This is a genomic window from Clostridium sardiniense (assembly GCF_019753795.1).
In the GTDB taxonomy this organism is placed as follows: Bacteria; Bacillota; Clostridia; order Clostridiales; family Clostridiaceae; genus Clostridium; species Clostridium sardiniense.
In genome coordinates, this window is sequence record NZ_JAIKTU010000010.1 from 115,343 (window position 1) to 157,332 (window position 41,990).

The 41,990-nt window shown below is 27.1% G+C and carries 37 protein-coding genes and 1 pseudogene (1 of these 38 cut by a window edge); 7 read left to right on the top strand and 31 right to left on the bottom strand.

The annotated features are described in order from the left end of the window. The 8 genes from K5V21_RS13145 to K5V21_RS13180 form a co-directional block, all read right to left on the bottom strand. Positions 1–21, bottom strand: the start of a protein-coding gene (locus tag K5V21_RS13145; RefSeq protein ID WP_221861642.1) for a CD3324 family protein. The gene continues 252 nt to the left of window position 1, outside the view; 21 of the gene's 273 nt are visible here — the first part of the coding sequence; it begins with the start codon at positions 19–21; its stop codon lies beyond the left edge, outside the window. Between the two features lie 372 nt (positions 22–393). Next, positions 394–1,245, bottom strand: coding sequence for a hypothetical protein (locus tag K5V21_RS13150; RefSeq protein WP_221861643.1), 852 nt, complete (start codon positions 1,243–1,245; stop codon positions 394–396). A 201-nt stretch (positions 1,246–1,446) separates the two neighbouring features. Continuing rightward, positions 1,447–2,190, bottom strand: a complete 744-nt coding sequence (locus K5V21_RS13155; RefSeq protein ID WP_221861644.1) for a hypothetical protein — start codon at positions 2,188–2,190, stop codon at positions 1,447–1,449. Positions 2,191–2,336: 146 nt separating this feature from the next. Next, positions 2,337–2,798, bottom strand: a complete 462-nt coding sequence (locus K5V21_RS13160) for a GyrI-like domain-containing protein (RefSeq protein ID WP_221861645.1) — start codon at positions 2,796–2,798, stop codon at positions 2,337–2,339. Positions 2,799–2,943: 145 nt separating this feature from the next. Further along, entirely contained in the window at positions 2,944–3,870 is a 927-nt protein-coding gene (locus K5V21_RS13165) for a helix-turn-helix transcriptional regulator (RefSeq protein ID WP_221861646.1), read from the bottom strand. 138 nt (positions 3,871–4,008) lie between these two features. After that, positions 4,009–5,121 carry a sensor histidine kinase gene (locus K5V21_RS13170; protein ID WP_221861647.1) on the bottom strand — a complete coding sequence of 371 codons (1,113 nt, stop codon included), beginning with the start codon at positions 5,119–5,121 and terminating at the stop codon, positions 4,009–4,011. Beyond that, the gene (locus K5V21_RS13175) at positions 5,111–5,803 is read right to left on the bottom strand and encodes a response regulator transcription factor (RefSeq protein ID WP_221861648.1); all 693 of its coding nucleotides are present in this window, start codon (positions 5,801–5,803) and stop codon (positions 5,111–5,113) included. The genes K5V21_RS13170 and K5V21_RS13175 overlap by 11 nt, the downstream gene beginning before the upstream one ends. A 20-nt stretch (positions 5,804–5,823) precedes the next feature. Continuing rightward, positions 5,824–6,534, bottom strand: coding sequence for a M15 family metallopeptidase (locus K5V21_RS13180; protein ID WP_221861649.1), 711 nt, complete (start codon positions 6,532–6,534; stop codon positions 5,824–5,826). A gap of 462 nt (positions 6,535–6,996) precedes the next feature. Here K5V21_RS13180 and K5V21_RS13185 point away from each other — a divergent pair, with 462 nt between their 5' ends. Then, a complete protein-coding gene (locus K5V21_RS13185; protein ID WP_221861650.1) occupies positions 6,997–7,878 on the top strand; it encodes a pirin family protein in 882 nt (293 codons plus the stop codon). A gap of 87 nt (positions 7,879–7,965) precedes the next feature. On the opposite strand, the gene K5V21_RS13190 is transcribed toward K5V21_RS13185, so the two are convergent. Continuing rightward, a complete protein-coding gene (locus K5V21_RS13190) occupies positions 7,966–9,147 on the bottom strand; it encodes a hypothetical protein (protein ID WP_221861651.1) in 1,182 nt (393 codons plus the stop codon). A 148-nt stretch (positions 9,148–9,295) separates the two neighbouring features. Further along, positions 9,296–10,108 (bottom strand): MerR family transcriptional regulator, encoded by an 813-nt coding sequence (locus tag K5V21_RS13195; protein WP_221861652.1) that lies wholly within the window; start codon positions 10,106–10,108, stop codon positions 9,296–9,298. Between the two features lie 130 nt (positions 10,109–10,238). Between K5V21_RS13195 and K5V21_RS13200 the strand changes: the two genes are divergently transcribed. From K5V21_RS13200 to K5V21_RS19765, 3 genes are all read left to right on the top strand, one after another. Then, entirely contained in the window at positions 10,239–10,868 is a 630-nt protein-coding gene (locus K5V21_RS13200) for a GNAT family N-acetyltransferase (RefSeq protein WP_245000724.1), read from the top strand. Between the two features lie 311 nt (positions 10,869–11,179). Beyond that, positions 11,180–11,302, top strand: coding sequence for a 4Fe-4S binding protein (locus tag K5V21_RS19760; protein WP_407927725.1), 123 nt, complete (start codon positions 11,180–11,182; stop codon positions 11,300–11,302). Beyond that, positions 11,303–11,407: a 4Fe-4S binding protein gene (locus tag K5V21_RS19765; RefSeq protein ID WP_407927726.1), complete on the top strand. Its 105-nt coding sequence runs from the start codon at positions 11,303–11,305 to the stop codon at positions 11,405–11,407. A 294-nt stretch (positions 11,408–11,701) separates the two neighbouring features. Here the strand turns inward: K5V21_RS19765 and K5V21_RS13210 are convergent, their stop codons facing one another. The 5 genes from K5V21_RS13210 to K5V21_RS13230 form a co-directional block, all read right to left on the bottom strand. Next, positions 11,702–13,051: an FAD-binding oxidoreductase gene (locus K5V21_RS13210; protein ID WP_221861654.1), complete on the bottom strand. Its 1,350-nt coding sequence runs from the start codon at positions 13,049–13,051 to the stop codon at positions 11,702–11,704. A 175-nt stretch (positions 13,052–13,226) separates the two neighbouring features. Continuing rightward, the gene (locus tag K5V21_RS13215) at positions 13,227–13,859 is read right to left on the bottom strand and encodes a cysteine hydrolase (protein WP_221861655.1); all 633 of its coding nucleotides are present in this window, start codon (positions 13,857–13,859) and stop codon (positions 13,227–13,229) included. Between the two features lie 116 nt (positions 13,860–13,975). Beyond that, positions 13,976–14,728 carry a class I SAM-dependent methyltransferase gene (locus K5V21_RS13220; protein ID WP_221861656.1) on the bottom strand — a complete coding sequence of 251 codons (753 nt, stop codon included), beginning with the start codon at positions 14,726–14,728 and terminating at the stop codon, positions 13,976–13,978. A gap of 147 nt (positions 14,729–14,875) precedes the next feature. Then, the gene (locus K5V21_RS13225; protein WP_221861657.1) at positions 14,876–15,151 is read right to left on the bottom strand and encodes a CD3324 family protein; all 276 of its coding nucleotides are present in this window, start codon (positions 15,149–15,151) and stop codon (positions 14,876–14,878) included. A 214-nt stretch (positions 15,152–15,365) separates the two neighbouring features. Then, positions 15,366–16,442 (bottom strand): FAD-binding protein, encoded by a 1,077-nt coding sequence (locus tag K5V21_RS13230; RefSeq protein WP_221861658.1) that lies wholly within the window; start codon positions 16,440–16,442, stop codon positions 15,366–15,368. Positions 16,443–16,875: 433 nt separating this feature from the next. On the opposite strand from K5V21_RS13230, the gene K5V21_RS13235 reads away from it, so the two are divergent. After that, positions 16,876–17,628 (top strand): acyl-[acyl-carrier-protein] thioesterase, encoded by a 753-nt coding sequence (locus K5V21_RS13235; protein ID WP_221861659.1) that lies wholly within the window; start codon positions 16,876–16,878, stop codon positions 17,626–17,628. Between the two features lie 168 nt (positions 17,629–17,796). Here the strand turns inward: K5V21_RS13235 and K5V21_RS13240 are convergent, their stop codons facing one another. The 6 genes and pseudogenes from K5V21_RS13240 to K5V21_RS13265 form a co-directional block, all read right to left on the bottom strand. Next, positions 17,797–19,869, bottom strand: coding sequence for an FtsX-like permease family protein (locus K5V21_RS13240; RefSeq protein ID WP_221861660.1), 2,073 nt, complete (start codon positions 19,867–19,869; stop codon positions 17,797–17,799). Further along, positions 19,859–20,626: pseudogene (locus K5V21_RS13245) on the bottom strand (ABC transporter ATP-binding protein). Before K5V21_RS13245 ends, K5V21_RS13240 begins: the two are co-directional and overlap by 11 nt. 115 nt (positions 20,627–20,741) lie before the next feature. Beyond that, positions 20,742–21,773, bottom strand: coding sequence for a sensor histidine kinase (locus tag K5V21_RS13250; RefSeq protein WP_221861661.1), 1,032 nt, complete (start codon positions 21,771–21,773; stop codon positions 20,742–20,744). Further along, positions 21,770–22,438, bottom strand: coding sequence for a response regulator transcription factor (locus K5V21_RS13255; protein WP_221861662.1), 669 nt, complete (start codon positions 22,436–22,438; stop codon positions 21,770–21,772). The genes K5V21_RS13250 and K5V21_RS13255 overlap by 4 nt, the downstream gene beginning before the upstream one ends. Positions 22,439–22,712: 274 nt before the next feature. Beyond that, on the bottom strand, positions 22,713–24,092 hold the full coding sequence (locus tag K5V21_RS13260; RefSeq protein WP_221861663.1) for a sensor histidine kinase: 1,380 nt from the start codon (positions 24,090–24,092) through the stop codon (positions 22,713–22,715). Between the two features lie 3 nt (positions 24,093–24,095). Next, entirely contained in the window at positions 24,096–24,818 is a 723-nt protein-coding gene (locus tag K5V21_RS13265) for a response regulator transcription factor (protein ID WP_221861664.1), read from the bottom strand. Positions 24,819–25,107: 289 nt separating this feature from the next. Here K5V21_RS13265 and K5V21_RS13270 point away from each other — a divergent pair, with 289 nt between their 5' ends. Next, positions 25,108–25,773 carry a hypothetical protein gene (locus K5V21_RS13270; RefSeq protein ID WP_221861665.1) on the top strand — a complete coding sequence of 222 codons (666 nt, stop codon included), beginning with the start codon at positions 25,108–25,110 and terminating at the stop codon, positions 25,771–25,773. A 61-nt stretch (positions 25,774–25,834) separates the two neighbouring features. Here the strand turns inward: K5V21_RS13270 and K5V21_RS13275 are convergent, their stop codons facing one another. From K5V21_RS13275 to K5V21_RS13320, 10 genes are all read right to left on the bottom strand, one after another. Next, positions 25,835–26,170 (bottom strand): DUF3784 domain-containing protein, encoded by a 336-nt coding sequence (locus K5V21_RS13275; protein WP_221861666.1) that lies wholly within the window; start codon positions 26,168–26,170, stop codon positions 25,835–25,837. Positions 26,171–26,304: 134 nt separating this feature from the next. Next, the gene (locus K5V21_RS13280) at positions 26,305–27,870 is read right to left on the bottom strand and encodes a xanthine/uracil/vitamin C permease (RefSeq protein ID WP_221861667.1); all 1,566 of its coding nucleotides are present in this window, start codon (positions 27,868–27,870) and stop codon (positions 26,305–26,307) included. Between the two features lie 36 nt (positions 27,871–27,906). Further along, positions 27,907–29,637: an adenine deaminase gene (gene ade, locus K5V21_RS13285; RefSeq protein WP_221861668.1), complete on the bottom strand. Its 1,731-nt coding sequence runs from the start codon at positions 29,635–29,637 to the stop codon at positions 27,907–27,909. Positions 29,638–29,655: 18 nt separating this feature from the next. Then, positions 29,656–31,440, bottom strand: a complete 1,785-nt coding sequence (locus tag K5V21_RS13290) for an adenine deaminase (protein ID WP_221861669.1) — start codon at positions 31,438–31,440, stop codon at positions 29,656–29,658. Positions 31,441–31,931: 491 nt separating this feature from the next. Then, on the bottom strand, positions 31,932–33,779 hold the full coding sequence (locus K5V21_RS13295; protein WP_221861670.1) for a hypothetical protein: 1,848 nt from the start codon (positions 33,777–33,779) through the stop codon (positions 31,932–31,934). Between the two features lie 251 nt (positions 33,780–34,030). Continuing rightward, the gene (gene fliB, locus K5V21_RS13300; RefSeq protein ID WP_221861671.1) at positions 34,031–35,260 is read right to left on the bottom strand and encodes a flagellin lysine-N-methylase; all 1,230 of its coding nucleotides are present in this window, start codon (positions 35,258–35,260) and stop codon (positions 34,031–34,033) included. 246 nt (positions 35,261–35,506) lie between these two features. Then, positions 35,507–37,219, bottom strand: coding sequence for a hypothetical protein (locus K5V21_RS13305; RefSeq protein WP_221861672.1), 1,713 nt, complete (start codon positions 37,217–37,219; stop codon positions 35,507–35,509). Between the two features lie 179 nt (positions 37,220–37,398). Further along, positions 37,399–37,620 (bottom strand): hypothetical protein, encoded by a 222-nt coding sequence (locus K5V21_RS13310; protein ID WP_221861673.1) that lies wholly within the window; start codon positions 37,618–37,620, stop codon positions 37,399–37,401. Between the two features lie 289 nt (positions 37,621–37,909). Further along, a complete protein-coding gene (locus tag K5V21_RS13315) occupies positions 37,910–40,147 on the bottom strand; it encodes an ATP-binding cassette domain-containing protein (protein ID WP_221861674.1) in 2,238 nt (745 codons plus the stop codon). 370 nt (positions 40,148–40,517) lie between these two features. Next, entirely contained in the window at positions 40,518–40,928 is a 411-nt protein-coding gene (locus K5V21_RS13320) for a helix-turn-helix domain-containing protein (RefSeq protein WP_221861675.1), read from the bottom strand. A 535-nt stretch (positions 40,929–41,463) separates the two neighbouring features. Between K5V21_RS13320 and K5V21_RS13325 the strand changes: the two genes are divergently transcribed. Then, entirely contained in the window at positions 41,464–41,742 is a 279-nt protein-coding gene (locus tag K5V21_RS13325) for a CD3324 family protein (protein ID WP_221861676.1), read from the top strand. Positions 41,743–41,990: the final 248 nt, after the last annotated feature.

Sequence of the window (41,990 nt, forward strand, 5' to 3'; positions counted from 1 at the left end):
TTTTGCTGTTTTATAGCACATAATGCTCCTCCTAAATTTTTAGATTCTATTTAGGGTTAGCAAATGCTATTATATTACTTTTATTATAATGCAATAGCCTTGCTATGCATTAATAGCAGGTTTTGTCATAAAAAAATCCCCCTTTCTTTTCCAATATATTAACAATTCTACCTTTTTTAAACTTGAAAGGCAATATACTTTAAACTCATAAACTCTGCGAAATATAATAATTTATATTCTATTATTTATTTTTTAAATACTTACTAAATATAATTATCTACCAACTATAAAGTTTATTACTGAATTGTATTTTTCAAACTATATTTGCATAATAAAACTAAAGCTATTTATAAATAATAACTTCAGTTTTATTATTATGCAAATATTTAATTCTTAACTACTTACTAAATATAATGAATTTCCATTTGCAGTCCATACAAGTAAATATACATTATTACTCTTATTTATCGGTACAAGATATCGTGACACTCCACCATAATCTGCAGTACCAGTAAGACAAAATTGATAATATAATACCTGATCTCTATTTGCTACACCTTCATATATTAAATTATCATATCCAGAAATTGTTTTCTTAACTAACTCAACCGCTCTATCAAATGAATTGAAATTTTTTTTATTTTCTTCAATTTCTCTATTTTCTTCTTCAAGTCTTTTTGCTTCTTCTTTAGACTTTTTTTCAGCTTCTATTCTTAAGATTTCTGCGCCTACCTTTTCTTTTAATTTTTCAGTCTGCTGCTTCTGATCTTCATTTAATTTTTCTTTTTCTACATTTTTAATTAATTTCTCTGCTTCAGTATATTTCTTTTCATTTATTAAATCTTTAACTTTATTTATCTTTTTAATATTTTCTATGGAATTATCTATTTGTTTTTTAAGATTATTAACATCACTCTTTAATCCATCAAAATTTGTATAATTATTGCTAATTTCTTTTATTTCTTTATTAGCATCTTCTACTTTATTCTTATCAAATAGATTTTTAGAATCTAGATACTTCTCTATCATATCTTTTGCTTCTAACGCCTCTTTATCATTTGATTTATAATCTAACTCTAAATCAAATACAGCTAAAGCCTTATCATATTCTTTCTGTGATGTAAGTTGCATACCTTTTTTCAATATTTTACTTGCATTATAATTCCTATATACAAAAAATGATGCTACTCCTAATATAATTGCTGTAATGGTAGCAACTAATAGTATTTTGTATTTTTTCTTCATGTGTTTTTTATCCCCCTATTGTATAATAATCTTTTGCTAAATTACTTTTAATCAGCACTTCTTAGTATACAATATTACATAATTATATTTAAAGACTTTTTATAATTATACATAGGATATTTAATTCAACATCGTACTTATTATAATATCTATAATATTAATCTTTTTATTTCTATTGTTTGCATTATCTCAATTATCATATTAGACTTTCTTTCTTTGGATAAAACTAATCATCTGATCCTTATTTTTATTTAATTGAGGTATCCTATTAACATTTGCTCCAGAAGGATGTGGAAATCCCTTAAGAATTTGATTTTCATTTATAATCCCCTCTTCTTGAAGTTTACACAAAACTTCTTCAACAGCTCTACCTAATGGTATTAATAATATATCTTCAAAATTATCTAAGCTTCTAAGTTCATTAATAAAATTCTCACGAACATATTTCATTAGAAAATCACTTTTTATTAGCTTTGGAGTATGCCCTGAATAGTTTTGTTTCTTAACAAAAACAGAATAAGGAATTAAAGATACTGTATGTAATAAATAGTCCTTTTCAGCAAATAATTCACTACAACCATCTATATTCAACGCTTTATTAAGCTCTATCTCATCTAACATACTTATTATATTTTTTCTTAAAGATCCACTAAAACGTCCTGCAACCTTGCACTTATATTGAATTGCTTTAATATCATTACTTACTTCTAACTCTTTTCTTACAGTGGCAATTGCTGTACTCATTTGTTGAAACCCTGGAGTTATTCCGATTATAAAAACTTTAGCTTTTTTATTAATATACTCATTGTGTGGAGCATAATATATTTCTATATTATCTTTCTTATCAATTAAGAAACCTTCTATTAATAATTCTTCTTTTGTGTATTTATCTTTAATTGGTAAATTTTTAATTATCTCTTTATAATCATATAATGTCTTTTTCATTCTAACATCTCCAAAATAATATTCTTACATATATTCTACATAACTATGATCTAATTATAAAACTATTTAAATTATAAGATAAGCTAATGATATATGTAATATCATTAGCTTATCTCTTAATCTCTATTTTTATCTTTTATTAATAATTAATTTATAGAAATATAAATATGAATTTCTTGATTTTGCATGTCTTCACTATTATTTTGATATTCTTCAAAATCACAAGTGTAGCTTCTATCTAAATTCATTTGCCAAAGTTTCATCCAAAATTCTCCAACCGAATCTTTAACATCACCCTTTATAATAAACTTAGCATATTTCCCACCTAAAATTGTCTTACTTACTAACGGAGCTTCTATTTTACTCGCCTCACTCACTTCAACACAGCAAAAGAAATTATATGGTTTAGTAAAGTCTCCCTGGTAATCTGTATATAATCCAATAGCTTTATTATCCTTTTTATTTTGTACTTTTTCATAATAACCTTCCATGATGAATTTTTGCCATAACTCACCTATGTCTTTAACTGCCTTATTTTCGTTATTAGTAGTTTCTTTTACTAACCCAACAACCTTTTTCTCATCTAAATTTACTATTTCATAATTCATAAATAATCCTCCTAATATACTTTTTTATTAGAGTATATATAAAGTAATATGACATTAGTCTGTCATATTATAAAATCTTTTTAAAATTATTTATGATTTAATTGATTTTACTCTTTGCTTATATCCTATAACTTTATTTATATATTTATTTTATTTGTGCCTTTGCTTCATACATATTTATAGTTTCTTTCATCTTATTTAGTATAATATCTCTTATATATTTGGGCTCTATCACTTCTACATAATTCCCAAAAGAAAGAATATATCCATATAGCCACTCATTTTCCGGAAGCTCTATGTTTACTTCATATGTACCATCTCTATTATCAATTAATAGCTCTTGATCAAAGTCATCAAACATTCTATATAAAACTTCTTTATTAAGTTTTAGTTTTAAAGTAACCATGTTATCTATAGTATCCTTAGAAGAATTCATATCTATTTCTTTAAGCTTTCTCCTAACGAAGTCCTCTTCCATTACAACTAAATCTTTTATTCTAGTTATTCTAAAAATTCTAACATCTTCCTTTAACCTGCAATATCCATATAGATACCATGTCTGACCTTTATAAATAAGCTTCATTGGCTCAATAGTTCTTCTTGATTTGCTTCCAAAGCTATTTACATAATTAAACTCTATTAATTTATTATTTAATATTGCTATTTTTATTTGAGTGAATTTATCATTTTCATTAAAATCGCTACCCCATTTAGAAAAATCTATATCTATCCAATTTGATAGCTCCTCTTTATTTAACATAAAACTCATCTTATTTATAACTGAATTAATTTCAGGGTATTTAGTAACCTCTAATGTTTTTAGAGCTACAATTAAACTTTGCTTATCTTTCTCTGATAGTATGGTTTTATTTACAGAGTATTCTTCTAATAAAGATATGCCTCCACCTTTTCCCTTACTCATGTATACTGGAATTCCTGATAAAGATAACTCTTCAATATCTCTATATATAGTTCTTGTAGATACTTCAAATTTATCTGCTAATTCTTTTGCTGTTACACTTCTTTTGTTTAGAAGTATTATTATTATCTCAGTTAATCTATTAATTTTCATAACTTACCCCTATTTATGATTTATATTATATATACATTTAGGTAATAGCTTTTTATCTTAAATCATAAACCCTGACTTTCACTATTTTGCTTACTTTATTATCACCTTTATAAATATCGAACATAGATATTTATAAATTTATTTATTTAAAACTGGTAACCTAACTTCAAATATTGTTCTTGAATCATCACTATAAGCCTCTATAGTTCCTTCATGTAACTCAATAATATTTTTAGTTATTGCAAGTCCTAGCCCCGATCCCCCTATATCACTATTTCTTGATTTTTCTACTCTATAGAATCTATCAAATATATTAGGAAGATCTACTGAAGATATAGCCTTTCCATAATTTATAACTTGAATTACTGCCATATTATCTTCAAGTTTTGTTGTTACATCAACATAATGTCCGTCCTTACCATACTTAATTGCATTAGATAATAAATTTTCAAAAGTTCTTACTAGTTTCTGTGCATCTGCATCTACTATTAGCTTATCATCTGAAAAATTAATTCTTGATTCCATATCTGCGTTCTTAAACTGGCATTCAAAATAAGCAACTACTTGACCTAATAATTCTACTAAATTAATTTCTCTCTTGTCTAAATTAATAGTATTATTCTGCATTTTAGTTAATTCAAATAAATCATTTATAAGAAGATTTAAACTCTTTGATTTTTCATATGCAATATTAGCATAATATCTAAGCCTCACTTCATCATCATACTGATCGCTATCAATTATTTCTAAGTATCCCATTATTGAAGTTAGTGGAGTTCTTAAATCATGAGAAACATTCGTTATTAAATCATTTTTTGTTTGCTGTGCTTTTCTCTCCTCTATAGTTCTATCTTTAAGCTGTTTTGATATACTATTTATATTATCTGCTAACTTTTTGATATCTCCTTCTTCGTAAGCATTTATTGATCTATCCAAATCACCATTAGCCATTATTTCAGTTTCATTTATAATATTCACCAAACTCTTATTTCTTCTATATCTCTTAACAAGTAAATAAAATATTATAAATAACCCTAATCCGGCAACTAAATAAATAATTCCATCAAGGTACATCTCATGTATATAACGCCATAGGTTTATAATATTATTAATAAGTTGAATCGCTGTATATCTATAAAGAAATACTATACCCACTCTAATTATTATTACTGTAAAGTAAGTTAATATTGCAGAAATAGCTATATCAATTAATGTTAGTTCCCAATGTTTATAAACCTTTTTATTTTTCAATTTTATAACCAACTCCCCATACAGTGTGGATTATCTTATTGCCTTCCATATGCTGTTCTAATTTTTCTCTGATTCTGCTCATATGAACCATAACTGTATTATTTGATTGATAATATCTTTCTTTCCACACCTTCTCAAATATTTCTTCTGTATTAAATACCCTACCTCTATTTGTAGCTAATAAATATAAAATATCAAACTCCCTTGCAGTTAATGATACTTCATTCTCATCTACAGTTACCTTATGTTTGCTCTTATCTATAACCATTGACTCAATTCTTATTATATCATTTGAAGTTTGCATTTTAGTATTTAGAAAGTATGCCCTTCTAAGTAATGCTCTTATTCTAACTGTAAGTTCTAAATGATTAAATGGCTTACACACATAATCATCTGCACCAGTCATAATTCCTTGTATTCTATCCATATCCTCCACTTTTGCACTTAACATAAGTATTGGAATATTATATTTTTCTCTTGCCCTTCTACAAACTTCTAAACCATCCATACCTGGCATCATTATATCTAAAACCATTAAATGAATTTCTTCTTTATCTAATACCTCTAAGGCTTCTTCTCCGCATTTTGCCTTAAAAACATTATATCCTTCATTTCTAAGATTTATTTCTAATAAGTCTCTTATTTCATTTTCATCATCTACTACAAGAATGTTATTATTCATATACCCCTCCAATTATATATTTATTTTCCAAGATACTCTTCTAATGTAATCTTCTTATCATAAATATCCTTAGCAGCTTTTTTACCAACATATCTAACATGCCAAGGCTCATACTCTATACCTGTTACATTTTTCTTTCCATAAGGATATCTTATAATAAATCCAAATTTATAACAATTCTTAGCAAGCCAATCTGCCTCTTTTGTTCCCTTCACAAAATATTTATCCCTATTAGTAATATCAATACATAATCCTGTTTGATGCTCACTAAATCCTGGTCTTGCTACATATGCATCTGCACGTTCCCGTCCTTCTGCTTCTACCCTATTATTATAAGTTTTAGTTTGAGATCTATATGATCTATAAGCTGAATTTCCAAGTAATATTACCCCTTCTTCTTTAGCCTTATTTACCATATCCTCTAATGGTTTTGCCATAATTCCAGCTACATGTTTTTCTTCATCAGTTGCTTCATCTGTAAATTCTATATTTGGTATAGTTGAACCCTCTGGTTCATAATATTTGCTTAGCCCATATTTTCTATTTACTAAAATCAATTCTGTTCCTATATTAGGACTATTCCCTTGTGCTTTCATCTCTGTTCCCTTTAAATTAAATATATTTTCTTTATTACTTATATCCTTTGATCCCGTACCTATAAAATCCAACATGTATAAAATTCCAATAATAATTATTATAAACGCTAAAACCTTTTTTAATCCACTTTTCATTTTTCTACCTCTCTTTTCTAAATATCGTGACTTCATATCATGACTTTATTTTAGAAAAGAGAGTTTACAACTCTTATAAAAATTTCTTAAGAAACCTTAAGTTTTATAAAAAATGAAAGTAGGATATAAGTTTTAGCTTATCTTTATTTATTAAAAATATCCACTTAATAGATAATAATCCGATAATTCATAGGTTTAAAGTTCTCTGTAATTATTATGATGATAATCTTATAGTTAAATTTAATAAAATTTATTATTTATTGTTAGTCTTTATATTCTATTTATTACTTTATAAATAGAATATAAACTTTATTTGCCTATAAGTTACCTATTATATTTCTAATTGTAAATAATCTTTTATAAATATAAATTTTGGTAATTAGATTTAATTTTTATCATCTGATAATATAGTACCTAATTATTAAACGTAATTAAATATGATATTTGAAAGGATGATTTTTTATGGATCAATTTAGAACAATTGAAACATATTTTAAAGGACCAGGATTCCATATGGTTGGAGATGGATTTCATGTAAGTCAATATTTCCCTCAAGGCAAGGATTTACTTGTACGTTTCTCACCATTTATTTTATTAGATTATAATGCACCTTATTATTTTGAACCATCAAACTTTAGGCGTGGAGTTGGAGCCCATCCACATAGATGCTTTGAGACAGTTACTATAGCATATGCAGGAAAAGTTGAGCATCATGATAATAAAGGCAATCATGGTGTCATAGGACCTGGAGATGTCCAATGGATGACTGCTGGATCTGGAGTTCTCCATAAAGAATATCATGAAGAAAGTTTCTCTAAAAATGGAGGAATTCTTCATATGATTCAACTTTGGGTTAATTTACCTAAGAAAGATAAAATGACTCATCCTAAGTATCAATCAATTTCAAAAGATGATATGGGCATTTGTAAATTGAATAATGATTATGGAGAAATAAAAATAATAGCTGGAGAAGTTAACGGAGTAAAAGGCCCAGCTAGTACTTTTTCTAAGATAAACTTATATAATGTTGATTTAAAGAATTTTGGAAAAACAGTATTATCAGAGCCAAGTAATTTTAATACAGGTATTTTAGTTATAGGTGGTAAGATAAAGGTTAATGATGAAAATACTTTTGAAGAAAATGATTTTATATTGTTTGATAATGTAGAAGGAAAAATAAATATAGAATCAATAACTGAAACATCATTATTTATAGTTCTAAGTGGTGAACCTTTAAATGAACCTGTAGCTTCTGATGGTCCATTTGTAATGAACACAGAGGAAGAACTACTTCAAGCATATAATGATTTTGAAAGTGGAAAATTTGGAACTTTTAATTTTTAATAAGAAAAAGGGAAAAAGCTTTAATGCTTTTTCCCTTAAATAAAATATTAAAGTGAATATACTTTATATACTTATTAGCTTTTAAAATTATTTTCTATTTATTATATCGACTATTTTTTGTCCTTGCTTTAGTAGTTTATTATAATTATTTTCTTCTTCTATTTTTTTAATAACTTTCTCTGATGTGTCTTTATTTGAAATATTGAAATATTTTTTTAATATTTCATACTGAGTTTCTCCATTTTTCTTTGTACTATCTTCTATGTCATCTTTCCAATTAATATTTAATTTATCCATTATTAATCCTAGTGCTGCACCTGTCTCATATTTCATCGGTCTCTCTAAATATGTAGGTGTCTCTCCTATACCATCTGATATACAATTAAATGCATGAGTAAATGTAACATGATAAGGCTTTTCTTTACTAGCAAGAACCATTAAGTTTCCTCCTGTTAACTTGTTATATTTATATTCCATATATCTTGCTGTTCCTTCTATTGCCTCAGTGTTAGTTTCTTTAATCAATTGTGGCCATTTTTCATATCTATAAGTACGTACAATAGTCCACTCCTTTAAATACTTTTTAATCTCTTCTGTATTACTTTTTTCCATACATTTATCTAGAAGTTTAAATTCCAATCCCATTAAAGCATAATTTTCTTTATTTACTGGATAATTTTCTATATACTCTCCATCATTTTTGTCATATGTCCAATTTTTTTGATTATATGTATGGAATGATTCATGTATTAAGAATGAAGAGAAATCAAAATATAAATCTGGATTCTCTATCATTTTAGGATAATACTTAAAATAGAAAATAGCTTGATTATCAATATTTACAGTTCCAAAATTTGAAGGCATCCAAGTATATAGCATACTTATATCAAACTTACTTAATCTATAAACTGTTGGTAAATCCAAGGAACTTGGCATAGTCATTTTTTCTGCAAATATACTATTCTCAATCCCTTTTACATTAATGGCATATGCATATTTTCTTATAATTCCTTTATCATTATTTGTCCTTATTAAGATTAATGGCATATTATTTAGTTTATCTTTATCTCCCCATAATTTATCACTATTTTCATCAAACTGATTATATACCTTTGATAATTGTCCAAACATTTCTTTATCTACAGAGTTAAAACTTTCATAATTAGTCTTGTAAGTCTTATTTAATATAATATCAATTACTACTGATCCTACTAATAAAACTAATAAAATCGAAATTATTATAAGTAATTTATTTTTTGATTTTGTCATTATCAAATCCCCCTTTTTTATTTTAATTAAACTTAGAATGAATATTTTATTATGTTAATCATATCTATTCTAGTATTATTGTCTAATTGTAATATTAAAACTTTAAAATACACATAAAAATTTCTTAAGAAACCTTAAATTCTCAATCTTATAATTTCTCATTAGACTCTACAAAAACTTGAATTTGACAATTATATGATTCTATATTGAAAAAGTCATTAAATAACTCTACTTCAATAAACCATTTGACCTTTAAATTTTTTTCTCTTATATAATTTAATAATTTTCTTCTACGTTCATTTTCATTTTCTTTACTATAAACTAAAGTTAAATACTCTCCCTTTGGTAATACTTTTATGTCGTCTTCCATATCTACATAATCATTTTCTTTAAAGCCACTAAAAACGTAGCTTGGCTCTATATTTCCCTCTGAATCAATATTGTATATGATTCCTCTATCTAAAGACATTTGTACATTCTTATTTTCAATTACTTTCTCTAACTCTGAATAGTATAATAATTCTTTTAAACTTTCAACCTCTTTGCATGGTACTGTAATTACATAACGTTCATTAAAAAATTGTGTAGATATTTCATCATTATTTATTATATCCTTAGAATATTCTATGCTATTACTTAATGCATCAATATTTCTTATTATTTCATTCATTCTTTTTATATTCTCTTGTGCTTCATACCTTTTCAATTGTAAAAATTCTAAGAGTTTATCTGTATTACGTTCCTCAAAAATTTCTTGTAGTTCTGCTATGCTAGTTCCTAGTGCTCTGAAACCTTTTATGATATCTATATAAATAAATTGGTTTATAGAGTAATATCTATAACCTGTTTCCTCATCAATATATTTGGGTATAAGTATTCCCACCTTATGATAATATCTTAAGGCTTTTATAGTAACCTCTTTAATTTTAGAAACTTCACCAATAGAAAATAAATTTTTCATTATAATTATCCCCCTCATATCTTTTAAATTCTCGTTGACTCTCCCTTTAGGGTATACCTTATTATCATTATAAAGTATTAATGATAAATACTAAATTCAAAATTTTATTATATAAAAGGAGTATATGAATATGGGTAAAGTAAAATATAGAGAAATAATTAAAGATGATTATGAAACTATTAAGAACATGATAGGTGAAGCATTTGGTTTCAATGAATTTATTGATGATGCTAAGGTTCTAGATATAGCATTAAGCAGTTATCTAGATATATGTATTTTAGAAAGTTCATTTAGCAAAGTTGCAGAAAAAGATAATAAAATAATAGGCTTTATTTTAGGTAATGCAAAAAAAGATACTAATCGAGTAGATGATTGTAGTTCTAGCGTTGAGCTTAATTCTAGCGAGATTGAATCAATTATGTCTAAAGGGAATACCATGGAACTACTTAAAGAATTCTCAAAGATTACTGATGCATATAAAGAACTTATAGAAGGAAAAAAAGATAATTTTCAAGGATGTATACAACTATTTATTGTATCAAAGGAATCTAGAGGTCTTGGAATTGGTAAATCTCTTCTTGGTTATCTATTTGATTATATGAAAAGCATGGATGTGAAATCTTTATATGTATACACAGATACTAGATGTAACTATAAATTTTATGATAGTCAAAACTTTAAACTAATAAATGAAAAAAAGATATATTTTAATACACTTAATATGGATCTTGATGTATTCTTATATGAATATGAATTTTAATTAATGTTTCGATAGAACCTGATTTAGCTTCTGTACACTTCATCAAAAAAGTTATTGTTCACCAAATACAATGCTACCTATTTAATAAAAATTATACTTTTTATGAGCTTTATAAAAGGTAATAAAACGGATCTATTCAACTTATAATTACTAATATGTTTACTATAAAAATTAGAATAAAACTTAGGATTTTAAAATTTATGGGAACTGGATTTTTACTTGAAGGAACTGAAAAGTTTTAAAAAATGGTGAATACTTTGATATGATGTTAAAGAAATATCCTTTCTTAACAAGAGTACTAGAGTTCACAGTTGAATCTTGCAAGCAAACATTATAATACATTTTTAATCGGAGATAAAACTATGCCAAGAAGAATTAATAAATCAGAATGCGTAGGTTGTGGAACCTGTCAAAGAGTATGCATTGTTGGATGAATATCTCAAGAAAAAGATAGAAAAAGATTAATCAATGAAGACGGTTGTGTTGACTGCGGAGCATGCCAACTTGCTTGCCCTAAAAAGTGTATTTTACAAAATTAATTAAAGTATAAAAATATTATTGAATTAACAGAAATAATAGTTAACTTGCTTCAAAACCTGAAGCAATGAGAGTTACTTTTCAAGGTCTAGAATTAATTCTAGACCTTATTTTTATTTGTAATAAAACTTTCCACTAATCTCTAAATGAGGTTTTAATACTAAATCATATATATAGGAAATACCTTTCCCACTTGATTATCACTACTATCCCCTTATCTATACGATAACTTTAATTTTACCAATATAACTTTTTAATACATTTATTTCACAATATAATATCTATACAAAATTAAATTATGCTTTTATTGATTGTGGATAATTAAATATATTAAATGGATCATATTTTTCTTTTACACATCTTAACCTACATACATTTCCACCATAATATTTTGCTTCATAATTTATTAGTGGACTGTATGGAAAGTTAACATATGAACCTTCCGTAATCAGTTCTAGATAATTTAATCTACTCGCTACCCACTCTTTATTTTCTTTAGCATAAATTGAGTTTTCCCATACTGATTGTATACTTATAATATAATTAGAATCTCTATAATAAAAAGCTGTTTCATATTTTCCTTTATCCTTTACCGCCCCACCTAATCCATAAAAAGTAACTGCAGCATAAACTGAACCTATAGGTTTTTCTCTAATAGATGATGCTAATTTTAATAACTCACACTTTGAGTATATTCTATCTTCAAATCTACCTTCTGTTTTGAATTTTTCACTCTCTGGATATATAGCCTCAATCTGCCTTATAGCATTTAAAAAAGTTGTATATTCGAAATCAGACTCAGCCTTTGGTACTACTAATAAAGGCTTTAATATTTTCTTTAACTCTGATATATCTCCATAAAATAAACCTATAAAAAATACTGCCAAACCTTCATCTTCAGCATTATAAAAACTTGCTCTCATATTTACTCTTCTATCTAAGGTTTGATATAAGTTTTGAAATATATCCATAATCTTTGCTTGTTCTCTAGTAGTAGTGTTTGGATAATATATTCTAAATAAGGTTACTTTATTTAATTTTGGTGGTAACCTAAAAGTTAATGAGGTAACTATTCCAAAATTTCCTCCACCTGATCCCCTTAATGCCCAAAATAAATCACTATTACAATCTCTATTTGCAATAATTACTTTACCTCTATAATCTACAATCTCAAATTCTACTACACTATCTATACCTAACCCAAATAATCTACAAGACATCCCCCAACCTCCACCTAAAGTGTATCCTGATAATGCGACAGTTGGACAAGTTCCACCAGGAAAAGGATATCCTCTTTTACCTAAATATTCATAAAGCTGACTATTTTGTACTCCTGATTCTATTTTTACTGTATTGTTTAATTCATTTATACTTATTCTCTTCATTCTGCTTACATCAATTACTATTCCATTATTTACAATTGAATAACCTTCATAATTGTGCCCACCAGATCTAATTCTAAAATTAATATTTTTTCTAACGCATAATCTTAACGCACTTATAACATCTTTTCTACTAGTACAATATAATATAGCAATTGGACATTTTTGTATTGATCTATTCCATATTTGTCTATCTTCATTATATTCCACATCATTAGGCGTTACTATTTCACCGTTAAAACATAACTCCTTAAATATACTCATATTTATCATCCTTTGTAATATAATATTTTGATTTATAATAAAATCTATATACTACTATCAATATATGACATACGTAGGGATTGATTTCACATATTATATTAAAAAAAGTAGCTAAAGAAACTTCTCTAACTACTCTTTGTATATTATATAATTATTATAATATTGATTTTATGTATTAATTTAATTCTTTTAATACTTCCTCTGTTGTTAATGAACCACTTGATAACATACCAAAGTTAACTTCTGCTGCTCCGTATGCTTCCATTCCTGGTGCTGCTGTTGCATCCTTTGCAATATAAACTTCAAACCCCTGTTCTACTAAATCTCTCATGTGTGATTCAATGCAAATATTTGAGTTCATTCCTGCAAGTATTACTGTATCTATTTTTTGCTTTCTTAACTGTAATACTAAATCATTTGTTTGTGGTCCAAAGATTTTATGTGGACTTGCTATTATAGTTTCTCCATCTTCAATGTATTCCTTAAATTCATCAAGTATATCTGCTCTTGAATTCTTTTCTACCGCTTCTGAAGGTCCTTTTCTTTCAAACATTTTCATTTCATGCATCATATGCTCACCATTTGTTCCAAATTTCCATGTGTAATCATGTGGATAGTAGTAATGTGGTGATATAAATACTTTATATCCATTTTCCTTTGATTTTTTAAGTAGAGATACAATATTTTCTATAGTGTTATTAGCCTCAATAACATCTTTAGCTAATTTATATCCTTCTCCCATTTCATGTAAAAATTCATTTTGTGGATCTACTAATATTAATGCTGTTTCTTTATTATTAAATTTCATTTTAATTCCTCCCGGTTTTTCATTTAAAATTATTTAGTGCTGTCTTACAACCTCATAATAATTCATTAAGTAAAAAACAACAATTAGGCACTTTTTAGTTTCCAGTAACATTTAAGTTACCACATATCCACTATTTCTTTTTTTCTTGCTGATATTAATAACATCATTGGCCTACGTAGTTCATCTTGCATTTCTTTATTGCCTTCTAACATTTCTTTTGGTGGCTTTGGCTCAGTTACTTCCTTTATCTCGAATCCACAATGTATTAATGTATTAATATACATAGTTATTGTCTTATGATATTTAACTACCTCTTCACCTAAAAAAATGCTTTTTCTTTTTCCTTCATTAAAATAATTATCTACTGGCCAATGTAGTCTATTCCCTAATTCATCAACATACCATTCTTGGCTTCCATATGCTGTGAATATTGGATGTTCAACTGAAAATACAAAATCTCCCCCATATACTAGGCAATCATATACCTTCTTACACACTTCTTTAAAATTTTCAACATAATGAAATGCTAATGAGCTTATTACAACATCAAAATAATCTTCTTTAAATTTTATATCTTCTATTGTATCTTTTACATACTCTATAGATGAATCCCCATTAATTTTTTTAGCCTGTTTAAGCATTTTTTCTGAAGAGTCTATTCCAACTACTTCTTTAGCATTATTTTCAATAGCATATTTGCAATGCCATCCAAATCCGCAACCTAAGTCTAAAACCTTTTTCCCCTCTAAACTTGGTAACATTCTTTTAAATTCTTGCCACTCACCAGCGCCTTTAAGCCCATAAACAGAACGAGTCATTTTAATATATTTATCAAAAAACTCTTGATTATCATACTTATTTTTTCCCATAACTTATACCTCACACTATTAGCTTTATTTCTATATAAATTTTATCCTAATTAGTCCATATATACATAGTTCATAAATAATTCTGTATTATTTATGTTTAATATATAAAAAGATATTTGTAATAAAACAAATATCTTTTAAGTTTATTTATATATTATTTTTATATTCTCTTAATATTCTTCTTATACTATTATCTACTAAGTAATATTTAGTAGATAACTCCTTTACTGTCATTCCATTATTAAAGTCTTCATACATTTTCTTATTTCTTGCATATAAATCTTTTTTAATGCCAGTATTATCTCCCCATGATTTTTTGTTACTATCTTTTTTAGGAATATATAAATAAGATCCATCTATAAATTCCTGAAGCTTAATAACTAAATCCTGTGGTAATATGTCTTGTGCTTTCTTATATTTCATACTTTTTGCTCCTATCTACTATTAAAATCGTAAATATTACTGCAAAAACTGCACAAAACTATTCTATTAAATTTTATAACTTCTTAAATGCTCCTAACAAAATAGTCTTATCTACTACAGTTTCTGCTAGAAGCTTAATACACTTTTTAAGTAATCTATTTTATATATACTCATACAACATTCCCCTCTCTTTTTTATTATTAAAATAACATAATTAAAAATCATTTTCTATTTTTCTTACATCAATACTATTAATTTTACTCTTAAGTACAATCTTACGTAAAATAGGATTATACATAAATGGACATTTAAATAGCTTTAAGAATATTTTCAGTCTTAATTTCAAAGTTTTTTGTCTATATTTTTTATTTGGGTTTTTGCTATATGAGTTTAATACTTTGCTTAAATACTCAGCGCTGATTATTGCTGAACTTATTCCTTCTAGAGAACTTGGACTTATGAACCCTGCTGATTCTCCTATTAAAAAAGCATTATTTTTTCCACAACAAAAATCTGAGTATTTTGATGGTCTTAATACAAGGCAAGCCTCCGTTTTTAATAGTTTTCCAAACTTAAAACCTTGCTTTATTAAATTCTTCTTTTGTTTTTCAAATTTTTCTTTTGAATTATCTATTGGATAAGCTCCACCAAATATAAAGTGATTATCTTTTGATATTGACCATGAACAACAGTCTGTGATTTCATCATCAAATATACAAGAATAAAATGGAGTTTCATGTTCTTCAGAGAACCATTGCTGAATAGCCATATAGGTTCTTATCTTTTTATTTGGGTAAATTGTTCTACGAACAATTGAATTTGCTCCATCTGCTCCAACTAAATATTTAGTTATTATAGTCTGTTTTTTACCATTTTCAGAAAAAGTTACTTTATACCCTGTATCTATTTTTTCAATATTAGTACAGTTAGAATTATTATAAATATGTACATTACTTGGAATAATTGATTTTAACCATAAATCAAATTTATGACGATTAATATTTATATAAAACCTTTGATAATAACGAATTAATTTATTGTTTTCATCCATAGTTTTTACAGAAAAGATTTGAGGATCAACTAAAATACTTTTTGGTATAGTCATATCAAATCTTGCAAAAACCTTCTGAGCATCAGAAGACAATAACCCACCACAAGGTTTTTGAAATCCATTTTCAAGATCGTTTTTTTTATCTATAGCAATAATCTTAAATTCCTTAGAAAGTAATCTTGCTAGAACAGAACCTGCTGGTCCTAATCCTATAATTGCAATATCATATGTTGTATTCATAAAAATAATCTTCCTTTTAATATATATTAAAATTAAATAAAGTAAATTTTTATTTAATTTATATACAGTATATTATTTTATAATAAATAAATCAATAATTATTTATTGATAAACAATATAAATTTATTGGAAATTGATATTGATTTATAAAACTCATATATAATATTAATAATAACTTCTAACTAAATTACTTACTATTTATTATCTGTGGAAAAGTTGTAGAACTCCATAAAATCTCTTGAAATTTGAATAATATATCTATACAAATACACCATCCCCTGCAACAACCCCTTACTATATTTAATCTCCCTTAATAAAATATATACCATCCCAACATTCCTTATACTTGCTATACATAATATAGAAATTTTAAAACTGTGATATAATATTTAATATGAAATGCATACCAACTTTATAATAGGAGGAAATATAATTGAATAATGTTTTTGAAAAAGAATACAGAATAAATATTTTTGATGTTGACTCTGAACATAAATGCAAATTTTCATCTTTAGTAGATTACTTATGGGATGTTGTTATTTCTCAATCTGATTATTTAGGTGAAACTAACGAAGGATTTGTTCATAATCAATGTATTTGGGTTCTTTTAAAGTATGACATAACTATATATGAATACCCTAAATTTAGAGATAAAATAACTGTAGATACTAAAGCTTTAGGTACAAAGAAATTTTATGGCTATAGACACAATAATATAAAAGATTCTGAAGGAAAAATTATAGGTGAAGTTGTTTCAACAGCTATATTAATAGACTTCGAGAAAAGACGTCCTATGAAAATAGCACCTGACCAACGTGAAATATATGGACTTGAAGGAGAATTAGAAGAAGTACCTCCTTTAGATGATATTCCTAATATTCAAAAAGAGGACTATATAAAAGATTATCCTATTAGATACAGTGATATAGACTCTAATGGACATGTAAATAATGTAAAGTATATGGAAATGGCAATGGATACTCTGCCAAGATCTATTTTAAATGAATATGAACTATTTAATATCAAAGTACTCTTTAAAAAAGAAACAACTGATGGAGATACATTACATATTTCATCTGAAGTAATTAATGATGAAAATAACGAGATTACTACTATTCATAATATTACAAGTGACAATACTGGAAAGCTTCTTACTAAATTACAATTTATATGGAAGAAAAACTAAGATAGACTAATTTTAGTCTATCTTAGTTTTAGAAATATGTTTGTTTTCTTCTATATAACTCCAAATAACTCACCCAAAGTAATTCTTTGTCCCTTTTTAATAATCGAATTCATTAGATTTCTTAGCATACTATCTAAATGAGATTTTACCTTTTATTATTATATATTTCTAACATTTAATATTTCTCTTAAATGTATAATAAGTAGCTATAAAGTAGGCTATATAAATACTAACTATTAATACCAATGCTATTTTTATATTTAATATAAAACTCTTCTCTCCTATATATGCACTTATTTCACTGTTAAATATAACAGCATAATTATATATAAATATTATAAACCCAATTATTGCTATAAATATTGGAATAATAAAATATATAGATATTTGCTTTAAAATTATATTACTTATTTCCTTTTCCTCTACACCTAACTTTTTAAGAACATTAAACCTGTCTTTATGCTCTATTGAATCTGCAAGTTGTTGCAAAGCAAGTACTGTTAAGCTTATCATAAGTAAAACTATACCTAAATATATTCCGAGTATTCTCATTGCTAATGTTGCATTTAATATTTCACTAACTTCTGCTACTTTTGTGCTTGTATAAACAAAATATGAGTAATCATCATATCCATCCTCATCATACTTACTTGCCACTTCTCCATACTCATTATTAATCCATTTCTGTACGTAATCATTTTCAAATGATATAGCCTTATCATAACTCATATCTTTTTTAGTATTTGCATAAAAATCGGTACTAGCTACAATTAAATCTTTACATACTTCATCCGGTAAAATAATGATAGCATTTGTATAGAAATTATAAATTCCTTCTCCAAGAGATTCAGTATAATAAGGTATATTACTAATACTTAAGCTTTTATTACTAACCTTAAAATTAGAATTTGAATTAATAAATTTATCAACTTCTTCTTTTGGTATTCTCTTAGCCCATTGCATAGTAAATTCATCATTTTTTAAATTTACCTTTTCATACCCTAACATACTTCTTAATTTATTAAATTCACTTAATTTAATAGCCAGCATAGGCATATCTCTTTTTTCTCTTTTATAAAAATCCTCTTTATTTATAAAGTATTTATTAACCTCACAATAGTCAATATTATAATTATCTTCATTTAAATACTCAACTATCTCCCCGTAGTCTATATTAGGAATATCATTTATGTCTGTTATACTAAAACGGCCTGGTACACTATATTCATTTGAAATACTAATATCAAAAGGAATTCTATAATCTAAGTATCCTAAGCTCCACTCAGACATTAAAAGTGTTAGACTAAAACTTATTGCTGCACCTAAAAAGGTTAATGATATAGTTGCCATCAAAATAGGAGCTGTTTTTATTTTTGATACAATTGATCCAATTAAAAATAAATTAGTATTTTCGTATCTAAATCCTATCCATCTATTTTTAATGAATATAATTATATAACTTAAAGAATAGAACAATGCATATGTTCCCAAAATGAAAGTAACTAAAGATACTATTATAAATGCTTGTTCATTTCCTTTTATAAGTTCTGGATTATTAATTGCTTTTATAAGCTTATAAGTACAATATCCAGCAATCACATATAATATTGTTGCTATAATAAATACGCCTCCATAAATTTTGCCACATCTTTTAAACTGAAACTCTGTTTTCTTTTCTGCATTAAGCATATTGATAAGCTTGACTTTCTTAAGAACCTTAATATTATAAAGACCTATTATACAAAACATAGAAATAAAAAATATAAATGTTAGGATTACTGTATCCATGTATAACTTTAAAGTAAATACAATCTCTTGCTTTGCTGTAATAAGAACTAAAGCTGTAACCACTTGGGAAAATAATGTTCCAATAAATATACCCAATATTATAGCCAATATTCCTACTATTAATGTTTCAATAAAAAACATCAATGCAACATTTTTTTGTTCTGCTCCTAACAATATATATGTCGCAAATTCTCTTTGTCTTCTTCTTATCATATATTTATTTACATATCCTATAAGAACTACTAATAATGCTGTAATAATATATGTTGAATACTTTAATATATCCTTTAACATATCAAATTTATACGATTCTTCTGTAATAAACTCATAACTAGAGCTTGATAACGATGTAAAAGCATAAAATAGGCTTACACATAAAGTTATAGTTATAAAATAAATTAAATAATCTTTTATTGATTTCTTCGCATTGCTTATGGCTAATTTAGCGTACATCCCTTACGTCACCACCTAACAATGCAACTACATCTAATATTTGATTAAAGAATTGTCTGCGACTATTATTTCCCTTTACTAATTCAGTAAATATCTTTCCATCCTTGATAAATAAGATTCTCTCACAATAACTTGCAGTAAAAGAATCATGAGTTACCATAAGTATAGTTGCCTCTAGCCTCTTATTTAAATCTGAAATCATCTCAATTAACATCTGTGCTGATCTTGAATCTAAGGCTCCTGTTGGCTCATCTGCAAGAATAATCTTTGGATTTGTAATAAGTGCCCTTGCACAGGCAGTTCTTTGCTTTTGTCCTCCCGATACCTAATAAGGATATTTTAAAAGCAAATCTTCAATTCCAAGTTCTCTTGCTATCTTTTTAACTTTTCCGTCAATTTCACTTTTCTTAGTCTTATTAATAGTCAATGCTAATGCAATATTTTCATGAATAGTTAATGTATCTAAAAGATTAAAATCTTGAAATATAAAGCCTAAATTTTCTCTTCTAAACTTAGCTATATCTTTTTGATTTATTTCAGTTAAATCCATATCTCCTATATAAATATTTCCTGAACTAACTTCATCAATTGTTGCTATAGTATTTAAAAGAGTAGTCTTTCCTGATCCTGATGGTCCCATTACCCCAACAAATTCTCCTTTAAAAACATCAAAGCTTATATCATCAATAGCCTTTATTATATTCCCTTTGCTTCCATAATATTTTTCTATATTTTTTATTTTTAATACCCTTTCCATTTATACCACCTCAATAAAATTGTACATTATTTACCCCTTATCTAATTCGATTTAATATTACTTTAATGTTACAATGTTGTCACTTAAATTTTATAGCCCCTAAAGCTAATCTATTTTATGAATTAACTTTAGAGGCTACATTTACAAAGCTCCCTTTAGGAAATGTAATATTTACTCTCGTATATAAATTTTCTTCTGATTCTATTGATATTAATATTCCTAGCTTACTGCATAACTTTTCACATAGATATAAGCCTATTCCTGTAGATTTATTATTATTTATTCTACCTTTATTTCCTGTAAATCCTTTTTCAAAGACACGACTTATCTCATTACTAGGTATTCCAGCTCCATTATCTTCAATTATAAGTTGGATTCCATTTTTAACATTTACAGTATATATTTTAATCTTTGGATTTTCTTCCTTTCTATACTTTACAGCATTAACTATTATTTGATTTATTATAAACTCTAGCCACTTACTATCACAATAAATATTTCTATCTAAACCATCTATTTCAATATCTATTCCATTTAAGATAAATATCTGTTTATTTTTTATAATAGCCTTATTTACACATTCTTCTAAAGATATCTCTTTTATAAGATAATCTTTCTCTACTTCTTCACTTCTAGCATAAAAAAGTGCTTGTTCAACATATCTATCAAGACCTTCTAGCTCTTGTAATATAATTCTTGAAGTCATTGTCTTATTATTTTCCTCTATAAGCTTTATTGATGATATAGGAGTTTTTACTTCATGAATCCACTTTTCAATATACTCTTTATAATCTTTACGCTGGTTCTTAATATCATTAATCTCTTCACGCATAGATTTACTAGCTTTTTTTAATAAAGTATAATATGGTACAGCCTCAACATATGGTGGTATATCAATAACTTCGCTTATTAAATATTTCTTATCTAAATTTTCTGCATATTTTAAGATATCATCAAAATATACCTTTCTCTTTCTATATTCAAAAAACATGTACATTGTTAATATTGTAATCCATACTAAAGCTACCACCTTTATAGTATCAAAGGTATTACCTACACTAAATAAAAATAGAATTAACGTTATTAAGGCTATAAAATTAAGTAATATTACATTTATTATACTCTTTATATAATCACTTAAACTCATACTATATACCCCTGACCCCTTTTAGTCTTTATAAAATCTTTTATCCCTATTTCCTCAATCTTATTTCTTATCCTTGTAATATTGACAGTAAGGGTATTATCATTTACAAACATAGCACTATCCCATAAATACTCCATAATATCTACTCTAGATACTATCTTCCCCTTATTATTTAAAAGATAATGTAATATTTTAAGTTCATTTTTAGTAAGCTCAATTGCCTTTCCATTACACTCTATAGTGCTAGATAAAACATTAACCTTTATACCATTATGTTCAATAACATCCATAGATTTTTCATTAGGATATGCTCTTTTTAAAAGAGAAGCTATTCTTGCTAAAAGAATTTGAATGTTATAAGGCTTAGTTATAAAGTCATCTCCTCCTAATGTTATAGCCATAAGCTCATCTATATTTGTATCTCTACTTGTTATAAATATAATTGGAACTTTTGAAAAACTACGCACTTCAGTACAAATTTTAAATCCATCACTTTGCGGTAAATTAATATCTAATAAAATAAGACTAACATTACTATCCTTTACTAAATTAGGTATGTTTGAAAAATCCTTTGGCTTAATAACTGAATATCCATTACTAATTAATACATTGCCTATTTCATTTTGTAACTGTTCATTATCATCAACTATCATTATATTAAACATTTTTATTTCCTCATCATTAATTTATTCTCATACCTATTTTACAATTTATAGAGTAATATATAAATATTTACTTTTAAAATATTAAAAATTTATCTTAAACTAATAAAGACTTAAATTAATTTTAGTAAAAAGGTTTTATCAATTAAACACTTTTGGGTAACCAGTATCATATAAATTCCAAGCATAACTATATATATAATTAATAACTTTATTAAACAAAAAGATGCCATAAAAAAAATTGCAACCTTAAATTTAAGGTTGCAATTCTCTTTATCTAAAATTTTATATCTATTCTCAGCCCTTCTCCTAGTCTACTTGTAGCATAAATATTGCCACCATGAGCTTTAACAATATCATAAGCTATCGCCATTCCTAGCCCTGAGCCTTCTACTTTCCTACTTGTATTTGTTCCTCTATAGTATCTTTTAAATATATTATTTAACTCTCCTTCAGATACTCCTCTACCATTATCTTCTACTAAAATATCTACATTATTATCATTAAGCTTTTCTATCTTTATATTTATCTTTACGTCATTACTATTATGAACAAATGAATTTATTATAAGATTTACAAATACTCTTTTTATTAAATGCTCATCTAGCTCTAATAATATCTCTTCATCTGAATAATTAAAACTTATATTGCTATGGCTATATTTTTCATCATTTATAATATAAATTACAACATGTCTTATTAAGGACACAATATTTATTTTTTTCTTATTTAAAACTAAAGCATTATTTTTAAGTCTTGTTGATAAATTTAGATCTTCAACTAAAGTTTTTATATATTCACTTTTACTTATTATAGTGTTGCAGCATTTTTTTATTGTTTCATCATCTATTTCATATTCAGTGTCTTCCATTATTTCTGCATTCCCAATAATTGAAGTAAGAGGAGTTTTTATATCATGAGAAATGTTTGAAATCCATTCTTCTCTCATATTTTCTAACTTTTCTCTTTCCCTCTCATTGCTTTGAAGCCTTTCTTCTAATTGATTTAAGCAATTTTCTACTTCATAATAAATTCCAAGCTTTACTTTTTTCTTTGAATAAATACCATTAGATAAATCTAATATTTTATCGACAATTCTACTTATAGGTCTAGTCACTCTTAAAGTATATAAAAAGCTTATTATTAATACTAAAACTACATTCATAACAATTAATGTAGGAAATTTGTGTGCCTTTTCAATTAGCTTAGAATCATAAACGTAAGTCACTCTTTTTACTTCATTAGAATCTAAAAATAATAAATATGTATAAACATTATTTCCTAAAGTTTTTTCATCTAAAAACAAAGTTTTATTATCATCATTATACATATTTATAAGTGATACATTAGAATATTTAGATGGAGTTATATTAGGCTTGTTATAATTATAAACTTCATTATTATTTTCATCTAATATTTGAAGTCCAGCATTATTTTCTTCTAAAAATTTTATTCCATCATTATTAACTAATACTTTATTATCCTTTGATAAATATAAATAATCCTTAAATTCTGATATTATCTCTTCTGGATGATAATTGTATAATACTCCTTCTTTATAAATGTTACTTCTCATGAAAGCAATATTTATAATTACAATAATTGAACATGCTAATATAAATGATACAGCGTAATGAGCCAAAAGTTTTCCCTTCATACATTATTCTCCATTCATCATAAACTTATAACCTAGTCCAATTACTGTAGTTATATACTTAGGTTTTGACGGATTATCTTCAATTTTCATCCTAAGTTTTCTTATATGAACTGTAATTGTATTGTCATAACCAAAGAAGTTCTCTCCCCAAACTTCATTACAAATCATCTCTTTACTTATTATTCTATTAGGATTATTAATTAAATACATTAATAGCTTTAATTCCTTTGCAGTAAACTCTAGAAGTTTTCTACCTTTATATACTTCACTTGTTTCCTCATTTATTTCAATATCCCCAAACTTAATAATTCTCTTAACCTTTATATTTTTATTTATAGATATATTATCAAAAGCTTTAAGTCTTGCTTTTAATCTATATGCTACCTCTTTAGCACTAAAAGGCTTAGTAATGTAATCATCAGCACCAATTGCAAAGCCTAATAGTCTGTCTACCTCTTCTGCTTTTGCTGATATAAATAATATTGGTGCTTGACTATATTTTCTAAGTTCATTAAAAACATCATATCCACTTATATCAGGTAGCATAATGTCCAAAAGTACTATATCTGGATTAACCTTTTTGAATAATTCTATTCCATCTGCTCCATTATTAGCTATAAAGATATTACTAAAACCTTCCCTTTTTAATACAGTATCTAAAATATCTATAATATCTTGCTCATCATCAATTATTAAAACCTTATACTTATCAAAAATACTATTCATATATCCCCATTCCCCTTATTTTTTTAGATTATATCATAGAAATACTTAATATATACTATATTTCTAACAACATGAATTTATTTAAGATGGATTTAAGATGAAATTTATCCCAGTTAAATATAAATATAATAAACTAATATCAGAATTAATACTGTTTTAAGTCATTGTCAATTTTTTAGACAACCCTTTAGAACTAATTTCTTATTAAGATGTTCTTAAAACGCTATCTAAAAAATAAACATTACTAAAAAGTAGCTTAATCACAAATAATTTAATAAGGAGATTACTTATGCAAGCAATTATGGAACCAATTTTTCACGTAGTTTATCTAACTACAGTTATTACTTTAGGAATAATAATGATAAGCAAATCAAAAGATAATAAGTATTTTAAACTTTTTGGAACAATGTCAGTAGTGTTAGGATGTGGTGATGCATTCCATCTAATTCCTAGAATATATGCTTTATTAACTACTGGATTAGAGAGTCATGCAGCTTCACTAGGATTTGGTAAGCTAGTTACATCAATAACTATGACGGTCTTCTATCTTATACTATATAAGATTTGGAAAATTAGATTTGATGCTAAAAACACAAGAACATTGGACATAACAATGTATGTATTAGCTGGAATTAGAGTTGTTCTTTGTCTATTCCCTCAAAATGAATGGTTTGTAAATAATCCACCAGTTAGCTGGGGTATATACAGAAACATACCATTTGCAATTATGGGAATTATTATGATTTATCTTTTATATAGCTCTGGAGTTAAACATAACGATAAGGATTATAAGCATCTTGGTATAGCTGTATTTTTATCATTTGCATTCTATATTCCAGTTGTGCTTTGGGCATCTGAAAGTATGCTTGTTGGAATGCTTATGATACCTAAAACTTTAGCATATGTTTGGATAATCTTAATTGGATATAAGGAATTTAGGAAGGCTATTAAATAGTACTTCTGTAATAAAAATAGCGAAGAAGTTTGGACAACTTCTTCGCTATTTTTTATTTATATTATTTCTTTTTGTATTTTCTAAATGCTTTTTCTGGATCCATATGAACATCCTTTATAAATAGAATTATCCAAATAATAATTGCTATAATTGCAAAGTAATTACTTATAAAATATGAGAGTATTGCGCCTAAAAGTAAGACTATAGCCCAAAGCAAAAATGAGTTTCTCATATCTATGCTCATTTTCTTTTTATCGTATCTTTCTCTTTTTTCTTTGGAAAATGAATTGAATCCACTAATTATTATTGTTGCTTTTTCTTTTAATACTGCAAATATTATTGAGACTATTAAAAATATTATTGCAAGTACTAAGCAAATTGTTGACCACACATTCATAATAATATCCCCCTTTTACTAATCTTCCTTATATTTTCATTTTATCATTAATACATATAATCCTCTTATTTTTACGATAAATTTCCTAAAAAATAATGAGATAAGCCTTAAAGCCCATCTCATTAATATTAATTTTATACATACTCAAAATCTTCTTGTGCATCAAACCATTTACCTCTTCCTAAATGAAGAATAAATGCTATTGCTGCAAAAACTAAATATCCAATTACAAAAGGTGAAGTTATATAAAAACCTAATGCTGCACTATGTATAAATCCAAATAATGCAAGTGCTGCCGCTGCTAATGCAGTTATTGCTACTTTATCTAATCTTCTATCAATAATAAATACTGTTATTGTTCCTAAGATAATTCCAATTATTATAGCACCTGATTTTACCTCAGCAACACCTCGCCACATTACACCATGATCAATTAAATATTGTGCGGTTTCTGCTTGATATCCAACAACTCCTGAAGGTAATGTTTCAGTCCAAACATCCGCCATTCCCACTGCCCCTGTAACTTGATTAAACAGATAGTCTGCTACTGGTGGCACCATAGCTACTGCAATTGCTGCATAATGCTTAACCTTACAGTCTTTAAACGCTTGTGATACCATAACAACAGAGCACCAAAGGTATGTTATTGCTGCAATTGCTGGTGGTACTAACTTACTAAAGAATGTGAATAGACCAAATAAACCTGCAATTCCTAAAAGTACTCCTCCAAGCCAAGAAAACCCTATTCTTGCACCAGATTTTTTAAGACCAGCATGTCCAAGCCAAACTGTATTTGGCACAACTCCTCCAAAACTTGCAGAAATCATTGTACAAATCCCATCCACAAATTGAGCTTCCCTTATACTATAGTTATCCCCAGCTGCATTAGCTGCTTCAACATTATCCATAGTTTCTATAAAATTATAAATTTCAATTGGAATTATTATTGTTAAATACGGTAATACTACTGCAAATCCATTTATAAGAGCTTGAATTGATGTAGCTGGATTTGGTATATAGAACCCTATGCCTGAAAAATCTATTTCAGTACGTCCAAGTACTAGTGCATAAACTATACCACCTATAATTGCAATAACAAGTGGTGGAAACTTCTTCTTAAATAGATATCCACCAAATACCCCAACCATTGCTACAAGTAAAATAGGAAGTCCTACAATAGGATCACTAAATACATCAAATACACCTTGCGTAGCCATCCATATAAATCCGATACCTGCAACTGTTCCAAGTAAAGCTGCACGTGGTATTCTCTTTTTCATCCACGGTCCAATAAATCCACCAATAAATTCAACAAGTCCTCCAATGAAACATGCTGCAACGGCTGCTGACCATGTAAGTTCTGCATCACCTAATGCATAATGAAGTGGCATTATAACACCATATAATATTACAAACATTGCTGGTGTAGATACACCTGAAGGTAATGCTGTTACATCAGTTCTTCCTTCTTTCTTAGCTAACTTATATCCCATATAAGCATAGTAACAACCACTTATTAAAAGACCTATGGACATCCCTGGAATAACACGTCCATAAACTATTTCATCTGGCCAACCAAGTACTCCTGATAATGTTGCTATTACAATAAGATAATTAACTATATTATTAGTTAATGTATATGTTAATCCACCTATATCACCTGTAGTAAATAAAGGTATAATCCTTTTTGTTTTGTTCATCTTTATTTCTCCCCCACTTTTTCTTTAGCTTTTTTCTTAAGCTTCTATTGATATAAACTTAAATTGTGTTACATCAAACAATCCCATATCTGTAAGCTTAATTTCTGGAATCACTGCTAAAGACATAAAACAAAGTGTCATAACTGGTTCTACAGTATCATTTACATTAAGAATTTCATGAGCTATTTTATGTATACTTATAAGTTTTTTATCAACCCATTCTCCACTCTTATCACTCATAAGTCCACCTATTGGCATTGGCATACTTTCCACTACTTCCTTATCTTTTACAAGTATAATTCCTCCACCTTGACTAATAAGCTCCTCAACTGCAAAAGTCATATCTTCATCATTCACTCCTACTACTATAATATTATGTGAATCATGAGCTACTGAAAGTGCTATAGCTCCTTCTTTTATTCCATACCCCTTTAATAAAGCAACTGCTACATTTCCTGTGTTTTGATGACGTTCAACTACAGCTACCTTAACAACATCTTCATTAGGATTATAAACAAATTCATTATTCTCATCACGGTTAATAGTTACTACTTCCTTGCTTGTAACTACTCCGCCAGGTAAAATATTTATAACATGAGCCTTATCTGAATTAATTGGTAATCTTAACTTTTCTATAGAGAAGTCTTTTACATGGAAGCTTCCCTTTGTATCCGAAATATCATGAAGTGATATTGGTAACTTATATTCTCCATTACCTGCCACTTCCTTACCTTCTATTAATATAATATCTACATTAAAATCTTTAAGGTTATCAAAAAGAACAATATCAGCTCTTAAACCAGGTGTAATTGCTCCTCTATCCTCTAACCCATAACATTCTGATGCATTTAAAGTAGCCATTTGAATTGCTATAATTGGATCAATACCTTCTTCAATGCACATTTTTAAGCTATTATCTAAATGACCAACACTCAAAATAGTTTTTGGTTGCATGTCATCTGCACAAAGTATACAACGCTTGCTATTAAAAGGAGTGACCCCTTTAGCTAAAGTTCTAAGATTATGACAAGCTGAACCTTGACGAAGCATTACATAAAGTCCACGAGAAATTCTATCATGCATATCCTCAATGCTCGCACATTCATGGTCTGTTCTAATCTGAGCTGAAGCATAAGCATTAAGGGCATTTCCTACTAATCCTGGACTGTGTCCATCAATAACTTTACCTTCATTTTTAGCTACAAGAAGCTTATTTAATACTTCATCATCAGCTAAGACAACACCTGGAAAATTCATAAATTCCCCTAAGCCAAGAATCTTATCATCCTTTATAGGCTCAGTCATATCTTTTGCATTTATTACAGCTCCAGAATGTTCAAAAGGAGTAGCTGGAACACAAGAAGGTAACATCATTTGAATATCAAGGGCTGTCCCTTCTGCTGCTTTTAACATATAATTGATTCCCTTAAATCCACATACATTAGCTATTTCATGTGGATCTGCAATAATAGTTGTTGTCCCATGAGGAACTATAAGTCTTCCAAGTTCTTCTGGACTAACATAAGATGACTCAATATGAATATGACTATCAATAAATCCAGGTGCTGCATACTTACCTTTTCCATCAATTACTTCTCTACCTTCGTAATTACCTACACCTGCAATTAAGTTATCACATATTGCAATATCACCTTCAATAATGCTTCCGTTGTACACATCAACAATCTTGCAATTTTTTATAACTGTATCAGCAGGTATTCTGCCTGCTGATACTTCAATTAACTTTTTAAGTTCTTTCTTTTCCATATCTTACGCACCCCTCTACTACTTATTTTCAATAAGCTCAATAATTGGATCAAATGTATCTAAAGCAATACAATCAACTGGTCCAACATCTGTAATTGCGTAATCTGGAATAGCTGTAATTGGTAAGAAGAACATATACATTAATGGCTCTGGTAAATCACAACCTAATTCGTTAGCTGCCTTATTAACACGTTTTTCCCATTCAGCAATTACCTCTGGTTCTAAGTCACTTGCAATTCCTCCAACTGGCAGTGGTAAAAATTCAAGAACTTTACCATCAGCAACGACTACTTGTCCTCCACCATTTTCAATTAAATGATTTACTGCAACAGACATATCCTCTGCATTTGCTCCCATAACAATTAAATTATTATCATCTGGAGCTGCTGACGAAGCCATTGCTCCCTTCTTAAGCTTCCATCCTGAACAGAATGCTAAAGATTTATTCCCATTACGTCCAAAACGCTCAAGAACTGATACCATTAATGCATCTTGTTCTATATCTGGCTGAACAATTCCATCTTTAACTTCAAGAACTACATCTCTTCTCTTACGAACAAATGGCCCTTTAACATCCATAGATAAAACTTTTGCTTGTCCATTCTCTATACCTACTTTATATTCAAAATCTTCTTTTGTAGTTTTAGCACATTTTAATTCACCAGTTAAAATATCACTTCTCTTTGGAGCTTTAAGTTCGTAAGATAACTTACCATTTTCAGCAACTAACTTACCATTTGTTATAACTGTTTCTACATTAAATGTTTCTATACTATCTACAAAAAGAATATCAGCGATTCTTCCTGGTGCAATTGATCCTATTAAGTGATCAATTCTGTACGCTTCAGCACTATTAATAGTAGCCATTTGAATAGCAGTCATTGGCTCTACTCCTTCTTTTATAGCTAAACGTACAACATTATCTAAATGACCTTTCTCTAAAACATCAGATGCAGTTACGTCATCAGTACAGAAACTCACACGTCTTGCAAGATATGGATTTACTTCCGTTACTGCTCTTATATTTTCCTTAAGGAAATGAGTTACTGAAGATTCTCTGATTAACATATGCATTCCGTTACGCATCTTTTCTACCACTTCTTCATGATCATAACTTTCGTGGTCTAATCTTATTCCAGCACAAAGGTAACCATTTAACTCCTTACCTCTTGCCATAGGTGCGCATCCAAAAACAGGAAGTCTATTTTTAGCTGCAACTTCGATTGCTCCTAATGTATTTTCATCTTCTTCAGTTACATATTCACGAACTGTTTCCCATACGCCAAAGCACTCTGGCCATTTCTGAACTGTTTCATGAACTTCTTTAGTAAAATTAAAAGCAACTGTTGATTGTGGGAATGTATAAGGTGTCTTGTAAGGTGCACCCCAGAATACCTTTAGTGGGCTGGCTTTAATTTCATTGAATACTTCTTGTAATCCTTCTAAACCTGAAACTGAAATATACTCATCAAGTCCTGAAATCATACTTGTTGTTCCTCTTGGAACTACTGCCTTAGCATAACTTGTAATACTAAGCTTACTGCATTCGCTGTGAATATGGCCATCAATAAGACCTGGTACTAGATATTTTCCATTTGCATCGATAGTTTTAGTATCTTCTCCAACATAATCTGTTACATCACCAACTGCTACAATAGTATCTTCATAAATTGCAACATCAGCTTTGTAAACTTCACTAGTCATAACATTAACTAAATTACCGTTAACTATAACTGTATGTGCTGGTATAATACCTCTTCCTGCTTTGATAAGCTGTTTTAGATTAGTCATTGTTTGTTTCATTTTTTAATTCCTCCAATAAATAAAGTTTTAGATACCCCGACTATTTCTAGTGAACCAGGTTTCCCGTCCTGCAGATTGTATCTAGACGAATTTAATGGATAAAATAAATAAATTATTTAATTTTTAAATACATACTATACAATTAAATGATTCGTATTTTGTTTGTAAAACATTATTTTAGTAAAATAATATATAATTCTTACACAGTTTTTTTATAACTTTAATTATTATATTTAATTTTTACGATAATTAAAGTTAATTTTTGTTTAATTGTTCGTATTTATCTTGTGTGTATTCTATCATAATTTTTTATGTAAAACAATATTATTTTTTGTTTATAATAAAAATAGCTCTGTACCTAATTGTACAAAGCTATAACTATATATTATTACTCTTCTTATTCTATCTATAAATAAAATTTATCTCCTAACGATATGATTCCTCATATAATTAGAAAAATGCTATTTAATACTGAATTTCTTTTATTTTACTTAATTATTATATAATACATCAATAACATTAGTTAAAGTTTCATCCTTTCTTGAATGAAATTTTTTATGCTTTTGTTCAATTCCATTTTGTTGAGCTATATAACAAAATACTATGCCTATAGTGTTTACATTAAAACGCAATCTTGGGTGAAATGAATAAACATGTTTCCTATTACATTCTTCTTTTAAATCTTTATTATATAATGATATAAAATCACTATATAATAAATCTAATTCATCAATATTAACTTTAATATCTCTTATTTTTGATTTTTTAATTATTTCTTTAACTTCCTCTATAGTAATTTCTATATCTAAATAATATTCTTTTTTTCCTCTAACTACAGCTTCTAATAATGATATTAAGCATAATAATTTTATAAAATTCATAAGTTTTTTTTCTAACTTCATACTTAAGAACAGTTTAAAGCTATTGAAATCTTTTTTCTCAATTGTCTTTAGTATCATTAATGTAATCGGCTCTGCATATAAATAATTTGGGTATTTTGCTACATTCTTATTGAAACTTTCTTTTTGTTTAAAATTAGTTATAGTATATCTATCCATTTTTCTATCCATTCCTAGCATTCTAACACTATCAAATAACTCAACAATAACTTCTCTTTTTTCCTCATTATTTAAATTTTTATTCTCCATAATTGTGCAGTAATAACTTTCAAGGATATCATTTGCAGCGAAATAATAAATTAAATTATCCCCCTCTTTTGCTAACCTACAATAACTTAAATCTATAACACTATATAAATATAACTGTCTCCAATAATTTTCCATTAAATAAAATATTTTGTGCTGAAAACCCTTTATTTCTATTTTCGTTTTAATGTAACTAATCGCATCAATATATTCTTTTATCATTCCATTTGTGATACTATCCTCCACAAGAACTACTTCATAATAATTTAAAATATCATAAAGTTTTTTATAACATTTCATAGATTCATCATATTTTTTTATTTGAAATAGTTTTTCAGTGAACGTTGCTATGTGTGCAATAAAATCACTATAGCTAATATGTTCTGTATAATATTCTTGAATTAGTTCTTTATTATTAAATAAACTAACTTCTAGTAGTTGAAAATATACATCTATATTTTCACTATATCTAAAATCTCCAGCTTGTATATACTGCAATGTTATATTTTTAAACTTTTCAAGTTTTATAGACATATTTGCTTCAATCGGCCTTGCTTTGCGAATATGTTTTTCATTTTCTTCTAAATATACTATCTGCCATTTTGATTTTATCTTCTCAGGATTCGTATATATTATTGTAAATTTAAATGTTATATAAACTATTATTAATACTGTAAGTAAAAAGCACCCAATTATAGCTAGTTCATTTCCTCCTTTTATCAAAATTGCAAGATTAATAAACATCAAAAAAATCAATACATTGAAAATAACTTTTATAGATAATATACCTTTTTTATGAAAAATAACTTCTATTGCTTTCTCTCCATAAATATACTTATTATCTAGATTCGACATCAAAGAAACTACAGTAACAACTAGTAATGTCATACTTATTTGTGAGATAACTAAATCAGAAATGTTAAATGTTTCTCCAATATAATTTATATTCAAAACGCCTGTTTCTAAAAATTTTTCTCCCCCAATATACCAAATAAATAATCCTACAGCCATTATATATAGAAATACTATAATACATGTACTTAATATGATTCTTGCCTTATTTAGAGTCTTAAAATATTTTAAATTTAAATATCTCTTGTTCCACTGTATCCTTTTTTTTATTCTCCACTTAAAATTTATATACTTTTGTTTTAACTTATTATTAGTAAAATTCTTTCCTTCTTTCTCATTCATAATACAATTCCTCACTTAATATCAACTTGCCTCAATTATTATTCATTTCTTTTTACTCACGTTATTCTCTATTTCTAATCTACATTCTATTATATTTATATTAAAATATAATAAATTAAACTATGCTATTTAATTTATCTCTATATCAACTGTTACCTAATATAAGAAATTTTAATAAAAATCTCAGTTAATTATGATCCATTACTCCATATGATAAGTAAATTTTATATTTCATCACTGATTTACTTCTATTACTTTAATATAGGTAAATGTATTTTAACAAACTCTATATTATTAAATTCCTTCTCTTTTATATATTTCAATAAATTAACTAAATAATTTCTATGATGTCCTATACTCTTTGAGAAAACTTGAATAAATTTAATTACATCATCTTTAGATTCCTCTTTATTATTTAGATACCTACCAACTAAATAGAATCTAATAAATGAATATCTCATCAAAAGCATAATATAACCATCAAATACTGATTGTGTCTCAGAGAATGGGAACATGTAATTATACATAAAATTCACAAGATAATTTTCAAATATATAGCTATTCTTATTTATAAACTCTTCTGAGTAATCTTCAAATCCTTTTATGTAAACCTCTGAATATTTGCTTATATTATCTTCTTCAAAATTGAATCCAGACATAACTTCCTTAGTACATTCTTTAAAATAAATGCTGTCCACTTCATTAAGTATATTTAAATACTTCATTGTCTTTTTGAAAAAGTCAACTTGAAGTAAATAACTAAATTCTTCTTTATCATAAGGATCATTTACTGAATCTATATCATACTCTTTAATAAATTTAGGCACATCCTTATAGTTATATTTAAGCTCTTCTTCTAATTCATTTATAAATTCACCTAATATGTAAAGTCTTTTATTTAAATCAAACTTTCTATTCTTTATTATTTTGATACTTAAATCTCTAATCTCTTTAAGATATTTCATAGGAGAATCTTTAAATTCTTTAGATTTAGTATCTATTTCACTTGATATTATATGTTTTCCTAAAGTTTCTTCACTCTCTTCAAATTCAATACCTTCTTCTTTTGATAAAAGTATTCTTGCAGCTTCTGGACAAGATACATCAAGAGACATTTCATAATATCCATCTATTTTATTTAATATTCTAGGGAAAGATGTACAAACATTTGAAAGATATTCTTCTCCAAGGTTAGAATATATAATGCAATAATTATCTTCATCTAAAAAAGGACATCTTTTATCTCCTTTTAATTTAACTTTTCCATAGTCTACATCAGGACTTTGGCAATATTCATTGTTATGAACATTTTTCTGGAACATCTTCTTCATTTCTTTATCTTGAACTTTATAATATTGTCTGAAGGTAGTTTTATCAATATCTATATCCCAGCCAATACAACAGCTATCCTCACACTTTCCACCTATACATTCAAATTCTTTAAGATATTTGGGATATCTTTTTTTTATACTTTTTTCCATGGTATACTTCCTTTGCAAATAAATTAATTCCTGTATTTCTTTATATTTATTTTACTATAGTATTTTATATTTGTCAGACATGCTCTAATTACCCTCTAAAGCTTTCAAGTTAATTTTGGATACTTTTTTACTAAGATTATCTATTTTCTAGTTATATTAATTATGCACAAAAATAAAATAAGCCAATGATACTCTAACATCATTGACTTATCTAATAAATTTTATATATTTAAAATTTGCTACCTTTTACGAATCTCTAGGTACCTCTTTTACATACTTCCATGTCTTTCCTTCATCCTTTGATTCATACAAAGCGTTACTTACTTTATTATAGTCTCCGTCAGAACCTTGTCCTACTAAAATTTTAAGGATTCCATCTTCCTTATAAGGCATTCCTGGAAAATCAAAAGGATTGTACGTTTTTTCCTTATCTAATTTTATTTTAACTTCTGGAAGTTCTACCTTTTTGTAAGATAAACCACCATCATCTGTACGATACAAATCAGCATTGCTTCCACCACTATGAGATAAAGCTAAGAATCCAAGCTTATCATTTAAAAATGTTATTCCAGCAGCTCCTCCACTCCATCCTGAGAATGGATCTCCATTTATAACCTTCCATGTAGCTCCAGCATCACGAGTTCCATATAATGCATAAAATCTACTGCCTAGCGCTGCACCAGCTTCTACTAAACGATAACCAACTTTATCTGATAAATAAAATTCCTGTGTATCTTTATTTATTGGTATAGAAAAATTTTTATCATCATCTGACTGTAAAGATTTTGCTTCTTTAACTTCATTTAAATTCTCTACTAAATTATATCTAACAGGAGTATATCTAGTCTCTTTACCTGGTACAAATACAGAAACAGTATTTTCTATTATCTCTGATGAAACAACATCAGGTGATTTTTGGTTTCCTTCTGGATCAATATAAACAATTCCATCTGTGTTATAACCCCAGCTTCTTTTACCAAGATAAAGGATACCGTATTGCTTTTCATTCCACTTACTTACTGTTTGCTTAAGTGGAATAATTTTCATTGTATCAATTAATGGTTTTAAAAGCTTGTCTTCATTATAATCTGCATATACCTTTCTATTTAGATATACGGTAATCTTATTTGAACTACTTTTATCATAAGAAATTAAATAACTTTTTAATTCACCTTTATCATTTTTTCCATAAATAAAAGTATCAATGTATGTTATTATTCCATCTGAATCAAAGTAAAGTCTAAACTCATCAGAAACATATAATTTTTCAGGCATATGAAATTTTTCATTTATATCAGTAAAAATCCCCTCTATACCATCTTTATATATATCATTATGATTAAACTCTACAGTCTTTTTATCCTTTAAATCTTGTATAATCCATGAAAGCTTACCATTATATTTTATTCCGCTACGATATATTTTTGCTCCATAAAATAATGTTATAAAAATTATAAGTATTATAGCTAAATACGTCCATATAACTCTATAAACTGGCTTAATTCTTACACTCTCATTTAAAGCTTCCTTTAGCATCACTATTTCTTCAGGTGTTTTATTTAGCATATTCAAAACAAGTATATCTTTATTTTTAAGCTTTATAAATCCATATTTTTTATTTATGCTAAACGACTTAACATCTTGAAAATTCACTTGTATGAATCCACTTTGCAGCTCTTCTTGCAAAACATTTATTCCATTGTAATTTAATTCGTATCTATCTATAATTTGCTTTGGTACACTTACTGGATTTCTTTTAGCTCTAATTATGAACAATATAAGCCAAGCCAAGAAGAATATCATACATACACTTAATATAGCAATATTATTATTAAATCTTCCAAACCTAGCTAATGTATTTAATTCATAAAATGAAATACCATATACAAATATAAATATCGGACAAGTTAACATTGATAGAAATAACCTTTTTGTTATAACTCTCTTGTATTTTTTCATTTATACATCATTTCCCCTTTTTATTAATCTATATTTTAATACTTATATCTTTTCCGTAAAACCATTCATATTCTAAACTTAAAATTATAAATTTTATTTATAATTGCGTTTTCTTAATTAGTAATACTTTTTATATATAAGTTTAAGTAATTTATTAAATATCACAATATTCTTTATAGTTAACTATTTATAAAAAGTAGAAATATATTTCCTGAAAATACAATAACAGAAGCAATAGTAGCTTTAGCGCTTATATCTTTTCTAATCATAATAGAATATATATTTATTATTAAAAGTACAGCTGGAATCAATAAAACAAATGCAAATTTAGGCATAGTATTTAATACTTGTCCTGTGCTAGAAACCTGAACTGCTATTTCATTCGGCAAATTTTTTGCCATTATTCCATTTAAAACTAATGCAAACCTTTATCTTCTTTTTATTTTCTTCTATTTTCATATAATTCCCCCCATTACCCATTAACCCTTTTTAATTTCATCTTAATTATATTCCCATATAACTTACTTCAGTAATATCTATTTTATGCATTTCATAAGCTATATCCTTTAAACATAGTAAATACTAAATTTAAAAGCCCCTCACTTTGTGTACAAATATGAGATGCTCTTATTATTTTACCATAATATAACAGAATACCATATACATTTTAATTTATTTTATATTAAATCACTAAATGTATTTCGCTGTTAGTGATTCTTTACATTTACATAATTCCATTGGTGTTCCTTCAAAGATTATTTCTCCACCATTTGTACCACCATCTGGTCCAAGGTCAATAATCCAATCTGCACTTTTAATAACATCTATATTATGTTCAATTATAATTACAGTGTTTCCGTTATCTACAATGTTTTGAACTATATTTATAAAATTCTCAATGTCTGCCATGTGAAGTCCCGTAGTTGGTTCGTCCATAATATATACAGAGCTTTCCTTATGTAGCTCACTTGCAAGCTTTAATCTTTGACATTCTCCACCTGACAATGTATCAAGAGTTTGGCCGAGTGTTAAATATCCAATTCCCATTTCTTCTATTGACTGTAACTTAGTTTTAATTGGCTTTAACTTAAAGAATTCTATTGCTTCAGAAACTGTCATATCTAAGACATCCATTATATTTTCATCTTGGAATTTATATTCTAAAGACTCTTTCTTAAATCTTTTACCTTCACAAACATCACAAGGAGTTTTAATATTCTCCATAAAGGCAAGATTTGTTTCTATAACTCCAGTTCCTTTACAGTTCTCACAAGCACCTTCTGAATTATAACTAAATAATGATGCATTAACCTCATTAACCTTTGCAAAAGCTTTTCTAATGTTATCCATAATTCCACTGTAAGTTGCTAAATTAGATCTTGAATTTGCTCCTATTGGACTTTGATCTATTAGTACTGCTTGTTTATTTTGTTTTAAGAATTCATGCTTTATAAGTGTACTCTTACCTGAACCTGCGACCCCTGTAACTACTGTTAATACACCTTTTGGAATTGTAACTGAGATATTCTTTAAGTTATTTTTATTACAATTAACAACCTCTAAATACCCATTATGACTTCTTACATCTTCATTTATTGAAGTGCTATTATTTAATGCATTCCCTGTAAGTGTTCCTGATGTTAATAAATTTTCATAGCTTCCTTCATATACAATAGTTCCACCCTTTTTCCCTGCACGTGGACCAACATCAACTATATGATCTGCTATCTTAATTACATCTGGATCATGTTCAACAACTATTACTGTATTACCTTTATCACGTAATTTTTTTAGAAGGTTATTTAATTTATGGACATCTCTTGGGTGAAGTCCTATGCTTGGCTCATCAAATATATACATTAAATCTATAAGATTACTATTTAAATGCTTTACCATCTTAATACGTTGTGATTCTCCACCAGAAAGTGATGATGTTTCTCTATCTAAAGTTAAATATCCAAGACCTATATCTATGATATTATTGAGTTTTTCTATTATACCTTTTACTAATGGCTTAGCTTCTGGTTCATCAATTTCGGAAATAACATTTACAAGTTTATCAATCTGCATACTTGTAAGATCTGCAATATTATAACCATTAATTAAACATTTATATACTTGCTCATTAAGTCTTCTTCCATTACATAGAGGACATTCCCCTTCTTTTAGAAGTTTATTTAACTTTTTCTTTGCAGCTTCTGACATTTCCCCTTCTTTTTTTAGATATAATCTATTAAATTTAACCATTAATCCTTCATAAGTTAAATTCATTGTACCAACATCAGATATCTTTATTTTTTCAGCTTCTCCATGTAAAAACTTCTCTAATTCTTCCTCTGAATAATCACATATTTTTTTATCATTATCAAAAAAGCCTGATTCTGTGAAGAGTTTCCAATGCCAAGATCCAACTCCAAACCCTGAAAGTAAAATTGCTCCTTCATTTAAGGACTTACTTTTATCAAGAATCATGTCCATATCTACCGTTAACTTCTTACCAATACCCTCACATTCTGGGCACATGCCATTTACATCATTAAATGAAAACATATTAGCTTTACCTATATTAATACTTCCAAATCTTGAATATAAAGCTCTAAGAAATGAATTAATATCAGTAATTGTTCCTAAAGTTGATCTGGAATTTCCTCCAATTCTCTTTTGGTCAATAATTATTGGTGTTGATAAATTTTCAATGTAATCAGCCTTTACATCACCATACTTTGGTAGAAAGTTTCTTATAAAAGCACTAAAGGTCTCATTTAATTGGCGCTGCGCTTCTTTTGCTACTGTCTCAAATACAATAGATGATTTACCTGAGCCAGATACCCCTGTAAATATTGTTATTTTTCTTTTTGGTATCTTTAATGAAATATCCTTTAAATTGTTTTCTCTACACCCTTTTAAGGTTATATATTCTTGATTCATGTTCTGCCCTCCATTTATCCTATAAATCTATACTTAATTATTACTTCTTCTTTTGTGTGTAATTATAACCACATAGAAAATCTATAACCTTTATGCTTTAGATTTAATGCTAATTTTAGCTATAAGGATCTAAAATTTTAGGCTTTTATCTATTTAGGTATTGAAAATTATATCAGAAATAATTATATATTAATATATAATTCACATATTACTCCTATAAAAAACTACAAATAAAAAATAGCTATTAAAACTTATTGTGCTTTTCTAGCTATTTCTAAGTACTTATAAAATTTATATTTTAAAGTTTCTATAATCAATCTACTTATTTACTATGGTTTTCTATTATACTTTTAATACATATTTTAAAACTCTATTTCTTATATCTTTTTATAATAGTTTCTATTATTGTGCCTATCCCTAAGCCTATGAGCCCACCAAAAATCCCCCAATTTTCATTTCCTGTAATAAATCCAATTGCCATCCCTATTATAAATCCACCTATAATTAAATTAGATGAAAAGTCATGTTCATCTTCATAGTCTTCATAATCCTCAATTGAAGCTTCAATGACTTTAGTATCATCTTTAATTTCTTTAACTTCACCTAAAGTTTCATTTATTATCAAATCATCTAAAGTTACTTTAAATATACTTCTTAATTGTACAAGATTTTCTATATCAGGATATGCTTTACCAGATTCCCATTTTGAAATAGCCTGTCTAGATATATTTAAAATATCAGCAAGTTGCTCTTGTGATAACCCATTCTCTTTTCTTAGCATTCTCAAATTCTCCCCTAAGTTCAATACAATCACCTCACTTTAAATTATATTGACATTTCCACTTATATACAATAATTTTATAGTTGCTTTCTGTTAACCAGTGGTTGCAACCTAGGTAATTCCAATATTCTTTACAATTAAATTCATATTAATATTTAAACATCAAAATTATTTTTTCTCCTAAAAACCTTATATAAGTAATAAAATATATTCTGATATCAATCTTTCCTCAAAATAAAAAATAAAGCTAAACATTATCTAGGAAATTTATTATTAGACAAATTTTATATTTATTTACACTTTGATTATGCTATAATTTGCATATCGTATTGGAGGTGTTTTTTATGAAGGTTTGTAATACATTCAGCTCTAAATCAGGATGCTCCTTGCAAAGACTACAACAAAGTCAGCTATGCCTTGTTTGGAGCCTAAGCTGTTAAGTTAGCTGAAATACGTACATGTTTTAGGTTCTTTAACACATAGCTTTTTAGTATTCTTTGCTTTAATACTATCGTAAAAGTGAAGGAGTAAGGAAATGAAGTATTTAAAAGCGCAAGATGTGTTACCAGAAGAAATTCTTAAAATAATACAAGAATATGTAGACGGAGATTACCTTTATGTCCCAAGGAAAAATGGAAACCATAAATCTTGGGGAGAAAAGAGCGGTATAAAAAGTGTACTTAAGATAAGAAATAATGAAATTTACAAAAAATATCTTAATGGTACTACTATTAAGGAACTAGCTCAAGAATACTATTTGTCTGAAAAGAGTATCAGGAGAATAATAAGTCAAGAAAAACGTCTATGCTCATAATCGTTACAGAACTATTTATTAGATTGAATATTTATTTAAAATCGTGTTATTCTTTCATTGTATCAATTCAACGAAAGTTATAATTTCTAATTTAATACAATATTCATATGTAAATTGATTATGAATATTTAATATATTTTAAATTTAGATGGTTATTGTTACTTTCAGTTGAAGTAATAATAATCATCTTTTTTATTATTGATCTGTTAGTGAAATGAAACTGTAAGTAATATATTATTGTCTTACAT

Bases quoted from the DNA above. Each gene is read 5' to 3' on its own strand.
- K5V21_RS13160 (WP_221861645.1), bottom strand. From the start codon at position 2,798: ATGAATTATGAAATAGTAAATTTAGATGAGAAAAAGGTTGTTGGGTTA.
- K5V21_RS13325 (WP_221861676.1), top strand. From the start codon at position 41,464: ATGAAGTATTTAAAAGCGCAAGATGTGTTACCAGAAGAAATTCTTAAA.
- K5V21_RS13190 (WP_221861651.1), bottom strand. From the start codon at position 9,147: ATGACAAAATCAAAAAATAAATTACTTATAATAATTTCGATTTTATTA.
- K5V21_RS13315 (WP_221861674.1), bottom strand. From the start codon at position 40,147: ATGAATCAAGAATATATAACCTTAAAAGGGTGTAGAGAAAACAATTTA.
- K5V21_RS13260 (WP_221861663.1), bottom strand. From the start codon at position 24,092: ATGAAGGGAAAACTTTTGGCTCATTACGCTGTATCATTTATATTAGCA.
- K5V21_RS13225 (WP_221861657.1), bottom strand. From the start codon at position 15,151: ATGAAATATAAGAAAGCACAAGACATATTACCACAGGATTTAGTTATT.
- K5V21_RS13310 (WP_221861673.1), bottom strand. From the start codon at position 37,620: ATGGCAAAAAATTTGCCGAATGAAATAGCAGTTCAGGTTTCTAGCACA.
- K5V21_RS13270 (WP_221861665.1), top strand. From the start codon at position 25,108: ATGCAAGCAATTATGGAACCAATTTTTCACGTAGTTTATCTAACTACA.
- K5V21_RS13220 (WP_221861656.1), bottom strand. From the start codon at position 14,728: ATGGGAAAAAATAAGTATGATAATCAAGAGTTTTTTGATAAATATATT.
- K5V21_RS13210 (WP_221861654.1), bottom strand. From the start codon at position 13,051: ATGAGTATATTTAAGGAGTTATGTTTTAACGGTGAAATAGTAACGCCT.
- ade (WP_221861668.1), bottom strand. From the start codon at position 29,637: ATGGAAAAGAAAGAACTTAAAAAGTTAATTGAAGTATCAGCAGGCAGA.
- K5V21_RS13230 (WP_221861658.1), bottom strand. From the start codon at position 16,442: ATGAATACAACATATGATATTGCAATTATAGGATTAGGACCAGCAGGT.
- K5V21_RS13290 (WP_221861669.1), bottom strand. From the start codon at position 31,440: ATGAAACAAACAATGACTAATCTAAAACAGCTTATCAAAGCAGGAAGA.
- K5V21_RS13255 (WP_221861662.1), bottom strand. From the start codon at position 22,438: ATGTTTAATATAATGATAGTTGATGATAATGAACAGTTACAAAATGAA.
- K5V21_RS13295 (WP_221861670.1), bottom strand. From the start codon at position 33,779: ATGAATGAGAAAGAAGGAAAGAATTTTACTAATAATAAGTTAAAACAA.
- K5V21_RS13215 (WP_221861655.1), bottom strand. From the start codon at position 13,859: ATGAAATTTAATAATAAAGAAACAGCATTAATATTAGTAGATCCACAA.
- K5V21_RS13265 (WP_221861664.1), bottom strand. From the start codon at position 24,818: ATGAATAGTATTTTTGATAAGTATAAGGTTTTAATAATTGATGATGAG.
- K5V21_RS13150 (WP_221861643.1), bottom strand. From the start codon at position 1,245: ATGAAGAAAAAATACAAAATACTATTAGTTGCTACCATTACAGCAATT.
- K5V21_RS13305 (WP_221861672.1), bottom strand. From the start codon at position 37,219: ATGAAAAAATACAAGAGAGTTATAACAAAAAGGTTATTTCTATCAATG.
- K5V21_RS13180 (WP_221861649.1), bottom strand. From the start codon at position 6,534: ATGAAAAGTGGATTAAAAAAGGTTTTAGCGTTTATAATAATTATTATT.
- K5V21_RS13195 (WP_221861652.1), bottom strand. From the start codon at position 10,108: ATGAAAAATTTATTTTCTATTGGTGAAGTTTCTAAAATTAAAGAGGTT.
- fliB (WP_221861671.1), bottom strand. From the start codon at position 35,260: ATGGAAAAAAGTATAAAAAAAAGATATCCCAAATATCTTAAAGAATTT.
- K5V21_RS13155 (WP_221861644.1), bottom strand. From the start codon at position 2,190: ATGAAAAAGACATTATATGATTATAAAGAGATAATTAAAAATTTACCA.
- K5V21_RS13280 (WP_221861667.1), bottom strand. From the start codon at position 27,870: ATGAACAAAACAAAAAGGATTATACCTTTATTTACTACAGGTGATATA.
- K5V21_RS13165 (WP_221861646.1), bottom strand. From the start codon at position 3,870: ATGAAAATTAATAGATTAACTGAGATAATAATAATACTTCTAAACAAA.
- K5V21_RS13320 (WP_221861675.1), bottom strand. From the start codon at position 40,928: ATGCTAAGAAAAGAGAATGGGTTATCACAAGAGCAACTTGCTGATATT.
- K5V21_RS13240 (WP_221861660.1), bottom strand. From the start codon at position 19,869: ATGTACGCTAAATTAGCCATAAGCAATGCGAAGAAATCAATAAAAGAT.
- K5V21_RS13175 (WP_221861648.1), bottom strand. From the start codon at position 5,803: ATGAATAATAACATTCTTGTAGTAGATGATGAAAATGAAATAAGAGAC.
- K5V21_RS13200 (WP_245000724.1), top strand. From the start codon at position 10,239: ATGGGTAAAGTAAAATATAGAGAAATAATTAAAGATGATTATGAAACT.
- K5V21_RS13185 (WP_221861650.1), top strand. From the start codon at position 6,997: ATGGATCAATTTAGAACAATTGAAACATATTTTAAAGGACCAGGATTC.
- K5V21_RS13275 (WP_221861666.1), bottom strand. From the start codon at position 26,170: ATGAATGTGTGGTCAACAATTTGCTTAGTACTTGCAATAATATTTTTA.
- K5V21_RS13250 (WP_221861661.1), bottom strand. From the start codon at position 21,773: ATGAGTTTAAGTGATTATATAAAGAGTATAATAAATGTAATATTACTT.